Below are 51200 nucleotides of genomic sequence, written 5' to 3' on the forward strand. Positions count from 1 at the left end.
GACCGGCGACGAAGCTGCGGCTGCCAAGCAGGTGGACGAGGTCCTGGGCCTGCGCGCCGCGTAACGGCTTGTCTGAAACGAATTGAAAAAGGCGCCCCGTTGTGGGGCGCCTTTTTCTTTGTCCGTGCATGGCTAGCGGCCCTTCAGCCGTGCCGTCGTTATGCCACGTCCTTCTTCCCGCGTTCGTCCAGCGCGGTGAAGAGGGCGGTCTCCAGTTCCTTCTCCAGCTCCTTGGCGCGGGCGATATAGGGCTCGTTCTCGGAGGCCGGGACGGCGGGATTCCACAATTTCGCCAGTTCGCGGACCGTGTGGCGGTCGTGGTGGTAGAAGGTCTCCTCGGCGATGGCGGCCTCGTATTCGCTCATCCCAATGTTCTCCAGCACGTAGCGGCCAGCGCGCAGCGAGCTGTCGAACATCTCGCGCACGATGTCGTCGGCCCCGGCCTGGTAGAGGGCGTAGACGTGGTTGCGGTCGCGGGCGCGGGCAACGATGTGCAGGTCGGGCCGGATGCGCCGGGCATAGGCCACCAGCTTGGTCGTTGCCTTGTGGTCGTCCAGCGCCGCCACCAGAACCCGCGCCGATCCCAGCCCCGCCGCGTGCAGCAGTTCGGGCCGCGTGGGGTCGCCGAAGAAGCCCTTGAACCCGAAGCGGCGCATCAGCTGGATGGTCTGCATGTCGTGATCGAGCACCACTGTCCGGTAACCCGAGCTTTGGACCAGCCGGTTCACCACCTGCCCGAAGCGGCCGATGCCGGCGATGATGACCGGGCCTTCCTCGTCGATCTCGTCCGCCTCGGCTGTCTCGGCGTTCTCCTGGAATTTGCGTGCGAGGTGGTCGAAAAGCAGGAACAGGAGCGGCGTGATCATCATCGACAGGGCGACGACCAGAAGCAACCGGTCCGCCAGCGGCTCCGGGAAGACGTTGAGTTGCAGCGCGAAGGACACGAGGACAAAGCCGAATTCGCCCGCCTGCGCCAGCCCAAGCGTGAACAGCCAAAGCCCGCGGCGGCCCAGTCCGAAGGCGCGTCCGAGACCGTAGAGCACGGCGCCCTTGATGAAGATGACCGCCACGGCGAGGCCGACGACAAGGAACGGCTCTGCCGCAAGGCGCTCCACATCGATGCCCGCGCCGACGGTGATGAAGAACAGACCAAGCAACAGGCCCTTGAACGGCTCGATGCTCGATTCCAGTTCGTGCCGGAATTCGGAGTTCGCCAGCACCACGCCCGCAAGGAAGGTGCCAAGCGCGGGGGAGAGCCCGATAAGCGTCATCAGGAAGGCGATGCCGATCACGATCAGCAGGGCGACGGCAGTGTACATCTCCTGCAGGCGCGCGGAGTGGATGAACCGGAACAGCGGGCGGGCGCCGTAGATGCCCGCCAGGATGATGACCGCGATGATACCCAGCGTGACCAGCGCGGCCTGCCAACCTTCCAGGCCGTCGACCAGCGACATGGCCGCGCCGTGGCCGTCACCGGCGTGCTCGGTCGCGTGTTCCGCGTCGGTGGCTCGGCGGATGCTGCCATCGGGGTTGATCGCGACGGAGGGCATGACCGCCAGCAGGGGCAGGGCGATCAGCATCGGGATCACCGCGATGTCCTGCGTCAACAGCACCGAAAAGGCGGAGCGCCCGCCATTGGTCTGCATCAGGCCCTTTTCCGAAAGGGTCTGCAGCACGATGGCAGTCGAGGACAGCGCCAGCGTCATGCCGACGGCAAGCGACGTCTGCCATGCCAGATCCATCGCGATTGCGCCCAGCATGATGGCCGTGGTGGTCAGTACGATCTGCAGCCCGCCGAGGCCGATCAGCCGGTGCCGCATGTCCCAGAGCGCCCGGGGTTCCAGTTCCAGACCGATGAGGAACAGCATCAAGACGACGCCGAACTCCCCGAAATGACGGAGGTCGTCGGTATTCGCCACAAGGCCAAGGCCCGGCCCGATCACGATCCCGGCCAGCAGGTATCCAAGGACCGAGCCAAGGCCCAGTCGGGCGGCGATGGGCACCGCGATCACCGCGGCGGCGAGGAAGACTGAGGCCTGAAAAAGGAATTCGTACACTTGGGCTGGGGCTCCTTGCTGTCCGCATCATGATGCGTGGCCTTGGCGGTCAAACGCAACATGCGGATCGATGCAAAGTTACCTTCCGGGCAATTTGTTCAGCGGTAAAACGCCGTATCTTGAAATACGGGCGATGCGAAAGGTCATTCGGCGGGCAGGCCGACCGGCGCGCGCAGGGGCAGGCGCGGCAGGATGCGCGACCAGCGGGGCGTCCCAGCCTCCGGCAGGAGCGCGCGCAGGCGGCCAAGCGGCAGCGTGTTCGAGAGGAACGCGGTATAAAGCGGGAAGACCCCGGCGCGCAGGTAGGGCGACCAGTGACAGACCAGCCGCTGCGGTTCGGCGATTGGAAAGCCCGCGTCGCGCAGGGCCTCAAGGCTGGCGGCGTCGTCCAGTTGCAGCGTCACGAGGTTGGGCAGGGTGGGGTTGCCGTGGCCCAGCATCCTGTCGTTCGGCTTGTCCGATGCCACCAGCCGTTCCATCAGGAAATCGTACAGGTCGTTCTCGCGGCTGGTGACGTTCAGCACCTGCGTTGCCCGCCCCGACGCGCCGGTCAGGGCATCTTGGGCAACTCCGGCGTATTCCGCTGCGGCCAGAAGGACGGCCCGGGTGATCGCGCCGGGCCTGCCGGATGCGATGGCGGTCAGGGCAACCCGCGCGCCCAGCGAATGCGCCACAAGGTTCACGGGCTGCGCCGGTGCGTGCCGCCGTATCTCGGCCAGAAGGTGCGCCAGGGCTTCTCCAGCCACCGCGGCCTCTGCGTGGGCGTCCCAGATCGTGCCCCGTGCATTCCATCCGAAGGAGATGCCCAGACCCTCGCCCTGCTGCCCGCGCAAGCCCAGATGGCGCGGCCAGCCGATCACGCGGGGATCGGTGACCGAAGGGGCGCGGGCAAAGATCGTGTCGTGCGGGCAGTGTCGGGGGTGGCCGGGCAGGTACTTGTAGCCGTGTACCATGACGGTCACCGGGCCGGGGTCCTCTGCCAGCGCCCGGCGCAGGGTCGGGGACAGCGGCGCCGTGGCGCCATGCAGGCGCGCTTTGCCGTCCGTCACAGTGATGCGTAGCATTGGCATGGCAGCGTCCCACTACATCTTGTGGATGACCCGTACGCCCAGCCTGCGAAACATTGATGAAAGCGCGGTGACCGCTGTGTGACGCTCTTGAAATGTGTCCTTAAGGTCTCTATGCGTGCCCGCGTGGCGATTTGTTACCGGATTGCGGGCCACGGCGGGCATCACGTATGTCGGGCAGGAGTGTGAGGCGTTGCGTTTCGGCACTTCGGGCACGATAGACCAGACCCGTCAGAAGCCGCTAAAGAGGTCAGCCGAAAGCCCCCTTTCGCTTGGCCGAAACGGGGCTTTTTTGTTGGAAGGATCAACAACATGGAACGCAGCAAACGCACCCGGCTCGTGCATGGCGGCACGAAACGCAGCCAGTGGGGCGAAATGTCGGAAGCGGTCTTCCTGACGCAGGGATTCGTCTACGAGACGGCGGAGGCCGCCGAGGCCCGCTTCGTCAAGGCCGGCGACGACGAGTTCATCTATGCCCGCTACGGCAACCCGACCATGCGCATGTTCGAGGAGCGCCTGTCCGGCTACCTCGGGTTCGAGGACGGATTCGCCTGCGCGTCGGGCATGGCGGCGGTGAACGGGGCACTGATGGCGCTGACCAAATCCGGAGACCACGTTGTTGCCTCGCGCGCGCTGTTCGGGTCGTGCCTTTACGTGCTGGAGGACGTGCTGGCCCGCTTCGGCGTGGAGATCACCCTGATCGACGGCACGGACAACGCGGCCTGGGAAGCGGCGATTCGCGACGACACGCGGCTGGTCTTCCTCGAATCCATTTCCAACCCGACGCTGGAGGTGATCGACCTCGCGCATGTCTGCAAGGTCGCCCATGCGAAGGGTGCTCTGGTGCTTTGCGACGACGCCATGGCCACGCCGGTCTATTCGTATGCCCGGGCGTGCGGTGCCGACATCTCCATCGTGTCCACCACGAAGCACGTGGACGGGCAGGGGCGGATGCTGGGCGGCATGATCTGTGGCACGAAGGAGCTGATCCGGGGGCCGATCGAAGCCTATATGAAGCACACCGGCGGCGCGATGAACCCGTTCACCGCCTGGACGCACCTGAAGGCGCTGGAGACGCTGGAACTGCGGGTCCGTGCGCAGTCGCAAGGCGCGCTGGAACTGGTCGAGGCGCTGAACGGTCACGAAAAACTGAATTACGTGCGGTATCCGACGCATGCGGCGCATCCGCAGCACGCACTGGCACAGTCGCAGTCGGAAGCCGGCGGCACGGTCTTCTGCTTCGACATCAAGGGCGGCAAGGAGGCGTGCTTCCGCTTCCTCAACGCGCTCCAGACGGTTCTGATTTCCAACAATTTCGCGGACGCCAAGACCATCGCGACCCATCCCGCCACGACGACGCACCAGCGTCTGCCGCAGGAACAGAAGGACATTCTTGGCATCACGCCGGGTCTGGTGCGTCTGTCGGTGGGTCTGGAGGACACGCAGGACATTCTCGAAGACCTGCTTCAGGCGCTTGAGTCTGCATAAGGTCGCATTAAGAGTGAACCGGAGGGCGGAATGACACGTAGACTAGTCGATGTTGGATTTTCCGCCCCTCGGACTTAAGTTAGGCGGTGGAAGTAATGGGCGGGGGACAACCCTACATGAATGTACACACGCCGGAAATCGACCGGAAGCCGAGTCGCGAAGAGGCAGAGGCCGCACTTGCGGTCCTGCGTCAATGGACGGGCAAGGCTCATGACAGTGAGATCGACGCGCTCGATCCCGCTTTGAAAAGGCTTGCGCCGGATGCCGAGGTGGACGGTTATCCCGATCTGTCCCGCACCTTCCCGGAAGGCTTCGAGGTCGACGCGGACTACCGCGCTTCGCTGCCTGACCTGCAGAACGGCCCGTCTTCGCTGATCCGTGGAGCCAATCGTGTGATCCAGCACGTCGGCATCTCGAACTTCCGCCTGCCGATCCACTACCGCACACGCGACAACGGCGCGCTGATGCTGGAAACCTCGGTGACCGGGACCGTCAGCCTCGATGCCGACAAGAAGGGCATCAACATGAGCCGGATCATGCGCTCCTTCTATGCGCATGCGGAAAAGACCTTCAGCTTCGGCGTGATCGAGGCCGCTTTGGACGACTACAAGACCGACCTGGAAAGCTTCGACGCGCGCATCGACATGGCGTTCTCCTTCCCCGTGAAGGTGGAGAGCCTGCGGTCCGGTCTGTCGGGCTACCAGTATTACGACATCGCGCTGGAACTGGTCGAGACGGACGGCGTCCGCCGGAAAATCTTCCACCTGGACTATGTGTACTCGTCGACATGCCCCTGTTCGCTGGAACTGTCGGAGCACGCACGTCGGGAGCGCGGGCAACTGGCGACGCCGCATTCGCAACGGTCGGTGGCGCGTCTGTCGGTCGAGGTGAAGCCGGGCGACTGCCTGTGGTTCGAGGACCTGATCGACATGTGCCGACGCGCGGTGCCGACTGAGACGCAGGTCATGGTCAAGCGCGAGGACGAGCAGGCCTTTGCAGAGCTGAACGCCGCCAACCCGATCTTCGTCGAAGACGCGGCACGGCTGTTCGCCGAGCAGTTGCTGGCCGATTCCCGGGTCGGTGATTTCCGCGTCGTCGCCAGCCACCAGGAAAGCCTGCACAGCCACGACGCCGTGTCGGTCCTGACCGAAGGCGACCTCTTCAAGGCAGAAAGCCTCGACCCGCGGCTGTTCTCGACGCTGTTCCACGTCGGCTGATCCGGTCCGAGAAGAAGAACAACGCGCCCGCCCCTGTGGCGGGCGTTTTCTTGCGCACCGGGCCGCTTCACCTGCACGAATCCAAAACAGTTACCTTTCATGAAGGGGAACCGTGCTAGGTTGAGGGGCGTGGGAGGAAACCAGCAACCGCTAGGAAAAGGTTTCCTGAATGACTCGTGACAATGTGCAAGTCCGGATCGGACATGTTTCTCTTTACAGCAAGATCGACTGGTTCCTCGCCGAACGCGGGTTGGGCTTCAATCCCGGCACCCTCAGACGCGCCCGCCTGCGTGAGATCATCCAGCTGGAAACGCTCAGCGATTCCGACTTGGAGCGCATCGGCCTGACGCGCGACGACATCCTGCCGCACGTGTTCCGCGACCTGTTCCACGCTTGACCCCGGGGCGCTGGCCAAGCACCTTGGCCGGACGCTTCACGGGGGACGGAATGGACAGGGTAACGGGTCATTGCCTTTGCGGGGCATGTGTCTTCGAGCTGACCGGCCCGCACAATTGGGTTGGACACTGCCACTGTGAAAGCTGCCGCAGAGCGACGGCTTCTCCGGTCACGACATTCATCGGGCATCCGGACGGCGCCTGGAACTGGCGGAGTGGTGAGCCGACCCTCTTCAGCAGCAGCGAGGGCATAACGCGCGGATTCTGCGGCACCTGCGGCTCTCCCCTGTTCTTCGCGTCCGAAAGGATCCCGGGCGAGACGCATTTCTACGCGGCCCTTCTCGACAACCCCGAGACGGTCACACCGGACGAGGTCAGCTTTGCCGAAGAGGCGCTGACCTGGGCGCCGCCGTGGTCAGCGCGGCATGAGGGGTAGAGCGGTCTTGCGCAGCTTGACAGCATCGCCCGCGCGCCCCAAGGCTCCGGTCATGTTCGATATCCGCCCTGTCGCCTATGTCATCGGCCTGCTGGTCACCGCATTGGGTGCCTGCATGCTGCTGCCGATGCTTGTCGACCTCGCGGAAGGGCGGGGGGAATGGCATGTGTTCCTCGAAAGCGCGATCATCACGATGATCACCGGCGGGTTGATCGCGCTCGCCTGTGCAAACCGCGTGCAGGAGGGGCTGACGATCCAGCAGACTTTCCTGCTGACCACGGGCGTCTGGGCGGCGCTGCCGGTGTTCGGCGCCATGCCCTTCGTGCTGGGCGCGACGGAGGCCAGTTTCACCGACGCCTATTTCGAGGCGATGTCCGGCATGACCACCACCGGGTCCACCGTCTTCTCCGGGCTCGACGACCTGCCCAAGGGCCTGTTGCTGTGGCGGGGTCTGCTGCAATGGCTGGGCGGCGTCGGGATCATCGTCGTCGCCATGGTGTTCCTGCCGGAACTGCGCGTCGGCGGGATGCAGATCTTCCGCTCCGAGGCGTTCGAGACCATGGGCAAGATCCTTCCCCGCGCGACCCAGATTTCCTCGTCCATCTCGACGATCTACATCACGCTGACCCTGCTCTGCGCGATTGCCTACATCGTGACCGGCATGAACGCCTTCGACGCGACAGTGCACGCGATGACCACCGTCTCCACCGGGGGATTCGCCAATTACGACGCCTCCTTCGGCGTGTTCTCCGGGCCGGCGGAATACGTGGCCTCGGTCTTCATGATCCTCGCGGCCCTGCCGTTCGTCCGCTACGTCCAGATGATGAACGGCAACAACCGCGCGTTGTTTCGCGACAGCCAGGTGATCGCCTTTGTCGGTGTGATCGCGGTGCTGGCGGTCGTCACGTCGATCACGCTCCTGTCGATCTTTCCGCACCATCCGGAACAGGCGATCCGGGAGGCGCTGTTCAACATCACCTCCATCATCTCCGGCACGGGCTATTCCAGCGTCGACTACATGCAGTGGGGCGCCTTCCTGATCGCCATGTTCTTCTTCATCGGCCTGATCGGGGGATGCGCCGGGTCGACCGCCTGCTCGGTCAAGATCTTCCGGTACCAGCTCCTGTTTGCTTCCATCCGTGTGCAGCTGCGCCGCATCCGTGACCCGCATGGCGTCTTCATCCCGCGCTACGAAGGCCGCCCCATCGGTCCCGAGGTCATGAGTTCGGTGATGAGTTTCTTCGTGTTCTTCGTGGTGTCGCTGGGCATCCTTTCGGTGACGCTGAGCCTCCTTGGGCTCGACTTCATCACGGCGGTGTCGGCGGCGGCGACCGCGCTGGCCAACATCGGCCCGGGGTTGGGCGACCAAATCGGTCCGGCGGGCAACTTCTCGGGGTTGTCGGATCCCGCGAAATGGGTGCTCAGCTTTGCCATGCTCGCAGGCCGGCTGGAACTGCTGGTCGTGTTCACCCTGTTCACCATCAGATTCTGGAGAGGTTGATATGCGAACCCTTGGGGCAGAAATCAGCCATGCGCTGAAGGCGCGTGGCGTCGAGGTCGTCTTCGGCATCCCCGGGGTGCACAACGTGGAGCTTTACCGCGGGATCGAGGAGGCGGGCCTGCGTCACGTCCTCGCGCGCCACGAACAGGGGGCGGGGTTCATGGCGGACGGATACGCCCGGGCGTCCGGTCGGCCTGGTGTCTGCTACCTGATCACCGGGCCGGGATTCGTGAACGCGATGACGGCGCTGGGGCAGGCCTACAGCGACAGCGTGCCGGTTCTGGCCGTGGCCTCCTGCCTCGACGAGGTGGCGGCGCGGCGTGGCCAGTTGCACCAGATGCTGAACCAGACGGGGGCGGGGGCCTCGGTCTGCGACTGGTCGGAGGAGGCGCGTACTCCCGAAGCGGCCTATGCCCTGATCGACCGCGCGCTTGGCGAGTTCGCGGCTGCGCGTCCCCGGCCCAAGGCGCTGCATGTGCCGATCTCGCTTCTGGGACAGGCCGTGCGGCCGGCGCCCATGCCCGCGCAAGAAACGCAGCTTCCGCAGGTCTCGCACAACCGGATGACCGAGGTGGTCAACGCCGTCTTTGCCGCGGAAAGACCGCTCTTCGTGTTTGGCGGGGGAGCGCGTGGCGGTGCAGAGGTCGCAGCGGGTGTGCTGCGCATGACCGGCGCGGCCAGCTTCACCACCTACGCGGGGCGAGGCATCGTGCCGAAGGGGGCGCCTCTGCATTTCGGTTCCTTCCTTGCGCGTCCCTCCAGCGCAGAGGTCTTCGCCCAGGCCGATCTGGTCGTGGCGCTGGGGACGGAACTTTCGGAGGTCGACCTCTGGCGGGACGAACCGGGGCACAGCGGGCGGATGATCCGCGTGGACATTGATCCGGAGGTGCTGTCGGGGTTGAAAGCGAGCGACATGGCCGTGCAGGGCGACGCGGGCGCGTTGCTGCGCGCTATGGCCGTGGCGATTCCCGCGCGCACGGAAGACCGGCGCCCGCGCTGGGATATTGCAGCGGTGGCCCGGCAACGCGCCGCGTGGCGGGCGGAAGTTATGTCGGAGCGGCCCGGGATCGTCGAGGTGGCCGAGGCGCTTCAGGCCGCCATGCCCGACGACGCGATGATCTATTCGGACATGACGCAGTTCGCCTACGGCGCGAAGGAGGTCTGGGACATGCCGCGCGCCGGGCACTGGCATCACCCCTACGGCTTCGGGACACTGGGTTATGCCCTGCCGGCCGCCATCGGTGGCGCAGTGGCGCGGCCGGGGTTGCCCACCTGTGCGATCCTCGGCGACTACGGCCTGCAGTATACGCTGCCTGAGCTTGGCACTGCCGTTGAGCTGGGGCTGCCGCTGCCGATCCTCGTCTGGGACAACGCCGAACTGGGAGAGATCCGGGACGCCATGGTGCGCAGTCAGATCGCGCCGAATGCGGTGGTGGCGCGCAATCCGGACTGGCTGGCGCTGGCACGGGCCTACGGCGCGCAGGCGGTCCAGCCCGACAGCCTGACAGCGCTGCAGGAGGCCCTGACCGCCGCCTTCGCCGCCAATGGGCCGACCCTCATACGCATGACGCCGGCCATTGTCTGACCGGCGTCACTGCTGTTCATTCGGCTGAAAGGCTGCGGCCCCGCGAAGAGGCCGCCCTTCGGATCACCCCAGTTCGGAAAGGCGGGCCAGCGCGTCCTTGATCTTGGCCTCGTCCGCCTCGCGCGCGGCGAGGTTCTCGCGGGCCTCTTCCACCACTTCGTCCGGTGCGGACTCGATGAACTTCGGGTTGTTCAGGCGACCGCGCAGACCGCCCAGCTCCTTCGCCAGCTTGCCCAGCGTCTTTTCGAGCCGCGCCTTTTCCTCGGCGACGTCGATGATGTCGGCAAGCGGCAGGGCGAGAGTGGCGGCGCCCACGGGGATGGTGATGCATCCCTTCGGGAAGGCTTCGACCTCGTCCATGCTTTCGATCCGCGCAAGGCGCTTGATCAGCACCTCGTTGCGCTGCCACGCACCACGCTCGTCGTCGGACATGCCCTTGACCAGCGTCGGCACATACAGACCTGCCGGGACGTGCATCTGCGCGCGGGCAGAGCGGACGCCCTCGATCAGCGCGATCACCCAGGACATCTCTGCATCGGCCTTCTCGTCCACCGCGTCAGAGGCCGTGTAGGTCGGCCAGTCGGCGTGCACCAGCATCTTGGAGCGGGTGCCCAGCGTGCCCCAGAGTTCTTCGGTGATGAAGGGCATGATCGGGTGCAGCATGATCAGGCACTGGTCCAGTACCCATGCCATCGTGGCGCGTGTTTCCGTCACAACGGCGGGATTCTCTGCGTCGAACAGTGGCTTGGAGAACTCCACGTACCAGTCGCAGACCTTGCCCCAGACAAAGCCGTAGAGCGCAGATGCCGCGTCGTTGAAGCGGTATTCTTTCAGCGCCAGGTCGACGGTTTCGCGGACGCGTGCGGTTTCGCCGACGATCCACTTGTTCACCGTCTGCTGCGCGGGCACCACCCAGGCCGGGTCCGCGGCGCTTTCGTGCGCGTCGAAGACATGGTTCATCTCCGCAAAGCGGCAGGCGTTCCAGAGCTTCGTACCGAAGTTCCGGTAGCCCGCGATCCGGTCGACCGACAGCTTCAGCACACCGCCGATGGAGGCCATGGACGCATTGGTGAACCGCAGGGCGTCGGCGCCGTATTCGTCCACGATTTCCAGCGGGTCGATGACGTTGCCGGTCGTCTTGGACATCTTCTTGCCCTTCTCGTCCCGGACGAGCTGGTGCAGGTAGACGGTGTGGAACGGGATCTCGTCCACCACGGCAAGCTGCATCATGATCATCCGCGCCACCCAGAAGAACAGGATGTCGGAGCCGGTGATCAGCACGTCCGTCGGGAAGTAGCGCTTCATTTCCTCGGTCGGTTCAGGCCAGCCCAGCGTGCCGATGGGCCAGAGACCGGAGGAGAACCAGGTGTCCAGAACGTCCGGGTCGCGGAAGATCGGGAGCTGCATCGGCCCGTCGAAGGTGCGGATCGTGCCTTCGTCCGCCACGTCCATGGTCTCGCGCACCTGAACCAGCACCTCGGCGGCCTCGGCGGCGTCTGCGACCACGCGGAATTCGGTGCCTTCGGCGGACATGGCGACGGCCTTTTCCTGCGCTTCGGCTTCGGTCGCGGCGCAGATCGGGAACCAGTCCTCTTCGCCGGGGATGTACCAGACGGGGATCTGGTGGCCCCACCAGAGCTGACGCGAGATGCACCACGGCTCGATGTTCTCCAGCCAGTGGTAATAGGTCTTTTCGCCCGATTCCGGCATGATCCGGATTCGGCCCGAGCGGACGGCGTCCAGCGCGGGGCCCACGACCTTCTCGGCATCGACGAACCACTGGTCGGTCAGCATCGGCTCGATCACCACCTTCGAACGGTCGCCGAACGGCTGCATGATCGGCTTGGCCTCGACCAGCGGGACAAGTTCCTCCTCGCCGGTGCGGACCTCGCCACCTTCTTCGGGGGCGACCGGCGCCTTGACCGGCTTGCCAAGGCGCGGGTCGGTGGCCTCCGTCATGACAGCAAGGCCCTCGGCGGTGACCTCTGCCACGACCTTCTCGCGCGCTTCGAACCGGTCGAGACCGCGCAGGTGATCGGGCACGAGGTTGATGAGGTCGGCCTCTGCCTCGGTCAGGGTGCGGTCGCCCCTGGCCACTTCCATGGCGATCGCGGCGGCCTCTGCGTAGGGGGCGCCGTCGTCGCGCATGTAACCGGCGCGGTCCATCAGGCGGTACATCGGGATGTCGCCGCGCTTGGCCACCTGGTAGTCGTTGAAGTCATGCGCGCCGGTGATCTTCACCGCACCGGAGCCAAAGGTCGGGTCCGGGTATTCGTCCGTGATGATCGGGATCAGGCGGCGGTTCTCTTTCGGGCCGACCGGGATCTCGCAGAACTGGCCGACGATGGGCGCATAGCGTTCGTCGGATGGGTGCACGGCCACCGCGCCGTCGCCCAGCATGGTCTCGGGCCGGGTGGTGGCGATGGAGATGTAGTCGCGCTCTTCCTCGAAGACGACGTTCCCGTCCTCGTCCTTCTCGACGTAGGTGTAGGTCGCGCCGCCCGCGAGCGGATACTTGAAGTGCCACATGTGGCCCGCGACCTCGATGTTCTCCACTTCCAGGTCGGAAATGGCGGTCTCGAAATGCGGGTCCCAGTTGACCAGCCGCTTGCCGCGGTAGATCAGGCCCTTATCGTACATGTCCACGAAGACCTTGATGACGGCATCGTGGAAGTTGCCGCGGCTGTCGGCCTCCGGCGCACCGGGCGCCCCGGACATGGTGAAGGCGTTGCGGTCCCAGTCGCAGGAATCGCCGATGCGCTTCATCTGCTCGATGATCGTGCCGCCGTATTGCGTCTTCCAGTCCCAGACGTGGTTCAGGAAGTCGGCGCGCGTGAGGTCAGTGCGGCGGACGTTCTTTTCCGCCTTCAGCTTCTTCTCGACCTGAAGCTGGGTGGCGATGCCGGCGTGGTCCTGTCCGGGCTGCCAGAGCGTATCGAACCCGCGCATCCGGTGCCAGCGGACGAGGATGTCCATCAGCGTGTGGTTGAAGGCGTGGCCCACGTGCAGCGCGCCGGTCACGTTGGGTGGCGGCAGCATGATGCAGAACGTCTCGTCGCGCGACTTGTTGGCGCCGGCACGGAAGGCACCGCTCTCCAGCCACGTGGCCGAGAGACGCGGTTCGGCCTCTGCGGCGTTGAATGTCTTTTCCAAAGGCATGTTGGGACCTCGTGTTCTTTGGGGTCTGTTACCGAATGGCGGCGGGAAGGGGAAGGCTTTGGCGTCCCGGGGCCGGGCGGGACGGACCTGTTTCCTTCGGAAAGGCGGCCCGCCCACCCGCGCGAACCCTCTTCCCGGGGATACGCGGCCTCAAGGGACTAACAGCACGAAGCCGCGCCCGGATCCGGCAGACATGAAAAAAGCCCGCGGTGCAGTGCACCGCGGGCCGAGTATACGAGCGCCCCAGGGAGGAGGAGAGGGGCCTCGATCCGTATGTGAGTGCGGCGGTGCCAGGGAGGAGGAGAGGCACCGCCGCTTATGCTTGACCCCAGGGAGGAGGAGAGGGGCCCTGCATGTCTGGGCCTTGCGGCCCGTTGTTAGGTGCGACGGTGCCAGGGAGGAGGAGAGGCACCGTCGCTTATGCTCGAACCCCAGGGAGGAGGAGAGGGGTCAGGCATAGTCTGGCCCTAAGGCCTTTGTTCGTTGCGCGGCGGCGCCAGGGAGGAGGAGAGGCGCCGCCGCTGATGCTAAGATCCCAGGGAGGAGGAGAGGGACCTTGCATGTCTGGGTCTCGTTGACCCGTTGTTTCTACGGGCGGTGCATCCAGGGAGGAGGAGAGGATGCACCGCCTAAGACGGAAGGGGCGGGAGGAGGAGTGCCCCTAGCCGAATTCAGAGTTCGTATGCCGCCTGGTAGGCCACGCGACGGATTTCGCTGCGGCCCAGGCCGAGATCGGCCAGTTCGCGGTTGCTCAGCGACGACAGCTCACGGAAAGTCTGGTTGAAGACCTTGCGACGTGCGCGGCGTGCGCGGATGGTTTCGACGATCCCAGCGAAGCCGGTCAAAGCGCTTTGGGACTGCGACGTGTATTCGGTTGCGTGTGCCATGTTTAAATGCCTCTGTTGGCTTTGCTGCCTCGGTTGATCCAAAGATGGAGCAAATGCTGCGGGTGCACAACGCCCGCCTCGACAATGCTGCCATGCGGAATGTGCATACAACATGCGTGTATTGCTTAATATTTCGCAAGCTTGCTGTGCAGCATAGCGGTCTTAGGTTGAGAAGACCCAAGGTAAACGCCACTGAAAGCGGCAAAGGGAAGGGTATCGAGCGATGACTTTAGGTAAGGCGGACGTCGAATCAATTTTGGCGCGGGTAAAGATTCCTGGCGGTGAAACGCTGGGCTCGGCCGACATGGTCAGGGCGCTGGTGGTTGAGGGCGGCGCGGTGCGCTTCGTCATAGAAGCGCCCACGCCGGAACTTGCGAAACAGATGGAGCCGGTGCGGGCAGAGGCTGAGGCGGTAGTCCGGGCGATTCCCGGAGTGACCTCCGTTTCGGTGGCACTTACGGCGCATGGGCCGTCGAAGCCGGCCCCCTCGCTCAAGATGGGCGGTCACATGCAACCGCAGGCCGGGCCGATGAAACCGGAGGGGGTCAAGGCGATCATCGCAATCGGCTCGGGCAAGGGCGGCGTGGGCAAATCCACCGTCTCTTCAAATCTGGCCGTCGCCCTCGCGCGCGCGGGAAAGAAGGTGGGCCTGCTCGACGCGGACATCCACGGCCCGTCACAGCCGCGCATGTTCGGCATCACCAAGCGCCCGGCGAGCCCGGACGGCAAGACCATCGAGCCCCTGCACGCGCATGGCGTCACGCTGATGTCGGTCGGGGCGATGCTCCCGGAAGAGAAGGCGGTGATCTGGCGCGGTCCCATGCTGATGGGGGCCTTGCAGCAGATGTTGATGCAGGTCGCCTGGGGACCGCTGGATGTCCTGCTGATCGACCTGCCGCCGGGCACGGGGGATGTGCAGCTGACGTTGGGCCAGAAATCGCAGCTTTCGGGTGCGATCGTGGTCAGCACACCGCAGGACGTGGCGCTGCTGGATGCCAAGAAGGCCCTCGACGCCTTCAACACGCTGAAGGTCCCGATTCTGGGTCTTGTTGAGAACATGGCCGTCTTCACCTGCCCGCACTGCGGCAAGGACAGTCATATCTTCGGTCAGGGCGGTGTTGCGGCAGAGGCGGAGCGCCTTGGCCTTCCGCTGCTGGCGCAACTGCCCATCGACCTCGATACCCGGGTGTCGGGTGATGCGGGGACGCCGGTGGCCCTGGGCGATGGCCCGATGGCAGAGGCCTACGCGAAGCTCGCGGACCGGTTCATCAAGGGCGGGCTGATCTGAAGGGCGGATGGTCGAGCGGGCGTTGCGCAGGCATCGTCCGCTTCGGCAATGAAGGGTTCATGTCCTTCAAAGGAATCGCGTGTCAACTTTGGGTTGCACAAACCGGCCGACTGAAGGGGTCTAATCGGCCGGTTGTTAACCATAGTACGTAATGACACTTGTTCGGATCGCCCCGATTCCCCTGAGCAGCACCGATCATCCCCATTATGGCAAAGGTTAATAATTCGTTAACACCTTTTCTCACATGACGCTGCGTCAACGCTGCGGCGCGGCGCAAATGCCACGTTCAGACGGGCGTTTTTACGCTGCATGCTGCAGATGCAGAAACATATCCGTGATGAGCATGGCCGGATCGACGTTCACGGCACGGGCATGGCGCGCCCTGTCGCCGGCCTTCTGGATCGCCTCCGCCCAAGCGCGTCCGTGCGCCGCGTCGGGCGCGAGGCGAAGCAGGATTTCCGCTTCGCCCGGCACGATCTCGGGCGGCGGGTGGCCGGTTACACCTGTTCGCGCCAGGCGGGAGACGAGCCGGTCGGTCAGGGTGAGGGCCAGCGCCAGCCGGTCCTCGCGCCCCTTGCCGGCGCAGCTTTCGGCGAGCGTCAACATTCCGGGCCGGTCGAGCTGGGGCAGGCTGCCCAGAACCGAGAGGATCTGACGGTACAGACCCAGCCCGTCCTGATTGAACAGACGCACCGCCGTGCCGACCGATCCCTCGGACAGCATGGTCATGGCCGCGGTGTCGCCGTCGGGGATTTCCACCTGCGCCTGATCTAAGGCAGCCCGCATGTCGTCTTCGTCCAGTGGGCCGAGGCGCAGCGTGCGGCACCGCGACCGGATCGTCGGCAGCAGTCGGGCGGGTTGGTGGGAGATCAGCAGGAGGGTGGCGCGCGCCGGCGGTTCCTCCAGCATCTTGAGCAGTGCATTGGCCGCCTGCGTGTTCATCTCGTCCGCGCTATCGACGATAACGACACGCCGTCCGCCATCGGCAGAAGAGAGCGCGAAGAAGTTGAACAGCTTGCGCACCTCGTCGACGCGGATCAGGTCCGACAGCTTGTCGCCCTTGTCGTTCGCGCCCCGTCTGAGCAGGAACAGGCCCGGTTCTGACCGTGCAAGCACACGACGTGCGACAGGATGGTCTGGGGGAATGTCGAGCGAAGCGGGGGGCGTGGGTGCGCCAAAAAGGCCGTCATCCTCCTGCGGCGGCGTTGCCAGCAGGAACCGGGCGATGCGCCACGCGAGGGTCGCCTTGCCGACGCCCCTTGGTCCGCTGAGCAGCCAGGCATGATGCAGCCGTTGCGAATTGAAGGCGGTCAGGAAGTCCTGTTCCGCCTGCGCCTGACCGAAGAGGTTGACGGTGGCACGAGGGTGCGGCGCGCCCTCGACGGCATCCGGTTCCGGCAGATCTGCGGGATCAGCCATGGCGGGATCGCTCCACATGGCGTTCGGCGCGGCGCGTCACGATCTGTGGCTCACGCTTTGACACCCAGCGCCTCCGTCACCGTGGCGTAGATGTCGGAGGCGACGGTTTCCGGCGCCCTGTTGCCGTCGATCACGCGGATTCGTGCAGGAAACTCCTTCGACAGTGCAAGAAACCCCGCGCGCATCTGGCGCTGAAGCTCGATGCCGAAGTCCTCGAACCGCTCTTCGGCGGTGGCGCGGGCCTTCGCCCGGGACAGGCCAGCCTCCGGGTCCATGTCGAGGATGATGGTCAGGTCCGGCTCCATCCCGATCATCAGGTCGTGCAGCTTGTCGACCGTCCCGCGCAGGCCCTGCCGCCCCTGATACAGTCGGGTGGAGTCGGCGAAGCGGTCGCAGATCACGACTTCGCCGCGCGCAAGGGCGGGGCGGATCGTGCGTTCCATGTGGTCGCGGCGCGCGGCGGTGAACAGCAAAAGCTCTGTCTCGGGCGACCAGCGCTCCGGGTCCCCCTGCAGGACAAGCGCGCGGATTTCCTCCGCCCCCGGCGAGCCGCCGGGTTCACGGGTCAGGCGCGCCGTCAGACCGTCCGCGGTAAGGCGGTCGGCCAGCATGCGCGCCTGTGTCGATTTGCCGGAGCCGTCGATGCCTTCGAAGGACAGGAACAGCCCGCTTTCACCGGGGCCGTTCACGAGGCGCCTGCATCCCCGGTTGCCTCGGGCGTGTCCGAGAACCGCTTCATCAGGACCTGGCTGACCGTCAGCATCCGGTCCATGAACCCGCCCGCGGCAACGTTGCCTGCAGCCACCAGCGGAACGCGGGTTTCGGGCAGGCCGTCGGGCTGGATGATGAGTTCCGCCAGTTTCTGGCCCTTGCTGACCGGCGCCTGGATCGGGCCGGTGTAGACCACCTCGGCCTTGACGCCGCCGGCTGTCATGGTCGGCAGCAGCAGGGTGATGTCCTTCTCGGACACGAGGTCGACGTGATCCTGCGCGCCGAGCCAGAGTTCTGCCTGCGTGACCGGCTGGTCCTTCTTCACGATGGTCTGTTCCGCGAACTGGCGGAAGGCCCAGTTGACGATCGCCTCAGATTGTTCGGCACGTTCGCCGGTGGACCCAAGCCCCGTGATGGCGAAGATGATGCGGCGCTGGCCGTTCTTGGCCGACCCGACGAGTCCGTAGCCCGCTTCCTGCGTGTGCCCGGTCTTCAGCCCGTCGGCCCCGATGTTCAGCGACAGGAGCGGGTTTCGGTTGTTGACATTGGAGGGCGCGCGGCCGTCGAATTCAAAGGTCTTCTCGGCGAACATCGGATAGAAATCCGGGAAGTCCTGGATGATGTGCAGCGCCAGCAGGGTGAGGTCGCGCATCGACATCACGTGCCCGTCCGCAGGCCAGCCGGAGGCGTTCTTGAACGTCGAATTGGTCATGCCCAGTTGCTGGGCGCGCTGGGTCATGAGGCGCGCGAACCCGGCCTCTGTCCCGTCGGGGGACAGCGCCTCGGCCAGCACGGCGCAGGCGTCGTTGCCCGAGAGCACGATGATACCGCGCAGCAGGTCTTCCACCCGGACCCGGTCCTTGGTGTTCAGGAACATGGTGGAGCCGGTGTACGACATCGCGTGTTCGGAGACCGGCAGCCGTTCATCGAGCGAGAGGCGCCCGTCGCGGATCGCCTCGAAGGTGATGTACAGCGTCATCAGCTTCGACATGGACGCGGGCGGCACGGCCTCGTCGGCGTTCTTCGCCAGCAGAACGGTTCCGGTGGTCACGTCGATCACGTGCGCGGCGGTGGCCTTCGTATCGAAAGCCGCAGCCTGCGTGGCCAGAAGGATGGCCGTGCCGGCGGCGAGAAGGCGGCGTGTCGTTTGTCGCATGGGGGCCTCGGAGTAGATGCTCGATTCTGCTCTGGGATGTTTATCGCTCATGTGGCTGGCCGTGTCACCCGGCGGTGGCGGCGGATCGCCTGCGACGGACGTACGGTGAGGACACGTCTGCGCGACCGCGCTGGTGGGTGTCCGGTCACGCAGGCGGCTATTGCGATGAAACAAAAAGAAATAGGGCCGCAGATGCCTTGGCATCGCGGCCCCGTCGCACAGATGTTCGGAAGAGGCGGCCCGGACAGAGGCACCGGGCGCCCGCATTGTCAGTCGGACACCGCGTAGGCATCCTCGAACCCCGAGGACTTGATGGTCTTCAGGAGTTGCTCGCGCTCCGCCTCCGTCTGGGCGGGGCCGACCACAACGCGCCAGAAGGGTTTGCCCTTCATCGTGCCGGGCTTGACGGTGGGCAGCATGCCCGCTTGCCGCATGGCCGTCGCGGTGTTGTTGGCGTTCTCTTCGACCGAGAAGATGCCGATCTGCAGGTAAGGGCGGGCCAGTTTCGAGGCCGATGCCGAGGCAGGCTGCGGCGCGGCGGCCACGGCGGGCTGCGCAACAACGGTCGTCGCCGGTTCGAGCGCCGCGGTCTGGACCGGCATGATGCTGTCGTCGGAAGGCGCCGCCGGGTCGAGCGCGCGGGAGGCGCCGTCCAGCACCGGGTCCAGCGCACCTTCGGTCACGTCGGGGGCAGAGGGCAGGGCGCCGTCGGCGGCCATCGCGAGGGGGGAGCCAAGGGCTTCTTCCGGGGCCGCCATCTCCTCGCGGCGCAGCGCCACCACGTCGAGGTTGGCAGGCGCTCCGGCCAGCATGCCGATCGCCGCGGCGGCGTCCGAGGACACCTGGATGCGCGGTCCGGGCGAAGACCGTTCCTTGCGGAACAGCGCGCCGATGACGTACTTGCCGTTTGCGGTGTTGCGGATGATGGCGCGTTCCGGCTCTTCGACGTCGGGGTGCGCGACCCAGACACCGCCGAGCGACGGCCGTCCGTCCCAGAGACCCGCTTCCTTGGCCGAGAAGATTTCCGGCGCTTCGACGTCGCGCTCGGTGGCCAGTGCGCCACCGGCGGCGCGGGAGACCTGCTCGCCATCGCCCTTGGGCTTGAGGAAACCCGGCATCTGCCCTTCGGAACATCCGGTCAGGGCCAACAGGGCGCCCACCATCACGGATGCGCGCAGGGTTCTGCCTTTGGTAGAAAGACTGCTCATCTTGTGCCTCGTGCCTCTTGTGCCACGTGTTGCGCGGCGCCGCGCCGGTTTGCCGGCAACAGCTTTACATCTGCCTCTGGTCGGGCTCTGACGGCCCGTATCCTGCCGGAGAGTAACGTTTTGGGATCGGTCTGAAAAGCCTGCATCTTTCCGATGCGCGGATTTTCCGCTCTGCGTGCTTTCAGAATCGTTTTTCAGAAGCTATCGATGCCCGCCACGGAGGTTTGGCAGAGTGGTCGATTGCGGCGGTCTTGAAAACCGTTGGGCGTGAGAGCGTCCCCAGGGTTCGAATCCCTGAGCCTCCGCCACTTGCACATTGCAAACCCGAAAACAGGTCCCTCGCGGGGCCTTTTTCTTTATGTGTCAAAGGGGTTTGCAGGTGACCTGCCACGGGATTTTTCCTCCACCGTCGATTAGAGTCCGGCCCAACCTGAGGACGGACAATGAAGCGAACGAGATTCACGGACGAGCAGATCATCGGCATCCTGGCCGAGCATGAGGCCGGCGCGAAGTGCGCCGATCTATGCCGCAAGCACGGCATGTCGGAAGGCACCTTCTACAACTGGAAGGCCAAGTTCGGTGGCATGACGGTATCAGAGGCCAAGCGGCTGAAGGCGCTTGAGGATGAGAACGCCAAGTTGAAGAAGCTTCTGGCCGAACAGATGCTGGATCTGGCGGCGATGAAGGATCTGGTTTCAAAAAAGTGGTAGGGCCCGCGGTGAAGCGCGAAGTCGTCGCCTATCTTCAGGCTGAGCATGGCCTGTCGGAACGGCGGGCCTGCCACATCGTCGGCGCGGATCGCACGATGATCCGCTATCGATCTCAGCGCGCGCCGGACACGGTTCTGCGCGGCCGGTTGCGGGACCTGGCCAACGAGCGTCGGCGGTTCGGCTACCGGCGCCTGTTCGTGCTGCTGCGCCGCGAGGGCGAGCCCTCGGGGATCAATCGGATCTATCGGCTCTACCGCGAAGAAGGGCTGACGGTGCGCAAGCGGAAGGCGCGGCGCAAGGCGGTCGGAACGCGGGCACCGATCCTGGTCGAGGCGCGACCGAACGCCCGTTGGTCATTGGATTTCGTCCATGACCAGTTCGCCAACGGCCAGCGCTTCCGCGTGCTCAACGTGGTCGACGACGTCACCCGGGAATGCCTGGCGGCGATCCCGGACACCTCGATCTCAGGGCGCCGTGTCGCGCGTGAACTGACGGCCCTGATCGAGCGCCGCGGCAAGCCCGGCATGATTGTCAGCGATAATGGGACGGAGCTGACCAGTAACGCGATCCTGCGGTGGTGTTCCGAGCACCGGGTCGAATGGCACGACATCGCGCCGGGCAAGCCGATGCAGAACGGTTTCGTCGAAAGCTTCAACGGCCGGATGCGCGACGAGCTGCTCAACGAGACCATGTTCCGCAATCTGGCCCATGCGCGGATCGTGATCGCAGCCTGGGCTACGGACTACAACACCGAGCGCCCCCATTCGGCCTTGGATTACCAGACCCCGGCTGCCTACGCGCGGACCCTGACCACCGCAATCGCCCGCCCCGCTGCGCGAGATGAAAGCTCCGCGCGCCGGGCGATTGCTCAACCTGCGCCAACCGGCGTAAACACTAACCGGGCTCCGGTCGTGGCTGGATGAAAGTTCAGTGGCAGGTCATTTCATCTGCAGATGTGGATGGAGGTTATGGCTTGGGCCGGAGGGGCGGAATGGGTGCGTGGTGGCGAACTGCAGGCTATTCAGCACACGCAACTTCCCTGCGCAGGTCAGAACTAGTTGCCGCGCAGGGTTTTGCTGACGATGCCCGCGCCGGTTTCAGCGCCCAGCCTTGATCTCCTCCAAATCACGCAGCTCTTGCTGTTCGAACGCCAGCACATCTTCGACACGATAGATCACCCGCCCGCCTAGCTTCATGAAGCGCGGCCCATCGCCGATCCACCGCCACCGCTCAAGTGTCCTTGGGCTAATTCTCCATCGGGCAGCCAGCTCGATTTGGCTGAGGCACATTTCTCGCATTTCCGCTTCCTTTCGAACGACCACCATGGTCGCACGACAACGAATGCGTAGAAAGAAAACCTATTCAAGTCAGTGTGTTGGGGACGCTGCGCGTTGCCGGCGGCGCCCTTCGGACAGTGGGCGCAGCATCAAATTGCCCAGTGAACCGGCGTCGAATTGCGAAAAGTTCCCTAGAAGTCCGTAAGACTCGTAATCCTGCCGGAGCTTCCTCAAGGGTCACTGGAGACGGTCCAGTTGGAAGTGCACATCCTCCGCCACTATCATGATTGCGAACCCGTCCAGGCTGCTCATAGGGCGGAGAATTTCCCCTGTTTTCAAAGGGGTTTGCCGGGCGGGTGCGAACCGGAGAGACGCGGGCCGCAGCTATTTCCGTCTCTAATGGCCTTTGGTCTCTGGTCGGGCGAACCGTGCAGATTTCGGTTCTGTTGAAAATTTCCTCGCTTTTCCAATGGTGTGACTGGCAGCCCCGCCAAAACCGTGCGCCCTGTTTCCATCGCTAGCGAGTTAAGCAGAGACCGAACATGCAGGAGGCGTAGACGTTGACCCGCGTCGCCTTGGTGTTTGGCGCTTGCGCGATCTCATCTGGGTTGCGATCGGCGCCAACGATCCGGTCGCCGCGGTGGACGACGCCGTGAAGATGGATGAGTGCGGTCGACCGACCTGGCACCGCTGAAGTTCGGCAACGACACGACCTCTAACCGACCGACGTGCTCTCCGTCTCAGCGCTCGCCACCACCGGCACAGCGGGGACAGTCCCGCTGGTCGGCGCCGACACCGGTGACTTCGTCTGTCGAGGATGCAGGCCGGGACCGCCTTCAGGGGCGGCGCTGGAAGAGGATGACCACCAGAGCCAAAAGCGACGACCCCAGCATCAGCAGCAGGGAGACCGCGTTCAGGAGCGGGGTCGAGCCTTCCTTCAGGCGGTCGAACATGGCGATGGTTAGCGGTGCGTCGGAGCCCACCAGCATCAGCGTGGTGTTGAAGTTCTCGAAGCTCATCAGGAAGGCGACGACCACCGCGCCGATCATCGCGGGCGCGAGGAAGGGCAGCGTGATCGTGCGCACCGCCGTCAGCCGGTCGGCGCCGAGGTTCAAGGCGGCCTCTTCCAGCGTGCGGTCGAACTTCTGCAGGCGGGCGGAGATCACCAGCGTCGCGATTGTTGTGATGAAGCTGAACTGCCCGAGGATCACCAGCAGCAGCCCGGGCCGCAGCGCCTGGATGTCGATCTGCGCGAGGTCCCAGATGCCGTTCGCCAGAGTGGACGAGAACACCAGGATCGAGATGCCCAGCACGATGCCGGGGATCACCAGCGGCAGCAGCATCAGCACGTAGAGCAGCCCCTTGCCGCGGAAGGTGTAGCGGTTGAAGAGGAAGGCGTTCGTGGTGCCGACGCAGACCGACAGCACCGCCACACAGAGGGCGACGAAGGCCGAAGTGCCGACCGCGCGCAGGATGCCGCGTTCGTGGAAGACGCCGATCTGCGGGCGCTCGTCCCCGAAAAACCAGTTCCAGGTGAAGCCTTCCCACGGCAGGGAGGGGAATTGGCTGTCGTTGAAGGCGAAGACCGCGACCACCGTCAGCGGTAGCGCGAGGTAGACGAAGAATAGCGCCACGTAGCTGCCGTAGAGCACGCGGAAGGCGCGGGAAGAGGGAATGGTCGGGATCATCCCATCGTCTCCTTCAGCGTGCGGCCCGTCAGCCGCAGCATCCCCCAGACGATCACGGAGCTGAGCACCAGCAGCATGAAGCCGAAGGCGGCCCCAAGCTCCCAGTTCGAGCGGACGATGAACTGGTTGTAGATCATCTCGGTGAACCACAGGCTGTCCTTGCCGCCCAGCATCGTGGGCGTCAGGTAGTTGCCGAGCGAGAGCATGAAGACCACGATGCAGCCCGACACGATGCCGGGCATGGCGTGGGGGATGATGATCTCGCGCAGCACCGACAGGCCGCTGCCGCCAAGGTCGTAGCCCGCCTCAATCACGCTGTCGTCGAGGCTTTCCAGTGTCGTGACCAGCGGCACCACCATGAAGAGCATCGAGGTATAGACCAGCCCGACCATCATTGTGGCGTCCGTATACAGCAGCTCCACCGGCTGATCGGCGAGGCCGGTCCATTGCAGCAGGCTCGACACCAGACCGGTCTCGCGCAGCAGGATCATCCAGCCGAAGGTGCGCACCAGCTCCGAGACGTAGAACGGGATCAGGCAGAGCATGAACAGCACCTGCTGCAACCGCCCCTTGGCCATCTTTGCGATGTAGTAGGAGACCGGGAAGGCGATGACGAGCGTGATGGCCGTCGCCAGCACCGACATGACCGCGGTGCGCCAGAATGTGCGCAGGTACAGCGGTTCGGTCAGGGCCTTCTCGTACTGTGTGAGGCTGCGCTCGTAGACGCCGAAGCTGATGCGTTCCCTGAGCGAGATCAGCAGCATGTCGATGTGCGGAATTATGATCAGCAGCCCGAGCCACAGCACCAGCGGCGTGAGCAGCAGGATAAAGGTGATGCGGGACTGGTTGCGCATCAGCCGGCTCCGAAACAGATGGCCTGACCCGCGCCCCAGCCGATGTGCACGGTGTCGCCCCGTTTCAGGGCCGCGAACTCGCCGGACTGGGGCAGGGTGACCTCGAGCGTTTCGCCCGCGTCGTCCTCGACCAGCACGCGGCTGGCCGCGCCGTTGAACAGGATGCTGGTGACGGTGCCTTTGAGCCGGTTGTCGAAGCTGGACAGAGCTTCGGCGCTGCCGGCAAGGCGGATCGATTCCGGACGCACGAAAATCTCGGCCATAGCGCCCTCGGAGAGGGCCGCGCCGGTGGCCCGCATGGCGAGGCCGCTCTCGGTCCGCAACTGGATGGTGTCGCCCTCTGTCCGTTCGATGCGGCCCTTCCAGCGGTTCGACTCGCCGATGAACCCGGCGACGAAGGGCGTGCCGGGCCGGTAGTAGAGGTCCTGCCCGGTGCCCACCTGCTCGAACCGGCCGGCGTTCATCACGGCGATCTGGTCGGACATGACCAGTGCCTCGGACTGGTCGTGGGTGATGTAGACGAAGGTGGTGTCGAAGGCCGCCTGCAGCGCCTTCAGCTCGACCTTCATGTGTTCGCGCAGCTTCAGGTCCAGCGCCCCCAGCGGCTCGTCCAGCAGCAGCACGTCGGGCTCCAGCACCATGCAGCGGGCGATGGCCACGCGCTGCTTTTGCCCGCCGGACAGTTCATCGACCTTGCGCCCGCCGATCCCCGGCAGGCCGATGCGGTCCAGCGCCTCGTCCACCTTGCGGGCGATCTCTGCCTTGGCCATGCCCCGGCGGCGCAGCCCGTAGCCGATGTTCTCGGCAATCGTCATCATCGGGAACAGCGCCAGGTGCTGGAAGACCATGTTCACTGGGCGCTTGTTCGGCGGCGTGTCGAGGACCGAGCCGCCCTTGATTCGGATGTCCCCCGAGGTCGGGTCGAGGAAGCCCGCGATCATCCGCATGATCGTGGTCTTGCCGCAGCCCGACGGCCCGAGGATCGAAAAGAAACTGCCCGGCGGTACCGAGAAGGAGACGTTGTCGACAGCCGTGGTTTCGCCGAACCGCTTGACGAGGTCGACGCATTCCAGATCAGGGGTCATGAGAATTCCGCGCAGAAGGGGCGGCCCCCGCGAAGGGAGCCGCCCGAATTGTCAGTTGGCCGCCTGGACGCGGTCCAGCACTTCGCCTTCGATGGCTTCCAGCCCGGCGGGGACCGGCGGATACCACTTGATGTTGTCCACGGCCTCCGGCGGGAAGCTGGCCTGGTACTTGGCCTTCAGGCTTTCCTCGGCGTATTCGTCGGCGCCTGCGGAGGCGGTGAAGTTGCCCGCCGCTTCCGTGATCTTGGCCGCGATTTCCGGCTGCATCACGAAGTTGATCCACTCGTAGGCCACGTCATCGGCCTGACCCTTGGCGGGCAGCACGAAGGTGTCGATCCAGCCGAGCGCACCGGACGCGGGCGCGACGAAAGTGATGTCGGCGTTGTCCTCGTTCAGCTTCCAGCCGCCGGTGTCCCAGGCCATGGAGGCGGTGACTTCGCCCGACCGCACTAGGTTCATCAGTTCGTCGCCGCCGCCCCAGTAGGTCTTCACGTTGGCCTTGCACTCGGTCAGCTTGGCCTCGACCTTTTCCATGATCTCGCGGTACTTCGCCTCGTCGTCGTAGGCGGCGAACGGATCCTCGCCCATGGCGAAGGCAAAGCCGATCAGGGTGGGGCGCTTCAGGCGGTAGGACACCTTGCCTGCCACAGCCGGATCGCAGAGGTCGGTGTAATCCTTGACCACGTCACCTGCCTCGGCGGTGTTCAGCACGAGGCCGGATGTGCCCCAGACGTGCGGCACGCCGTAGACGTCGCCGTTCACGGTGGTGTTCTCCATCGTCGCCTTCAGCATCGACGGGATGAACAGGTCCTGGTTCAGCTTGGAGACGTCCATCGGCTTGTAGATGCCGAACTCCATCTGCGGGCCCATCACGCGGTCCTGGCTGGGTTGCGCGAGGTCGAAGCCGCCGCCGCCGGTGGCGCGCAGCTTGGCGATCATTTCCTCGTTGTTGGACTTGGTGACTTCGACGGTGTGGCCGGTCTGTTCCTCGAACATCGCCACCACGTCGTCGGGGGCGTAGCCGCCCCATGTCAGCAGGCGCAGCGTGTCGGCCTGCGCAACGGACGCGAGACCCGCCAGCACGGTCGTGGCCAGCATGAGTGTTCTGGTCATGGAATATCCTCTCTGTCGTGTTTTGTTATTCCGGTCAGAATGCGCGCGCCGGACCAAATGGTCAAATTTTAGTTCGACGCGAAACGCTTCATTGTCGTTCCGAAATGCGAAACTGCGGTGACAGCTTGTGGACGACCCGGGAGTGCAGCGCCGGTTCGCCTGCGAAACACGCATATTTCGGGGAAGACCCAAATTGAATGGACGGTTTCGGGGCGCGGCGGGCGAGTCCTCCGGGCTGGGGTGGAGCAAATTTACGGTCCCATGTTTGGACGGCGCACGGAGCGGGGAAGGGCCATGCATGTCCGGTTCCCCGGTCCACTGGTCGGCCCATCGCGAAACAGTCTGAGTAACGCGCGCGCATTAACCACGTATGCACATCTTAAGGTTGACGGGGCAAAGGCATTTGCCTCGCAAGACAGTGGTTTGACAGTTATCGTAAACCTTGAATCGATGCGCTTGTTCCAAGGGAGTGTTACTGTTGGTCGATCCCAGGCAAACGATCTCGCAAATCAGTCTGGCGCATGCGGTGTTTGGCTTTGTTGCCGTCACCTGCGTCATTCTCTCCGGCTTCATCTGGCTGCTGATATCGAGCCGGTCGGAGCAGTTGACGACCGCCGCGCTCGACAACGCGGTGCGCCTGCGGACCGAGTCGGCGGCCGAAAACCTCGCCCGCACTCTGCACTCCGACTGGCATGACCTGCAGCAGCTGGCGAGCATGATCGGAACCCATTCGGACAACGAGATCACCGCGCTCATGGCCGGACTTCAGGGCGACGGTTCGCGGATTTCTTGGGTGGGGCTGGCCGATACGGCGGGCAACGTGCGCTATGCCTCCGGAAACATGCTGGTGGGGCAGGATGTGTCGTCCCGCCCGTGGTTCCGCGGCGGACTGCGCGGCGGCTTTGCCGGGGATGTGCACGAGGCTGTCCTGCTTGCGTCCCTATTGCCCGAGACGGCGGAGGGCGACGTGCCGCGGTTCATCGACCTTGCGCTTCCGGTCCGTGACGAGGCGGGCGAGGTGACGGGTGTCCTGGGCATGCACATCGACGCCGCTTGGCTGAAACGCCAGTTGTCGGAAACCGCCGAGACGCTGAACATCGACCTGTTCCTTGTGGCGGCGGACGGCAGCGTGTCGCTTTGGACGACGGAGGCCGACCCCGGAAGTTCCGGGCTGGCGATCATGCGGGCGGCACAGGCGGGGGTCGCGGCCTCCGACAGGGAAACATGGCCGGACGGGAAGGACTACTTCTCCATCCTCGTGCCCAGCGTCACGTACGACGATCTGCCGAACTTCGGCTGGCGCGTTGTCGGGCGGCTGGAGGCGGCCTCCTTCGCGCCTGCCATGCAAGACGCCCTCGGGACGATTGGCGCGGTCGTACTGTCGGCCATCTCGCTGCTGGCGGGGCTGACGGCCATATTCGTGTACCTGTTCGTCCGGCCGATCGAGGCGCTGGCCCAGACGGCGACACGGATTGCCAATGGCGACGAGGAGTTCCCGCCCGAACGCGGCAACACCCGCGAGATCGCCCAGTTGTCCGCAGCGGTGGCCCGGATTCAGGAGCAGAGGGATTACCGTCCTAGCGCGGCGGACGTGAGTTGAACGAGAACCGCCGCCCGAGGTCCTCGAGCAGAGCGGCGGTGCGCACGCCCCCCACGCCGGGGGCGGCCCCTTCGGCGTAGAAGCGCAGGATCAATGCCTCGCGCTGTTCGTCGGATGGCCGAAGCAGGAGCCGGGCGCCATCAACGGTGCTCGCGATGACCTGTGCCGGTACGTGGCCCACGTCCTTGATGTCGATCCAGCCCGAGGTGCCCTGCGGGTAGACCCGCCCGCGGATGCGCACCGTGTCGGCGGTCAGCGACACGAGCCAGACCTTGCGGCTGACTCCATCCGTCTCGAACGCGGCCCGTTCCGGCGAGTCGGTGACATGGCGTTCGCGGCGGGGCAGTTCGATGCAGGCGACAACCGCGACCGACAGGACCAGCAGGTTGTAGAGCGTCCAGAACAGGATGACCCACTTGCCGTCGCCCGCTTCGTCGAAGGCGAAGCTGTCCCAGATCATGCCCAGCGACAGGCCGATCACCGTGAGCACCAGCATGATCGCAAAGGGCGCCATCAGCCGCCACTGCACCACGATGCGGGACCGGTCCCCGCCCTTGGCGGTCACGGAAAACGGGTGGCCCTTGGGCTTGATCAAGCCGACGATGGCCGCGCGGCTGATCGGAATGGCGCCGATCAACTGGCTGACATCGTTGAGGATCGGCACCACCATGCCACGGCTCAGGGTGTTCAGGACCGTGAGAATCCAAAGGTAGTAGCAACCGAAATAGGTCACGACGTCCGGCAGGCTCGCGTCCACGACGGTGATGTTGAAGAACCAGTAGAGCAGGGGGTAGACGATGGCCGCCAGCCGGAACAGGAAGGTCGTGAACCAGTAGAATACCGAGTCCGCGACGCTCCAGCGGTCGCGCAGGCGCAGGTTGTTGCGGGCGAGGGGGCCGAGGCGCGAGCGGGCGATCTGCATCAGGCCAAGGCACCAGCGTGCCCTCTGGGTGACGTATTCCTTCAGGCCCTCGGGGGCGAGCCCCTCGGTCAGCGCCTCGTCGAGGTAGACGGTGTTCCAGCCCGCGTCCTGCAGGGCCAGCGTCAGCATGAAGTCCTCGGTGATGCTGTCGGTGGGAAAGCCGCCGATGTACTGGACCGCGTCCCAGCGGGCGACAGAGGAGGTGCCGCAGCAGAAGGCGATGCCCCAGCCGTCCCGTGCGGGCTGCATGTGGTCGAAGAAGAAGCGCTGTTCGTCGGGGTATGACCGGCTGACGCCCAGATTGTGCTGGATCGGGTCGGCGTTGAAGAAGTGCTGCGGCGTCTGCACAAGTCCGACCTTCGGATCGTGGAACAGCGCGAGGCAGCGGGACAGGAACCCCCGGTGCGGCACGAAATCCGCGTCGAGCACGGCCACGAAATCCGGCGTCTCGGCGTCCTGTGCCAAGACCGCCAGCGCGTGGTTGATGTTGCCTGCCTTCGACCCCTTGTTGTCGTGGCGCCGGATGTAGCGCACGCCTTGCCGGCGGCAGAAATCCTGCAGCCAGTCGCGCCGCCCGTCATCGAGGACCAGCACCTGCTTGTCGGTGTGGCGCAATGATTTCGCGCCGACGATGGTGCGCTCCAGCACCTCCAGATCCTCGTTGTAGGTGGCGATGAGGATGGCGACCCGCGGCGGGGTGTCTCCCCACCAGCCTTCGTACTTGTCCGCCTCGGCGCCGCGCAGGCGCAGGCGCGACATGATGACGAAGGCGCTGAGGCTGCCTAACAGGGCGGCCATTTCGATCGCGTAAAGCGACCAGCTTGCCACCATGTCGAAGGTCCAGCCCGCCGGGGCCAGTGTCTCTGTTGTGCGCCACCACGCGTAACGGAAGGCCAGCAGGAAGGCCACGAAGAACAGCAAAGCGCGGTGGAGCGTTTTGGTCCGGTCGACGACGAAGGGCAGGAGAAGCCCGATGCCCGCAACCAGCGACACGTCGATCAGGCTGGCCGAGAACTCTCCGAGATACGGGAAGCCGGTCATTCCCCTCATCAGAAACCGCGCAGCCAGTCGAACGGGCGATCGTCAAAGAAGGCCCGCCCGGTCCGGCCGATCATGCAGCCCTCGTTCCCGGCATCGCGTAGCGCCGGAACGGTCAGCGCCACATCGTAACGCTCGAGGTGCTGCTGGCTGGGGGCGACGGCGAGGTGTTCGTAGACCGTTGCGGCCCCGCTGCCCGCAAGGCGGGAGATGGTCGCGTCTAGCACCTCGCTCGACCCGTTCAGGCGGACCCGGGCTTCCTGCCCGATTTCGAGGCGATTGTAGACGTTTTCGCTGACCGGCACGGTGACCATGACCGACGCACAGTCGACCAGCGTCATGACCGGATCGCCGCGCTGCACGGTGACACCGTCCGACTGGAGCACCGTCCAGAGCAGTCCGCGCACGGGCGACTCGATCTGGCCGCCGCGCAGGGTGTTGACGCGGACCTCCTCGCGTTCGATGCGGGCGTCGACCGCCTCTGCCCGCTGGCGTGTCTCCGTGAGGCTGGCCTCCAGCCCGGCGATCTCGCCTTCGAGCACGACGGCATATTGTTCGGAGTTGGGCGCGTCGTTGTAGCCGTCACCAAGGAAGACGCCGGCTTCGGCCGCGGCGAGGGCGATTTCCAGCACCTCGACCCGTTCGCGGGCATGATCCAGAGCCAGTTCAAAGAGCACGGGTTCCGCGGGCAGGCGGTCCTGGTCCGGGTCGACGGCGTCGACTACGCGCTGTTCCCCGGCATCGACGGCGCCGCGCTCTTCCAGAAGGGCCAGGCGCGCACGGGCATGCGACAACCGCGTGCGTACCTCCTCCAGCCGGCGCGCGTGGAAGGTTTCGCCGCGTGTCTTCAGGCCTTCCAGAATGGCGCCGGACGCCGCCAGATCCGCCTCGATCCGGCCCGCCTCTGCGTCGAGGAAGGCGCGCTCCATGCGCAGATCATTCAGGCGGATGACATCGACGAGGGCGTCGTCGACGCTGGCAATACCTTCGCCGATCTCGACGTGCGAACCGAGCAGCCGGTTCGGCATTGCAATGCGTCCGGCTGTGTCCGCACGCAGGGTGACGACCCGTGCGTTCACCACCGCGTCACCGCTGGCACCGGCCATCTGTTCTCCGACGATGATCCAGAGAGCCGCGAGGACGACGAGGATGCCTAAGATCAGTCGGGTGAAACGCATGGAGATGGTGTCCCTCGGTTTGGTGCCGGCAGACTCCGAAGTTCGCAACCTTAGAGTTTTTCAGCAAGAATCATTTTCACGTTCAGCGAGAAGTGAAAAAAGGTGAAGCGTTGCCGGATAATATGGTTGTGAATTGATCGACTGCGGCGTGACGACCACAGCTTCGCAGCGTGTCAGAGACAGGATCGACCGATAGCCGGGCAGGTCACTGCGGTCGACAGGCGCGCCTTGGGCATCGCGCCTGACGGCTACGCCGGAGGGATCGTCGGGAAGGGAGAGCGCCTCGGCCCCGCGTGTCACCGCTGGATGATCGCGACGCCCCGACCAGACGAGGTACAGCGGCACGCGAAGCGCGTCGTACCCGGCACGCAGGTCGTGGTCGGCGGGCGGCGCGAAGCCGTCCGGGGTCACGTCGATCCAGTCCGGCACGAACCCGGCGGCGGCGAGTTCGCGCAGAACGGTTTCGCCATGGTCGGCGGCGCGCAGGAGGTCGGTCTGCCCGGTCGCCTCGCCCAGTTCCCTCAGGGCGCGGCTCATGATGTAGGACGGGTTGAACGGCACGCGGTCGGGCGCCCTCCGCGTTTCGGCTCCGGGCAGCAGCAGCAGCTCGCCTGGCGCACGCGGATCGGGTGCAAGGCACAGCGACGCGATGTCGGCGGCGATGCGGTCGGGCGTGTCGACCGGCCAGCCGGAATCGCGCGCGGCGCGCAACAATGCCCAGGCCCGGAAGAGGTCGCCGTCCGTCGCGGTGTGCCAGTCGGTGACGGCGGCGCCGGGCTCCCAGCGCCATGCCATCAAGGCCTCGTCACGGACCAGCAGGTTGTCCTTCGTCCATGCCTCGATCTTTTCGAAGGCGGCGCGGTCACCGAATGCCTGCGCCAGCAGAAGCCCGTATCCCTGTCCCTCCGAATGACTGATGCCGCCGCCGGTGTCGTCTGTGACACGACCGTCTGCGCCAAGGAAACGGGATTTCCAGGCGAGCCAAGCGTCTGACGGGGCGGCGCTGGCACTGGACGACAGGCCAATCAACGGAAAGGCCATGCAACTGCCGATAGCCTGTCTTCGGGTGATGCGCTTTGCCTGCACAGTGTTCGCGTCCTTCCGGAAACGCTGTTGGTCATGATCTGCTCCGCGAACCATGTGTGCCGAACTCCGGCGCAGGAACAAGGTGCCAGACCCTTTTGTGACCGGGCGGCGCTGGCAACAATTCGTAAGGCGGGGGGGCTGTCATCTGCCTCGGATCGGGCAAGCGGTCTGTCTGCCACGACGAAGGCCATGCAAACCCCCGGCATATTGCTATGTGCCTGGCAACGCCGCATGGTCCCGGGGATGCAAGTGACGACCTGGCGAGTACGATGAAAGACGACAATACCACGCCGCCCGATATCAGCAGCAAGCTGTTGCAGTTCCTCGATGCCGCCTACGAAGCGCCCTTCGATCCCGGCAACTTCGACGAGGTGATCGACAGCGCGGCGGCCTACCTCTTTGCTTCCGCCTCCGATCCGGCGCCTGCCCGTCACGTCCGGCAGGGCCTGCACGATCCGCTCATCGAATCGCATTCGGATCGGTTGCAGAAGATGCTTGAGGCGCAGGAAGCCGAAGCCCGCACCCGTCCCGCGGCGCTGGTGAAGGAGCGGCTGGCGGCGCTGGTCATCGACCATAAAGGCACCTGTATCGGCAATTCCAACGCGGCTTCGCTGTTCGGCCTGACGTTCCCCTGTGCACTGGACGACCTGCGCCTTGCCGGCGAGACGGCGGCCTATCTGCGCCGCGTGCTGGCCGACGCCCGACGCAACCTGCCGATGGAGACCGATGCCGCCGTGCTCGAGATGCAGGACGGCGAGCGGGTCGTCGCGCGTATCACCCAACACCAGCACGTGGACCCCGACAGCGGTGAAACCTCCAGCGGGCTGGCGGTGACCATTGCGCGTGTGGCGTGGGACGAGGACAGCCTGCCGCTGATCCAGGGGGCCTTCGGCCTTTCGGTGTCGGAATCCGAGGTCATGCTGGAAATCCTGCGCGGCCGCAGCCACGCGGAAATCGCCGAGCTGCGCGACCGGAGCGTGGAGACCATACGAAGCCAGGCGAAGGCGATCCTGGGCAAGACCGGTTTTGCCCGGATGCCGCAGCTGATCGCGATCCTGAACCAGATGGCGCTGTTTTCCGAACCCGGCATCTTGCCGGAGGCGGCCCCACATGTCCCTGCCATGCCCGATGCCCTGCGGCTGGACGTGGGGGAGGGGCGTCGCCTGGCCTATCGACAGTTCGGCCGTGCCGGCGGTCTGCCCGTGCTCTTCGTGCATGGTTATATCACCGGGCCTTATTTCAACGCGCCGCTGATCGAGGGGTTCACGTCCATGGGGCTGGAGGTGCTGGCGCCGTCGCGGCCCGGGTTCGGGCAGTCCTCGGTCCCGCGCGACTGGGGCGCCTATGACGACGTGGTCGTGTCCGACGCGCTGGCGTTGGTCGAGGCGCGCTGTGGCGCGCCAGTGCTGATCGTTGCGCACCAGGGCGGCGTCAGCCACGCCTGCCGCATCGCCCGAGCGCTGGGGCCGCGCTGCCGCGGGATGCTGATGGTGAGCGCCGGTATTCCCATCGACGACGCCCGGCACGTCCGGCACATGAACCTGCAGACGCGGGTGGCGGCCATCGCGGCGCGCTACACCCCGTCGATGTTCGCGATGCTGCTGCGCATCGGCATCGCGCAGTTCAACCGGATCGGGCACGTCGCCTATCTGAACAAGTTTTTCCACGGCTCGGACGCGGACATCGAGGCGCTGAAGCGGCCGGAGATCCTCGACCTCTACCGCCGGAGCGTCCATCACATGATCACTCAGGGCACGCGCCACATGGTGACGGACGGGCGCGCCGCGATGGCGGACTGGGGCGGCGACTACGAGGCGCTCAAGGTGCCGATCCGCTGGCTGCACGGCAGCGCCGATCCGGTGATGGGCGTGGGCTTTGTCCAGGAGTGGGCAGAGGCCCATGGCCACGGGCCTGTCGATGTCGTCGAGGGGGGCGCCAGCAGCATGTTGTGGGTGAACGCGGACCGTGTCCTGCAGGCCCTGGCGCGGCTGATCGAAGCTACGGAAAAAGATGGATAAAGGCGGCTCTTCACCCTTGAGGGTGATGCGCGCCCGGCCTGAAATGGTTAACCGTCCGGCCACGGCAGGATCGAGCAGTCCTTCCCCCTGATCTTGCAGGCTGCGCCGCTGAGGAAGCAGGCCTGTTCGTCGTCGCCGCGTAGTTGTTTGTCAGACGGATTTACAATGCCCACAGTGCAGGACACGACCTCCTCCGGCGATACGCAGGGGCTTCACAACGTCACCGGATCACCGCGTCCGGGAGATACCCGCGTGTTCGACCTCGGCGAAGGTCGGGTCCTGAGGATCTGGTGCCGCCGGCCCCGATCGACCCGTTCTGCACGACGCCACCTGGCCCCGACGGGAAGCTGCAGAAGGTCTTTACCTCGACGCCGCTGGCGGGCGGCGAGATCGTGCTACGACAACGCGTTCGGAGCCTACGTGCGCCGGCCCGGCGGCAGCATTGCGGACGTCGGGGCAAGCGTGATGCCGACCGGCATCGTGGATGACGGCATGCTGGAGGTCTTCTTTGTCCAAGACGAGGCTTCGGCGGCGGCAGCCTGCGCGTCGGGAGCGAGGACATGGTCTTTACCGTCGCGTGGACTGACGACTGGATATGATATTTGCGCGCGCCGCAAAGGGGCTTTGTCCCGAGGTGCGGGTGGCTGTGGTTTGCCAGTGCGTACCGGTTCTTGTTGAACGGTATTGAGTTGCTTCGGCGTGGCACGTCTTTTGAAGCCCGGATTAAGCGGTTTCATCGGTGCCGTGTACGCGTTCGCGGGACCAGTTTTCCGAATTTTGCGGATTGCTGGTCTGGCTGCCGGGTTGTGAGTGCCCGCGCAGTCCGTCAAATCGCCGAAGAGGGCGGCGGGGGGCCTTGCCCCGCCGCCCAAATTTCCGCCATGCGTGCTGGCTGATAGTCCTTGGTATCAGCGCACGGCATCCGTCAGTTGGAAGGTCGTCATGTGCGGTCAGGCGGGTGCCACCGAGCGGATGCCTCGCGCCCTGAGAGATATTCCAGACGGCATCCACACGACCGATCCGATGGCCGGTTGAAACGAGGGCCCGAAATACCCCGACTTGCTCACTCCGTCTCGCGATGGCCGATGCGCACGTCGTTGCGGTGGGCCGAGGTGTCGAGCCGACGGGAGGCGCGGGTGCCGGGCACGTACATCTCCGCCATCCGGAAGTAGGCGCGCAGTTCGTCCTTCACGATGCCGAGCGCCTTGCGGGCCTCGCGCACCGTCATCGACTGCCACGGTTCCTGCTCGAAGGGGATCAGGTGCAGGTTGCGGCCCGGCAGGTTGTCGATGGAGAAACCGACACCCAGCCGGAAGGAGGCGATATGCGCCTCCTCGAACCGCCAGTGTTTCGGGTACTCCGTCGTCGACACGCGGATGAAGGTGTCGATGGCCGCGTCGGTGATGTCCGACGCGGCGCCCATCGTGGCGCCGATGATAAATGCCTCGTCCTGCACGTGCAGCCCACGTCCCAGCAGGACATGGATGCAGTCGTGGCGCGGCAGGGAGATGGCGCCGGGCAGGGCCTCCGGGCTTTCCGGGTTCTCGTACCGGCGGATGATTTCCGGCACGTCCGTGGGTTCGGCCGCGGGCAGGGTGGCGAGCACCCCTGCGATGGTCATCTCATCCGTGTCGAGGCCGGGGTTCCATTCGTCCCAGTTCAGGTCGATGCGGCGGCCCATGGGTCAGCCCTCCCCGTCCGTGAACTCGGTGATGGCGGCGAAGTTGTCGTTCTCGGCCACTGCCGCCTGAAGCGCCCCTTCCAGCGCGGCCACGTTGGCGACATCGACGAAGCTGCCAAGGTCCGCGCGCCGCAGGACGTGGTTGCCGCGAATGCCGATGCCGATGGTCGTCAGCTGGATGGGGGTCCGGGCGGCAAGATCCTCGATGGCCCTTTGCAGCGCCTCGCCATCGTCGGCGGCGCCGTCGGTGGTCACGATCATGCGGAAGGTGCCGAAACCCCGGACCGTGCTGGCTTCGGCCTCCAGCAAAGCCTGGGTGTCGAGGATCGCGCGTGTCAGCGGGGTGGAGCCGGAGTCGCGGATCGGGGCGAGGGCGGCGGGAAGGGTCCGTCGCGCGTCGCCGACGAAGGTGAACGGCAGCACGACACCGGCATTCAGTGCCACGACCGCAACCCGGTCGGTGTCCTGCATGGCCTTCAGCGCGTCGATCACCGCCTGCTTCGCGGCGTCCATGTCCGCTTCCATGGAGCCGCTGTCATCCAGAACGATGGCGGTGATCCGGCGGTTGGGGTCCGGGAGGGCGTCGACCAGCTCTGCCTCCTGCGACGGCCAGGCGGCGATGGCCGTCCAGTCGGGCGGCACGGGATCATAGGTGATGGAGGCCCAGTCGAACCCCGGTTGGCTGCGAAAGATCACGACCGCCGCAATGGCGACGATGGCGACCGGAACGGCGATCTTGGCGATTTTCATGTCGTCTCTCCCTCATTGCAGCGGTGAAAAGGTGGTGGCTTCGGCCTGCACGGTCAGCACGCGGAACACGACGCGCATGTTTTCGCGCCATTCGGCCTCGGTCTTCGGCGGGTTGTGGCGGGGGCTGGCGATGCCGACTCCGTCCACGGTGAACTGGTCGCGGTTCATCTTCACCCCGAGGTCAGCGGCGTATTCGGTCAGCGCATCCACCACCGCAATCGCCCGGTCGAGCGAGAGGTTCTGGGTGGAGGTGCGGATCGCGCGCAGCTCGGCGTTGTCAGCGCCGTCCTGTTCTCGCCGCAAAAAGTGCAGCGGGTCGGAGTGCCCCTCGACCGTGATGATCGCGCCGGAGTAGGTGGAGGCGAGGCGCAGGATTTCCTCGAAGTCGGAGGCGTAAAGCTCGATCGGGAAGGTCGTGCTGTCGGGTTCGAAGAAGACCTCGAAGTCGATCTTCGTATTGGCGTCGAGCTGCCCGGTGCGGCGCAGCTTCTGCACAGCCGCGGCGGCCGCCTCGGGGTTGAAGGCGGCCACCTGCCGTTCGTCGAGGTTCGTCAGCCCTTCGGTCAGGGCGGCGAAGTCCCATTCGGCGGTGGCGAGGTTGGCGGGCGCATCCAGCCTGTCGGCGCCGCGCAGGGCGACGTTGACCTCGCCCAGAAGGACCTCGAAGCGGCGCGCCTCGTTGGGATCGCCGAAGTGCTTGGCGTTGCCGGCCCAGCCGTCGGTGATCGCGTCCTGCCAGAGGAAGACGCCTTCCTCGCGCGGCAAGCCACCCAGGAATTCACTGGCCATGAGGTCGGCCATCTCCGCCTGCTGCGGGTTGCCGTCCTGCGCCATGAAGGCGCGCATCTCTTCCTCGGCGCGGAAGAAGATGTTGACCATGCGGGCGATGTCGTCGCGATGGGCGTCGAAGTAGTCGGCGCGCACGGCGATGTAGTCCCCGATGACCGAAGCCGCCTCTTGCGTCGAGATCAGGATCGTCGCGCCCTTGACGGAGCCTTCGGCGCCGGTGCCGACAGTGCCGCCGGACGTCAGGAAGCGCGCATCGGGCAGGATCACGGCGGCGGCATCGGCGCGTCCGTCGGCCATGGCTGCGGCGGGCGTGTCGCCGTCGCCGGTCAGGTCGGCGACCCAGACGATCTCCACGTCCTCGAAGGACAGCCCGCCGTCCGCGAGGATGCGCCCAACGAAATCGACATGCGGCCCGTTGGCTTGGATGGCGATGCGCTTGCCCTTGAGGTCGGGGATGCGCGCGATGCCCTCACCGGCCACGATGCCGTCCCCGGCCGAGAAGGAGTGCTTGAAAAAGACGATCTGCTCGGTTCGGGCGTCGAACTCCGTCACGGGGGTGGCAGAGGCCAGCATCCCCAGCGTGCCGCGGAGGTAGGGCGTCTCGCAGGCGAGGTAGGCCTTGAGCTGCGCCTCGAAGCTGTCCTCGACGGTCAGCGACAGCGGCAGGCCCGCGTCGCCCAGCATCCCGCCGTCGTTTTCAAGCGATGCGCCGTTGGCATAGGCGACCACGCCATCGGCACCCCAGGCGATCAGCGGCATCTCCTCGATCCACCCCGAGGGGCAGTCGCGGACGCCATCGGTGACCGTTTCGGCCAGCCGGTCCCCGGGGGCGGCAAGCGCGGCCTGCCCGCAGAGGAGGAGGACGGTCAGGAAGGCAGAGGGAAATGTGTTCATGAAAGAAAACCTCCGGTTCAATGGGGTGTGGGGGCCTTGTCCGCGGGCATCATGTGGCGCGCCGGGGTCAGCAGGCGCTCGGCCACATCCGACGCGACCTCGACGTTTTCGAGAAGGCCGCGGGCGGCAAGAAGGTCGGTCTGGTCGAAGGCGGCGTTCATCGCGGCAACGGCGGCACGCAGCTTCTCGCGCGACAGATCTTCGGTCGAGGTGTGCTTGCGGCGGCGCAGCGCGGCGTGGGCGGCGGCGGCTTCCTCGATCAGTTCAGAACGCAGGAGCACCGCAGAGAGGTTGCGCTGGCGGTCCGGGCTGTAGAAGATCTCGCGTGCGGCGGCGTCGAGCCGGTCGGCCAGCCGGTCGACCTCAGCGGCGATGTCCTCGCGCATGACGGCGGCAGAGGCGCGCATGTTGGCGGCCCGCTGGTGGGCCTTCGTGATCATGTCGAGGGCGCGCTCTGCGGCCATGTCGGACAGGCCGTGTCGTGCCCGGAAGGCCATGCGCAGGCGGTCGGCCTCGGACCACAGCCAGCTGGCGGGCATCCACGCCACGATGGCAAGCGTCGCAAGCGCGGCAAGGGCTGCGGCAGCGACGGCGGAGAAGCCGGGAAAGGGCAGGGGCATCCTGACGAACCACGCGAACCCCGCTGCCAGCACCGCGGCGAGGATGGCCGCAAGGCCCAGGGAGCGCCCCGGTGTCATCTGCGCACCTGCACGCTCACGTCGACCCGCGCCATGCGCGACTGGTGCGCCCGGTCGCTTTCGCTGTCCTCCTGCGACAGGGGGGCGGACCCGCCGATCCCGGTCACCGTCAGCCGGTCGTCCGGCAGACCCATTGCCCGCGCCATCTGCGCGGCCACCTCTGCGCGCTTCACGCTCAGGTCGAGGTTGGCATCGGCGTCGCCCGACGTGCCAGTGTGGCCGACGATGACGACATGCATACGCTCGTCGGGCAGGGCAGAGGCCAGGACGCCGCGCAGCCGCTCTTCTTCCCCGTCAGCCAATGACGTGCCGCGTGAGAAGCGGAAGCTCTCGGTCTTCGCGATGGTGGTCTGCCCGATGATGCCGAGCGCGATGGCCCCTCCGGCGACCACTGCGGACAAGGCCGCGGCGACGAATGCGCGTCGCGGCAGGGCTGGGCCTGCCTCAACAGCTTTGCTGGTCATGTCGGGTCACCGCCCAAATGCGTAAAAGTAATTCTTTTCAGTCTGGCACATGTCCGGACCCAACGGAACCGGCGAAGGGGGCGGTGGGCATGCAAAGTCTTGAATACCTGACGGGGTCCGGTCGCCGACACGTCCGCATAAGCGCGGCTGTGCCCACGTAATGTGCAGTGGGGCGGGACAGGAGGCCCGAGTCGGCGCGGGGCAGAGCGCGTGCCAGATGGTAACTGCCCGGTGTTTGGGCAAATGGCCGCGTTGCTCGCCATATTATTGGGCGAATGGCGCGAACGTCTCCGCCGCGATGAGGGAGCAGTTGCGGCAGCACGAAACTGCACCGCTTGATGAAGGGGCAGGGCGTTTAGGGTTCCACCGCGACAAGCGGGTTCGGTCCGAGAAATGCCACCCGGCGGGCAAACTCCCGCAGGGCACACGGCGGGCCAAAATCCCGGGAGACTTCACTGCGTCGGTTTCGTCCGCGCCTGATCTCTTTGTTCCGCCAGCGGGGTGAAACGCACGTTGAAAACGGCGGGACGCACAACGGGGAAGACTTATGACCAAAGCCATTCTGACCGCTGCCGCGCTCTCTGCCGCCTTGCTGTCGAGCACGGCCATGCCACTGGCGGCCGAGGAGAAGACGGAGTTCAAGCTCGCCTGGTCGATCTACGTCGGTTGGATGCCGTGGGGGTATCTGGAGACCTCCGGCATCATGGACAAGTGGGCCGAGAAGTATGGGATCGACGTCGAGATCGTGCAGATCAACGACTACGTCGAGTCGATCAATCAGTACACCGCAGGCCAGTTCGACGGGGTGTCCGCGACCAACATGGACACGCTGTCCATTCCGGCGGGCGGCGGTGTGGACACCACGGCGCTGATCGTGGGCGACTATTCCAACGGAAACGACGCAGTGATCCTGAAGGGGGAGGGCACGCTTGCCGATCTGAAGGGCAAGCCGGTGAACCTCGTCGAGCTGTCGGTGTCTCACTACCTGCTGGCGCGCGGGCTCGACACCGTCGGGCTGTCGGAACGGGACCTCGACGGGGTCATCAACACATCCGACGCGGACATGATCGCGGCCTATTCGACCTCGGACGTTGAAGCGGTGGTGACCTGGAACCCGCTGGTCTCCGAGATCCTCGCCACGGGCGACAAGGCGAATTCGGTCTTCGACAGCTCCATGATTCCGGGCGAGATCCTCGACCTCATGGTGGTCAACACCGAGACGCTGGCCGACAACCCGGCCTTCGGCAAGGCGGTCGCGGGCGCGTGGTACGAGCTTATGGGCCTGATGGCCGCGGGCGACGAAGAGGTGCTGACGGCGCTTGCAGAGGCGTCGGGCACCGATCTCGAAGGCTACAAGGCGCAGCTTGCCGCGACGGAGATGTTCTATGATCCGGCCGAGGCCGTGGCGCAGGCCTCGTCCCCTGAACTGCCCGGCACGATGACCGCCGTGGCTGAATTCCTGTTCGACAAGGGCATCCTGGGCGAGGGCGCGCCATCGGCCGATTTCGTCGGCGTGGCCTATCCCGACGGTTCGGTGACCGGGGACGAGAACAACGTGAAGTTCCGTTTCGACACGACCTACATGCAGATGGCCGCGGACGGCGAACTGTAAGGACATGGGCCCCGGACCCTGCGCCGGGGCCTGACCGCCATGAGGCTCATCAACCGCATCCCCTCCCGCCCGACGGCCTTTGCGCTCGGCGCGCTGCCGTTCGTGCTGGTCATCATCGCCTATGCCGTCGCATCGGATATCCGCCTGACGGCCAACCCGGCGGACAAGCTTTTGCCCGCGCCCTCGACCATCGGGGACACGGCGGTGCGGCTGTTCACCGAAGGGGACCGGCGGACCGGAGAGATCCTGTTGTGGAAGGACACCTGGGCGTCGCTGATCCGATTACTGGGCGGTGTGGCCATCGCCGCGACCCTGTCGCTGGTGATCGGAATGGGGATCGGCCTCTTGCCCTACGTGCGGCGGACGTTCTCCGGCTTTGTTGCCGTGATCTCCATGGTGCCGCCGCTGGCGCTTCTGCCGATCCTGTTCATCGTCTTCGGACTGGGGGAGACCTCGAAGGTGGTGCTGATCGTCATCGGCATTACGCCCTTCATGACACGGGACCTGTCGCAGAGGGTGCTGGACATCCCGCACGAACAGATTGTGAAGGCGCAGACGCTGGGGGCATCGACCTTCGTGATCGCCATGCGCGTGGCCCTGCCGCAGGTGCTCCCAAGGCTCATCGCCAACGTGCGGCTTTCGCTGGGCTCTGCCTGGCTGTTCCTGATCGCGGCAGAGGCTGTGGCCTCCGACGTGGGGCTGGGCTACCGGATCTTCCTCGTGCGGCGCTACCTCGCCATGGACGTGATCCTGACCTACGTCGCGTGGATCACGCTGCTGGCCTTCCTGATCGACTGGGGATTGCGGACGCTTTCGCGCAAGGCCTTCCCGTGGCTGGAGGCAGGTCTGTGAGTTTCGTCGTCGCAAGGAACGTCTGGAAGCAATACGGCGACCGTCCGATCCTCGAACGGGTCAACGTGGAGGTCGAGAAGGGCGCCTTCATCTCGATCATCGGGGCGTCGGGCTGCGGAAAGTCCACCTTCCTCCGGATGCTGCTGGCGGACGAGCAACCCACGAAGGGCGAGATCAGCATCGAGGGCGGCGCGCCCGCTCAGGAACCCCGGCGCGAACGGGGCGTGGTCTTCCAGCGCTATTCGGTCTTCCCCCACCTGACCGTGCGCGACAACGTGGTCGCCGCCGAAAGCTTCGGCACCCCGTTCGGGCGGTTCTTCGGCAAGCGGCTGAAGGAGGCGCGGGCAAGGGCGCAGGTCACGCTCGACCGGATCGGGCTGGGACACGTGGCGCTCCATTATCCCGCGACGCTGTCGGGGGGCATGCAGCAGCGCCTGGCCATCGGACAGGCGCTGGTCGCCGAGCCGCGCATCCTTTTGCTGGACGAACCCTTCGGCGCGCTAGACCCGGGCACGCGGCTGTCGATGCACGACTTCCTGACGGAACTGCGCGAGCGGACGAACATGACCGTCTTCATGGTCACGCACGACATCGAAGAAGCGTTCAAACTGGGCGACCGCGTGCTGATCTTCGACAAGGTCCGCCGCGATCCCGAACGGCCGCAGCGCTTCGGCGCCACTATCACCCATGACCTCGATTCCTCGAACGGGCACGAGCCGCATCAGGAACTGCTCGACAGCATTCCGTGGCTCTCCGGGCTGACGCAGCTTTCCGACGAGGACGACGGATCCACCGTGCAAGCCGCCGGGCCCCTTGCACGGGACGACGCCAAGGCCCGGAACGAGCCCCCCCTTTGACAGGGGTAAGAGACGGAGACAGAGATGTTTTCTGAGCTTCACCACGCCGAGGCCCGCGCCCGCGATCCCCGTGCAATGTCCAGACGTCTTGCCGGACGCGAGAAAAGGCACCACCACCCGGACCTGACCAAGCTGGCCGGATGGAAGGCCATGCAGAAAGAGGGCGAGCTGCCCGAGGGCCGCTGGGACGAGGAACGCCGCTGGGCCTTGCGCATGGGTCTGACCGGCGCCGATTCCATCGACGACAAGTCGATCCCCACCTTCGCGCGGGGAGAGTTGCCGCATTACGCGGGCATCAACACCTTCCTTAAGGCGCCCTATGCCGAGGACGTGCTGGAGGTCGCGCATTACGATGCGACCGTGCTGGGCATCCCCTTCGACGGCGGCACCACCTACCGGCCCGGCACCCGCTTCGGCCCGCAGGGGGTGCGCAAGATCTCTGCCCTCTATACGCCCTACAACTACGAGATCGGCGTCGACCTGCGCGAGCAGATGACGCTCTGCGACGCGGGCGACGTGTTCACCATCCCGGCGAACATCGAGAAGTCCTTCGACCAGATCAGCCGCGCGGTGAGCCACGTGTTCTCGTCCGGCTCCCTGCCGATCATGATCGGCGGCGACCATTCCATCGGCTTTCCCTGCGTGCGGGGCATCGCAGAATGCACATCGAAGAAGATCGGGATCGTGCACTTCGACCGCCACGCCGACATCCAGGAGAAGGACCTCGACGAGCGGATGCACACGACGCCGTGGTTCCATTCAACCAACCTGCCGAACGTGCCGGCGAAGAACCTCGTGCAGATCGGCATCGGCGGGTGGCAGGTTCCGCGCGAGGCGGTGAAGGTCGCCCGCGAGCGGCAGACCAACATCATCACCATGGGCGACATGGAGAAGATGGGCGTCGACAAGACCATCGAGATGGCGCTGGAGATGGCCTGGGACGGGGTCGACATGGTCTACATGTCCTTCGACATCGACAGTATCGACTGCGGCTTCGTGCCGGGCACCGGCTGGCCGGAGCCGGGCGGCTTCCTCCCGCGTGAGGCGCTGGCGCTGGCGTCAGGGATTGCCGCGGAAGGCATCTGCGCGATGGAGCTGGTTGAGGTCTCGCCGCCCTACGACACATCCGACATCACCGCTCTGATGGGAACGCGGGTGATCGTGGATGTGCTGGGCGGGCTGGTCGCCAACGGCAAGCTCGGCGCGCACAAGCAGCATATCGACAAGCCGGTCGCGATCCCGCACGGCGAGTTCGAGGGCAAGCGCTGGTCCAACCGCAATCCGCATTTCTGAGGCCCGCCATGCCACACGATCACGGCCCGCATGGGCATCATCACCATCATCATCACGACCACGGCCACACCCACGGGCCGGGTCACAACCATCCGCACACCGACCACCTGCACTCCCACATGCACGACCACGACGAGGCCGCAGACCTTCAGGTGCTCGCCGTGCAGTTCATCGAGGGCTTCCTGCAGGCCAAGGACAAGACCAGTTACCTCAAGCTGGCGGGTGTGCCGTTCGAACGCCCCGGCGCGGGCGGCGCCAAGGCGCTGAAGTTGGTGGACGTGGAACTGAAGACCGACTGGCAGGTGGGCACGGCCTCGCCGTCCTTCGGGTCTCGTGAACTCAGCTACTTGCCGTTTCCGGGCCAGATGGTCCGGGAGCGCACCAACATGTCCCTGGTCTACGTGTCGATGGACGAGAAATCGGTCACCGACATCAGGGACTTCCTTTTGCAACGGAAACGGGAGATCGACACATGAAACACCTTTGGCTCGGGCTGCTGGCCCTCTCCGCCTCGCCTGCGCTGGCGCATGAAGGCGTGCACATGCACCCGCACGACGCCTCCCTGACGCCTGTCCTGATGGCCGCCGGGGCGCTTGCCATCGTGGCAGGGCTTCTGGTGGCGCGCCGCCTGTCCTGAGGCAAACCGCATTCATACCAGCGGCCGGTGCAGCCAGCGCCGGCCGCTTTTCCTTTGCCGAACGGAAATTGAAAGCGAAGGGAAACGCAGCTTGTGTGTTGTCGGGGAACATGCAGGCCCCGTCATGAGCGAATGTGCGGCATCGGGCGGGGCACAAAGGCGCTCCGGAAAGAGGCTAAAACCGGCGGCGCGCATCGGTGCCGGGATCCGAGGGGAAGCCTTCGGCTGCGTCTTTCAAACAAAAGGCCCGGATCCGGCACGACCGCCGGATCCGGGCCTTTATCGATGTCGCGACGTTGCGCGGGTGGTCAGGACGACACGAGAACGTTGCGGAAGGCCCAGGGGTGGTCCGGGTCGCTGTCCTCCGGGAAGGCGCCCGGCACGGTGTCGAGCGGGGTCCAGTCGGTATAGTGCGCCTCGACAGGGCCGAGGTACGGCCGCTGGATTTCGAGGCAGCGCGCGTGGTCCATCTCTTCGGCTTCGACGATCCCGGCCTGCGGGTTCTCCAGCGCCCAGACCATTCCGGCCAGCACCGCGCTCGACACCTGCATGCCGGTTGCATTCTGGTAGGGGGCCAGCGTCTTCGTCTCTTCGTTCGAAAGGCGCGAGCCGTACCAGAGCGCATTCTTCTCATGGCCGTAGAGCAGCACGCCCAACTCGTCGATGCCGTCCACTATGTCGTCGACCTGCAGGATGCGCTTCTCCGTCTGGATCTCGCCCGAGCCGAAGGTCTCATGCAGGGACAGAACGGCATCGTCGCAGGGGTGGTAGGCGTAGTGGCACGTCGGGCGGTACTCCGGCGCATCCGGTGCACCGACCGTGAAGTAGTCGGAGATCGAGATCGCCTCGTTGTGCGTCACGAGGAAGCCGAACTGCGCGCCGAGGGTCGGGCACCAGGTACGAACGCGGGTGGTCGCGCCGGGCCGGTTCAGCCAGATCGCGGACTGGCAGCCGGACAGGTGGGTGTGGCCGTCCTCCGGCATCCACTCCTCGTGCGTGCCCCAGCCCAGTTCGGCGGGTTGGAACCCTTCGGAGATGAAGCCGTCCACCGACCAGGTGTTGACGAAGACGCCCTTCGGGCGCGGTTCCGTGCAGACCTGCGTGTCGCGTTCGGCGATATGGACGCCCTTGACGCCAAGGTCGCGCATCAGCCTGGCCCAACCTTCGCGCCCGTCGGGTGCGGTGGCGTCGCGCCCGAGGTCGGAGGCGAGTTGCAGCAGCGCCTCCTTCACGAACCAGCTCACCATGCCGGGGTTGGCACCGCAGCAGCTGACCGCCGTGGTGCCGCCGGGATCGGAGGCCTTCATGTCGCGCACCGCCTGCCGCAGCCGGTAGTTGGTGCGCTTCTCGTTGGAGATGTCGCCGAAGTAGAGCCCGGGCCAGGGTTCCACCACCGTGTCTATATAGAGAGTGCCCAGACGGCGGCAGGTCCGCATCAGGTCCAGCGAAGACGTGTCGACAGAGAGGTTCACGCAGAAGCCGCCCGGCTCGGTGAAGAGGCCGGACAGGATCTCGTCGTAGTTCTCGGGCGTCAGCGCCTCTTGGACGTGCGCGTAGTCGCGGTCTTCGAGGTAGGTCGCCACTTCGGGATCGGGATCGATGATGGTCAGCCGCGCCGGGTCGAATTCGAAGTGCCGTTCGATCAGAGGCAGGACGCCCTTGCCGATAGACCCGAGGCCGATAAGCACGAGCGGTCCCTCGATGGTCGCGTGTACGGGGTAGGGTTGGCCGGTGGCTGCGTTCATCCGCGGGTCTCCTTTGTCTCTGCACCTTTCATATGGTGCGAACGCCTCGTGGGGCCACCGGAAGCCCGAATGGTCCCGGTCGGCGCATGGCGTGTCTTCCCGGGTATCGGTGGGCTGAGGCGCGGTGGCAACCATTTCCTTGTCCCCGTGCGGACGGGAGGGCGCCGGTGCCCCCGGAACGGGCGGGGGCGCGTGTGCACAATCGGAATTATCATACAGGACATTGCAATCCCCGGATGCAGGGCTAGGCTCCGGTCATGTCCCGTGGATCGGGGTGCCGGGGCTTTCGGGTTCCGGTCGGGAATGAAGGGAAACGATGCACGTGCGCAGTCTTGCCAGGAGCATTCCGGTCATCGCCCTGCTTTGCGCGGTGACGCCTCTGACAGCCACGCGCGCCCTTGCACAGGATGATACCCGGACGCTGCCCGCGGTCACGGTGGCCGAGGTGACGACCGCCGCCTTCGTGCAGCGTGTGCCTGTTTCGGGGAACGTGGTCGCCCGGAACGAGGTCCTGGTCGATCCCGAGGTGTCCGGGCACCGGATCGCGGAGTTCGAGGTGGACATCGGCGATGCGGTCGAAACCGGCGACGTGCTTGCCCGGCTCGACGAGCGGATCCTGCGCCGCCAGTTGCAATTGCGCGAGCTTGCGCTGTCGCAGGCAGAGGCCAGCTTCGAACAGGCCCGCAGTCAGGTGGCCGCCGATCAGGCGCAGCTCGATCAGGCGAATGCCGTGTTGGACCGTGCGCAAAGGCTGCGTGACAGCGGCACCGGAACGCAGGCCTCTCTCGACGATGCCATAGCCGCTCAGGCGGCGGCGCAGTCGGCCCTGACGGCATCCTCTGACGGGATCACCGTCGCGCAGTCGCAGATCGAGGAGGCGAAGATCAATCGCGACCTCGCCTCCGAGGATCTTGAGAATGCCACGATCACGGCCCCCGTCGACGGCATTGTCACGGCACGCGATGCGCAGATCGGATCGACCGTCTCCACCGGGCAGACGATTTTCCGCATCCTGCGCGACGGCGCGGTCGACGTGGAAGCCGAAGTGGTGGAGACCGAACTCGGCCAGATCGAACCGGGCGACCGTGCGGAACTCCAGATCGCCGGGATCGGCGCGATCCAGGGCACTGTGCAGAACATAGATCCGACCGTGGATCCCGTGACCCGCCTGGGCGTGGTCGAGATCGAGCCGGAATCGAAGGATGGGCTGCGTCCCGGTCTTTTCGTCGGCGGATGGATCATCACCGCCGAGCGGACATCGCTGGCCGTCCCAGCCTCTGCCGTCATCAACGACGGCGCAACCGCGTCGGTCCTAGTGGAGAAGGACGGCACGCTCGAACGGCGCGAGATCGTTGCCGGGCTGATCTGGGGCAACCTTCGCGAGGTGCTGGGCGGCCTCGAAGAAGGGGAGCATGTGCTGGCACGCGCCGCCGGCTTCTTCTCGGACGGGGACCGGGTGCGGCCGGTGACAGGGCAGGGCGACTGATCTCATGAACATGTCGTCCTGGGCCATACGCAATCCCGTGCCGCCCGTGGCGCTTTTCCTCGTTCTGATCGTGCTGGGCATCGTGTCCTTCATGCGGCTGCCGATCACCCGCATGCCGAACGTCGATCTTCCGGTCGTCACCGTCACCTCCGGTCTGCCGGGCAATGGCCCGTCCGAGATCGTGACGCAGATCATCACGCCGCTGGAAGACGAACTGGTGGACGTGCAGGGTGTGCGGCACATCACCTCCGTCGCGGGCGACGGCACTGCCTCCGTCACCATCGAGTTCGAAATCAACGTCGAGACGGACCGGGCGGTGAACGACGTGCGCGATGCGGTCGCCGCGGCGCGGGGCGACATGCCCGATGCGGCGAGCGAGCCCATCGTCCAGCGTCTGGATGTCATCGGGGGGGCGATCCTGACCTATGCCGCCTCCGGGTCGGACCGCAGCATAGAGGGGCTGTCCACCTTCGTGGACGATGTCGTGGCGCCGACGATCCAGGGTGCGGCGGGCGTGGCCTCCGTCGACCGGATCGGCGGCGCAGAGCGCGAGATCAACGTGGAGCTGTCGCCGGACAGGCTGCTGGCTCACGGTCTGACCGTTGGCGACGTGAACGGCCAGTTGCGCCAGCAGAACGTGGACGCGGGCGGCGGGGAAGGGCGCCTGGCCGGACAACAGGTCGCCATCCGTTCGCTGGGTGCCGCGAAGACGCTGGAGGAACTTGGGGCGACGCGCATTTCCCTGCCGAGCGGCGGCACCATCCGGCTGGACCAGATCGGCACGATTGCTGATGGCGCCTCCGACCGGGAGAACTTTGCCCTGCTGGACGGCCGTCCGGTCGTGGCCTTCGGCATCTTCCGGTCCAGCGGTGCGAGCGATCTTCTTGCCGCCGAGGCCGCGCGCGAGAAACTGGCCGAACTGTCGCGCGAGTACCCCGACATCGCCTTTACCGAGATCGACGACGCCACCACCTACACCGAAAGCAACTACGAGACCGCGCTGAACACCCTTCTGGAAGGGGCCGCGCTGACGATCCTTGTGGTGATGATCTTTCTGCGGGACTGGCGGGCGACGGTCGTGACGCTGGTGGCGCTGCCGCTGTCGATCATCCCGACCTTCTTCGTGATGGACCTGCTCGGTTTCTCGCTGAACACCATTTCCCTTCTGGCGATCACTCTGGTGGTCGGCATCCTCGTCGACGACGCCATCGTGGAGATCGAGAACATCGTGCGGCACATCCAGATGGGCCGGAACGCCTACGATGCCGCGAACGAGGCGGCGCAGGAAATCGGCATGACGGTCATCGCGATCAGCCTGACCATCGTCGCGGTCTTTGCGCCGGTGGGCGTGATGCCGGGCATTGCGGGCAAGTTCTTCCGCGAGTTCGGGCTGACGGTGGCGGTGGCCGTGCTCTTCTCCCTTCTGGTGGCGCGTCTCATCACCCCGCTGTTCGCCGCCTACTTCATGCGGAGCGACAAGGGCCATGCGGAGCCGGAGGACGGCTTCCTCATGCGCCGGTATCTGAACGTGCTGCGCTGGACGCTTCACAATCGTGCCGTGACCCTCTTTCTCGGGCTGGCCATATTCGCCGGGTCGATCTTCTCTGCCACGCTCCTGCCGACAGAGTTTGTCCCGGCCGCGGACGGCGGTCGCGCGACGGTCACAGTCGAACTCCCGCCCGGCGCGAACATCGACGAGGTGGAGGAGATTTCCCGCCGGATCACGTCGCTGATCCTCGAGATCCCGGAGATGGAGAGCGTCTTCGTCGAGGGGACCTCGGACACCGAGGCGACGGTGCGCGTGAACTTCGGCCCCCGCGACGAGCGGGAGCGCGGCGCGCCCGAGATCATGCAGGACATCCGGGACCGGCTCGCCGATCTCCCCGACGTGCGCATCTACGTCCTGGGCGAGGAAGGGGTCCGCGATGTGTCGATCAACATTCTCGCCGACGACCGCGAAACCGCGCAGGCCGCGTCGCGCGATCTGGCCAGCGGAATGTCCGGCCTGCCGCAACTGACCGGCGTGGCCGTCGAAAGTGCGCTTGCCCGGCCCGAGGTGCAGATCATCCCGCGCCCGCAACTGGCAACGCAGATGGGTGTGGACGCCACCACCCTCGCCACGACCGCGCGCATTGCCACGGTGGGCGATGCCGACGCCAACCTGGCGCGCTTCGACGATGGCGACGACCGTGTGCCGGTTCGTGTTCGCCTGGAAGAGGCCGCGCGTCAGGACCTAGACAGGTTGGCGGGCCTACGGTTGCGGACAAGCGACGGACAGATGGTGCCGCTGGGCGCGGTCGCCAGCGCGCGTCTGGCCAACGGACCCGCCACAATCGAACGCTATGGCCGTCAATACCGTGTGGCCATCGGCGCGACTCTGGCAGACGGGGCCTTCCTCGGCGATGCGACGGCGGCCATCGATTCCCTGCCGCAGGCGCAGGATATGCCGGAAGGTGCGCGCATCCAGGCCGCCGGGGATGTCGAAACGATGGGAGAGATCTTCTCCGGCTTCGCCATGGCCATGGGGGCGGGCATCCTGTTGGTCTATGTCGTCCTCGTCCTGCTGTTCCGCAGTTTCGTGACACCGGTAACGATCCTGCTGTCGCTTCCGCTTGCTGTCGGGGGCGCGATCTTTGCCCTTTACATATACGGGGCGGGGATCGGGCTTTCGGTGGTGATCGGTTTCCTGATGCTGATGGGGATCGTGACGAAGAACGCCATCATGCTGGTCGAATTTGCGCAGGAAGCGGTGCACGGCGGCATGTCCCGGGCAGAGGCCATGGTCGACGCCGCACACAAGCGCGCGCGTCCGATCATCATGACCACCATCGCGATGACTGCCGGCATGGTGCCTTCGGCCCTGGCCCACGGGGAGGGTGGCGAGATCCGCGCACCCATGGCCATCGCGGTGATCGGGGGGCTTCTTCTGTCCACGGTGCTGTCACTTCTGTTCGTTCCGTCGCTCTACACGGTGATGGAAGGGCTGAAGGACAGGCTGCTTCGCCTGCTGAAGACGATTCTGGGCGGCGAAGCCCCCGGGTCGGACGCTCCCCGGGCTGAAGAAGCCAGCTGATCCGCCGAAATCCCCCGATCCGACCGCCGCTGAGGGGTGATTTGCCCACGGATTCCCGCCTCGAGTCGTCTTCCGGGGGGCTGATTCACACCTGCGGGGAGGGCCGGAACGGCAGGGAAGGGCCCCCCGGCAAGAAATTCGCTGAAAAAATCGCATAGAAAACAAGCTGTTGGAAGAAAAGTTCCCCCTCTCTGCAAAAATCCTGAAAAAACTGCTTGCGGGTTTG

The 51200-nt window shown here is 65.6% G+C and carries 41 protein-coding genes, 1 tRNA gene and 1 riboswitch (1 of these 43 running past the window's edge); of the genes, 20 read left to right on the top strand and 22 right to left on the bottom strand.

The annotated features are described in order from the left end of the window. Positions 1–64, top strand: the 3' end of a protein-coding gene (locus tag CDO87_RS17305; protein ID WP_100929937.1) for a CarD family transcriptional regulator. 443 nt of this gene lie to the left of the window's left edge; 64 of the gene's 507 nt are visible here — the last part of the coding sequence; its start codon lies off the left edge, out of view; it ends in the stop codon at positions 62–64. Positions 65–158: 94 nt separating this feature from the next. On the opposite strand, the gene CDO87_RS17310 is transcribed toward CDO87_RS17305, so the two are convergent. Together CDO87_RS17310 and CDO87_RS17315 are read right to left on the bottom strand one after the other, a co-directional pair. Continuing rightward, positions 159–2057, bottom strand: a complete 1899-nt coding sequence (locus tag CDO87_RS17310) for a cation:proton antiporter (RefSeq protein ID WP_100929938.1) — start codon at positions 2055–2057, stop codon at positions 159–161. Between the two features lie 143 nt (positions 2058–2200). Continuing rightward, positions 2201–3121: an alpha/beta hydrolase gene (locus tag CDO87_RS17315; RefSeq protein ID WP_100929939.1), complete on the bottom strand. Its 921-nt coding sequence runs from the start codon at positions 3119–3121 to the stop codon at positions 2201–2203. A gap of 315 nt (positions 3122–3436) precedes the next feature. Here CDO87_RS17315 and CDO87_RS17320 point away from each other — a divergent pair, with 315 nt between their 5' ends. The 6 genes from CDO87_RS17320 to CDO87_RS17345 all read left to right on the top strand — a co-directional run bounded on the left by CDO87_RS17320 (position 3437) and on the right by CDO87_RS17345 (position 9746). After that, on the top strand, positions 3437–4612 hold the full coding sequence (locus tag CDO87_RS17320) for an aminotransferase class I/II-fold pyridoxal phosphate-dependent enzyme (protein WP_100929940.1): 1176 nt from the start codon (positions 3437–3439) through the stop codon (positions 4610–4612). 116 nt (positions 4613–4728) lie between these two features. Continuing rightward, the gene (gene folE2, locus CDO87_RS17325) at positions 4729–5829 is read left to right on the top strand and encodes a GTP cyclohydrolase FolE2 (protein WP_100929941.1); all 1101 of its coding nucleotides are present in this window, start codon (positions 4729–4731) and stop codon (positions 5827–5829) included. Between the two features lie 169 nt (positions 5830–5998). Beyond that, on the top strand, positions 5999–6226 hold the full coding sequence (locus CDO87_RS17330; RefSeq protein WP_100929942.1) for a hypothetical protein: 228 nt from the start codon (positions 5999–6001) through the stop codon (positions 6224–6226). A 50-nt stretch (positions 6227–6276) separates the two neighbouring features. Then, the gene (locus CDO87_RS17335) at positions 6277–6660 is read left to right on the top strand and encodes a GFA family protein (RefSeq protein ID WP_100929943.1); all 384 of its coding nucleotides are present in this window, start codon (positions 6277–6279) and stop codon (positions 6658–6660) included. Between the two features lie 52 nt (positions 6661–6712). Then, positions 6713–8161: a TrkH family potassium uptake protein gene (locus CDO87_RS17340; protein ID WP_100929944.1), complete on the top strand. Its 1449-nt coding sequence runs from the start codon at positions 6713–6715 to the stop codon at positions 8159–8161. A 1-nt stretch (position 8162) separates the two neighbouring features. Further along, the gene (locus tag CDO87_RS17345) at positions 8163–9746 is read left to right on the top strand and encodes a thiamine pyrophosphate-binding protein (protein WP_100929945.1); all 1584 of its coding nucleotides are present in this window, start codon (positions 8163–8165) and stop codon (positions 9744–9746) included. Positions 9747–9809: 63 nt separating this feature from the next. Here CDO87_RS17345 and CDO87_RS17350 read toward each other — a convergent pair whose 3' ends face one another. Both CDO87_RS17350 and CDO87_RS17355 read right to left on the bottom strand, forming a co-directional pair. Further along, positions 9810–12905 (bottom strand): valine--tRNA ligase, encoded by a 3096-nt coding sequence (locus CDO87_RS17350; protein WP_100929946.1) that lies wholly within the window; start codon positions 12903–12905, stop codon positions 9810–9812. 671 nt (positions 12906–13576) lie between these two features. Further along, positions 13577–13792 carry a DUF1127 domain-containing protein gene (locus CDO87_RS17355; protein WP_100929947.1) on the bottom strand — a complete coding sequence of 72 codons (216 nt, stop codon included), beginning with the start codon at positions 13790–13792 and terminating at the stop codon, positions 13577–13579. Between the two features lie 223 nt (positions 13793–14015). Here CDO87_RS17355 and CDO87_RS17360 point away from each other — a divergent pair, with 223 nt between their 5' ends. Then, complete coding sequence (locus tag CDO87_RS17360) at positions 14016–15080, top strand: Mrp/NBP35 family ATP-binding protein (RefSeq protein WP_100929948.1); 1065 nt, start codon at positions 14016–14018, stop codon at positions 15078–15080. A gap of 300 nt (positions 15081–15380) precedes the next feature. On the opposite strand, the gene CDO87_RS17365 is transcribed toward CDO87_RS17360, so the two are convergent. The 4 genes from CDO87_RS17365 to CDO87_RS17380 all read right to left on the bottom strand — a co-directional run bounded on the left by CDO87_RS17365 (position 15381) and on the right by CDO87_RS17380 (position 19574). Beyond that, positions 15381–16499 carry a DNA polymerase III subunit delta' gene (locus CDO87_RS17365; protein ID WP_100931016.1) on the bottom strand — a complete coding sequence of 373 codons (1119 nt, stop codon included), beginning with the start codon at positions 16497–16499 and terminating at the stop codon, positions 15381–15383. Positions 16500–16549: 50 nt separating this feature from the next. Beyond that, the gene (gene tmk / locus CDO87_RS17370) at positions 16550–17188 is read right to left on the bottom strand and encodes a dTMP kinase (RefSeq protein ID WP_100929949.1); all 639 of its coding nucleotides are present in this window, start codon (positions 17186–17188) and stop codon (positions 16550–16552) included. Further along, positions 17185–18366, bottom strand: coding sequence for a D-alanyl-D-alanine carboxypeptidase family protein (locus CDO87_RS17375; protein WP_100929950.1), 1182 nt, complete (start codon positions 18364–18366; stop codon positions 17185–17187). Before CDO87_RS17375 ends, tmk begins: the two co-directional genes overlap by 4 nt. Before the next feature lie 269 nt (positions 18367–18635). Next, the gene (locus CDO87_RS17380) at positions 18636–19574 is read right to left on the bottom strand and encodes an SPOR domain-containing protein (protein WP_254698187.1); all 939 of its coding nucleotides are present in this window, start codon (positions 19572–19574) and stop codon (positions 18636–18638) included. A 218-nt stretch (positions 19575–19792) separates the two neighbouring features. Here CDO87_RS17380 and CDO87_RS17385 point away from each other — a divergent pair. Both CDO87_RS17385 and CDO87_RS17390 read left to right on the top strand, forming a co-directional pair. Continuing rightward, positions 19793–19882, top strand: a tRNA-Ser gene (locus CDO87_RS17385). 135 nt (positions 19883–20017) lie between these two features. After that, positions 20018–21207 (top strand): IS3 family transposase gene (locus CDO87_RS17390; protein WP_100928245.1). Its coding sequence is split into 2 segments (ribosomal slippage): positions 20018–20270 and positions 20270–21207, totalling 1191 coding nucleotides; the frame shifts between segments, so codons are not numbered across the junction. Between the two features lie 174 nt (positions 21208–21381). Here CDO87_RS17390 and CDO87_RS27595 read toward each other — a convergent pair. From CDO87_RS27595 to CDO87_RS17415, 5 genes are all read right to left on the bottom strand, one after another. Then, the gene (locus CDO87_RS27595) at positions 21382–21609 is read right to left on the bottom strand and encodes a helix-turn-helix domain-containing protein (protein WP_336385786.1); all 228 of its coding nucleotides are present in this window, start codon (positions 21607–21609) and stop codon (positions 21382–21384) included. A gap of 788 nt (positions 21610–22397) precedes the next feature. After that, a complete protein-coding gene (locus CDO87_RS17400) occupies positions 22398–23249 on the bottom strand; it encodes an ABC transporter permease (protein WP_100929952.1) in 852 nt (283 codons plus the stop codon). After that, entirely contained in the window at positions 23246–24103 is an 858-nt protein-coding gene (locus CDO87_RS17405) for an ABC transporter permease (protein ID WP_100929953.1), read from the bottom strand. Before CDO87_RS17405 ends, CDO87_RS17400 begins: the two co-directional genes overlap by 4 nt. Beyond that, positions 24103–25188: an ABC transporter ATP-binding protein gene (locus CDO87_RS17410; RefSeq protein ID WP_100929954.1), complete on the bottom strand. Its 1086-nt coding sequence runs from the start codon at positions 25186–25188 to the stop codon at positions 24103–24105. The genes CDO87_RS17405 and CDO87_RS17410 overlap by 1 nt, the downstream gene beginning before the upstream one ends. A gap of 51 nt (positions 25189–25239) precedes the next feature. Then, on the bottom strand, positions 25240–26301 hold the full coding sequence (locus CDO87_RS17415) for an extracellular solute-binding protein (RefSeq protein WP_100929955.1): 1062 nt from the start codon (positions 26299–26301) through the stop codon (positions 25240–25242). A 478-nt stretch (positions 26302–26779) separates the two neighbouring features. Here CDO87_RS17415 and CDO87_RS17420 point away from each other — a divergent pair, with 478 nt between their 5' ends. Continuing rightward, complete coding sequence (locus CDO87_RS17420) at positions 26780–27901, top strand: cache and HAMP domain-containing protein (protein WP_198521741.1); 1122 nt, start codon at positions 26780–26782, stop codon at positions 27899–27901. Here the strand turns inward: CDO87_RS17420 and CDO87_RS17425 are convergent. The 3 genes from CDO87_RS17425 to CDO87_RS17435 are packed head-to-tail and all read right to left on the bottom strand — an operon-like array spanning position 27879 to position 32080. Continuing rightward, positions 27879–29864: a glycosyltransferase gene (locus CDO87_RS17425; protein WP_100929957.1), complete on the bottom strand. Its 1986-nt coding sequence runs from the start codon at positions 29862–29864 to the stop codon at positions 27879–27881. The genes CDO87_RS17420 and CDO87_RS17425 overlap by 23 nt on opposite strands. Positions 29865–29872: 8 nt before the next feature. Then, on the bottom strand, positions 29873–31039 hold the full coding sequence (locus CDO87_RS17430; RefSeq protein ID WP_100929958.1) for an HlyD family efflux transporter periplasmic adaptor subunit: 1167 nt from the start codon (positions 31037–31039) through the stop codon (positions 29873–29875). 60 nt (positions 31040–31099) lie between these two features. Continuing rightward, entirely contained in the window at positions 31100–32080 is a 981-nt protein-coding gene (locus CDO87_RS17435) for a glycosyl hydrolase family 8 (protein WP_100929959.1), read from the bottom strand. 314 nt (positions 32081–32394) lie between these two features. Between CDO87_RS17435 and CDO87_RS17440 the strand changes: the two genes are divergently transcribed. After that, entirely contained in the window at positions 32395–34143 is a 1749-nt protein-coding gene (locus CDO87_RS17440; protein WP_157815026.1) for an alpha/beta hydrolase, read from the top strand. Between the two features lie 1063 nt (positions 34144–35206). Here CDO87_RS17440 and CDO87_RS17445 read toward each other — a convergent pair. From CDO87_RS17445 to CDO87_RS17465, 5 genes are read right to left on the bottom strand one after another with little or no spacing between them, the layout of a single operon-like run. Then, positions 35207–35824: a hypothetical protein gene (locus CDO87_RS17445; RefSeq protein ID WP_100929961.1), complete on the bottom strand. Its 618-nt coding sequence runs from the start codon at positions 35822–35824 to the stop codon at positions 35207–35209. 3 nt (positions 35825–35827) lie between these two features. Next, positions 35828–36574 (bottom strand): vWA domain-containing protein, encoded by a 747-nt coding sequence (locus CDO87_RS17450; RefSeq protein ID WP_100929962.1) that lies wholly within the window; start codon positions 36572–36574, stop codon positions 35828–35830. Between the two features lie 12 nt (positions 36575–36586). Continuing rightward, complete coding sequence (locus tag CDO87_RS17455; protein ID WP_100929963.1) at positions 36587–38257, bottom strand: ABC transporter substrate-binding protein; 1671 nt, start codon at positions 38255–38257, stop codon at positions 36587–36589. 17 nt (positions 38258–38274) lie between these two features. Beyond that, complete coding sequence (locus tag CDO87_RS17460) at positions 38275–38955, bottom strand: hypothetical protein (protein ID WP_100929964.1); 681 nt, start codon at positions 38953–38955, stop codon at positions 38275–38277. Then, positions 38952–39419: an OmpA family protein gene (locus CDO87_RS17465; protein WP_100929965.1), complete on the bottom strand. Its 468-nt coding sequence runs from the start codon at positions 39417–39419 to the stop codon at positions 38952–38954. Before CDO87_RS17465 ends, CDO87_RS17460 begins: the two co-directional genes overlap by 4 nt. Positions 39420–39763: 344 nt before the next feature. Further along, positions 39764–39870, top strand: a riboswitch (guanidine-I (ykkC/yxkD leader). A 96-nt stretch (positions 39871–39966) separates the two neighbouring features. Between CDO87_RS17465 and CDO87_RS17470 the strand changes: the two genes are divergently transcribed. From CDO87_RS17470 to CDO87_RS17495, 6 genes are read left to right on the top strand one after another with little or no spacing between them, the layout of a single operon-like run. After that, the gene (locus CDO87_RS17470; protein WP_100929966.1) at positions 39967–41031 is read left to right on the top strand and encodes a putative urea ABC transporter substrate-binding protein; all 1065 of its coding nucleotides are present in this window, start codon (positions 39967–39969) and stop codon (positions 41029–41031) included. Positions 41032–41070: 39 nt separating this feature from the next. Beyond that, complete coding sequence (locus tag CDO87_RS17475; protein WP_100929967.1) at positions 41071–41883, top strand: ABC transporter permease; 813 nt, start codon at positions 41071–41073, stop codon at positions 41881–41883. Next, entirely contained in the window at positions 41880–42740 is an 861-nt protein-coding gene (locus tag CDO87_RS17480; RefSeq protein ID WP_100929968.1) for an ATP-binding cassette domain-containing protein, read from the top strand. Before CDO87_RS17475 ends, CDO87_RS17480 begins: the two co-directional genes overlap by 4 nt. Before the next feature lie 24 nt (positions 42741–42764). Then, positions 42765–44033, top strand: a complete 1269-nt coding sequence (locus CDO87_RS17485; RefSeq protein ID WP_254698189.1) for an agmatinase family protein — start codon at positions 42765–42767, stop codon at positions 44031–44033. Between the two features lie 8 nt (positions 44034–44041). Further along, positions 44042–44509 carry a hypothetical protein gene (locus CDO87_RS17490; protein ID WP_100929969.1) on the top strand — a complete coding sequence of 156 codons (468 nt, stop codon included), beginning with the start codon at positions 44042–44044 and terminating at the stop codon, positions 44507–44509. After that, complete coding sequence (locus CDO87_RS17495) at positions 44506–44670, top strand: peptidase M23 (RefSeq protein ID WP_100929970.1); 165 nt, start codon at positions 44506–44508, stop codon at positions 44668–44670. Before CDO87_RS17490 ends, CDO87_RS17495 begins: the two co-directional genes overlap by 4 nt. A gap of 308 nt (positions 44671–44978) precedes the next feature. Here the strand turns inward: CDO87_RS17495 and CDO87_RS17500 are convergent, their stop codons facing one another. Continuing rightward, entirely contained in the window at positions 44979–46415 is a 1437-nt protein-coding gene (locus CDO87_RS17500) for a homospermidine synthase (protein WP_100929971.1), read from the bottom strand. Positions 46416–46737: 322 nt separating this feature from the next. On the opposite strand from CDO87_RS17500, the gene CDO87_RS17505 reads away from it, so the two are divergent. After that, entirely contained in the window at positions 46738–47901 is a 1164-nt protein-coding gene (locus tag CDO87_RS17505; RefSeq protein WP_157815027.1) for an efflux RND transporter periplasmic adaptor subunit, read from the top strand. Between the two features lie 4 nt (positions 47902–47905). Further along, a complete protein-coding gene (locus CDO87_RS17510; RefSeq protein WP_100929973.1) occupies positions 47906–50974 on the top strand; it encodes an efflux RND transporter permease subunit in 3069 nt (1022 codons plus the stop codon). The last annotated feature ends 226 nt before the right edge of the window (positions 50975–51200 follow it).

The sequence above is a fragment of the Sagittula sp. P11 genome, assembly GCF_002814095.1.
Classification (GTDB): Bacteria; Pseudomonadota; Alphaproteobacteria; order Rhodobacterales; family Rhodobacteraceae; genus Sagittula.

Excerpts from the sequence above, each read along its gene's own strand:
- CDO87_RS17475 (WP_100929967.1), top strand. The coding sequence starts at position 41,071 with ATGAGGCTCATCAACCGCATCCCCTCCCGCCCGACGGCCTTTGCGCTC.
- CDO87_RS17490 (WP_100929969.1), top strand. The coding sequence starts at position 44,042 with ATGCCACACGATCACGGCCCGCATGGGCATCATCACCATCATCATCAC.
- CDO87_RS17360 (WP_100929948.1), top strand. The coding sequence starts at position 14,016 with ATGACTTTAGGTAAGGCGGACGTCGAATCAATTTTGGCGCGGGTAAAG.
- CDO87_RS17450 (WP_100929962.1), bottom strand. The coding sequence starts at position 36,574 with ATGAAAATCGCCAAGATCGCCGTTCCGGTCGCCATCGTCGCCATTGCG.
- CDO87_RS17510 (WP_100929973.1), top strand. The coding sequence starts at position 47,906 with ATGAACATGTCGTCCTGGGCCATACGCAATCCCGTGCCGCCCGTGGCG.
- CDO87_RS17440 (WP_157815026.1), top strand. The coding sequence starts at position 32,395 with ATGAAAGACGACAATACCACGCCGCCCGATATCAGCAGCAAGCTGTTG.
- CDO87_RS17465 (WP_100929965.1), bottom strand. The coding sequence starts at position 39,419 with ATGACCAGCAAAGCTGTTGAGGCAGGCCCAGCCCTGCCGCGACGCGCA.
- CDO87_RS17500 (WP_100929971.1), bottom strand. The coding sequence starts at position 46,415 with ATGAACGCAGCCACCGGCCAACCCTACCCCGTACACGCGACCATCGAG.
- CDO87_RS17405 (WP_100929953.1), bottom strand. The coding sequence starts at position 24,103 with ATGCGCAACCAGTCCCGCATCACCTTTATCCTGCTGCTCACGCCGCTG.
- CDO87_RS17350 (WP_100929946.1), bottom strand. The coding sequence starts at position 12,905 with ATGCCTTTGGAAAAGACATTCAACGCCGCAGAGGCCGAACCGCGTCTC.
- CDO87_RS17380 (WP_254698187.1), bottom strand. The coding sequence starts at position 19,574 with ATGAGCAGTCTTTCTACCAAAGGCAGAACCCTGCGCGCATCCGTGATG.
- CDO87_RS17340 (WP_100929944.1), top strand. The coding sequence starts at position 6,713 with ATGTTCGATATCCGCCCTGTCGCCTATGTCATCGGCCTGCTGGTCACC.
- CDO87_RS17330 (WP_100929942.1), top strand. The coding sequence starts at position 5,999 with ATGACTCGTGACAATGTGCAAGTCCGGATCGGACATGTTTCTCTTTAC.
- CDO87_RS17355 (WP_100929947.1), bottom strand. The coding sequence starts at position 13,792 with ATGGCACACGCAACCGAATACACGTCGCAGTCCCAAAGCGCTTTGACC.
- CDO87_RS17470 (WP_100929966.1), top strand. The coding sequence starts at position 39,967 with ATGACCAAAGCCATTCTGACCGCTGCCGCGCTCTCTGCCGCCTTGCTG.
- CDO87_RS17460 (WP_100929964.1), bottom strand. The coding sequence starts at position 38,955 with ATGACACCGGGGCGCTCCCTGGGCCTTGCGGCCATCCTCGCCGCGGTG.
- CDO87_RS17430 (WP_100929958.1), bottom strand. The coding sequence starts at position 31,039 with ATGCGTTTCACCCGACTGATCTTAGGCATCCTCGTCGTCCTCGCGGCT.
- CDO87_RS17320 (WP_100929940.1), top strand. The coding sequence starts at position 3,437 with ATGGAACGCAGCAAACGCACCCGGCTCGTGCATGGCGGCACGAAACGC.
- CDO87_RS17485 (WP_254698189.1), top strand. The coding sequence starts at position 42,765 with ATGTTTTCTGAGCTTCACCACGCCGAGGCCCGCGCCCGCGATCCCCGT.
- CDO87_RS17495 (WP_100929970.1), top strand. The coding sequence starts at position 44,506 with ATGAAACACCTTTGGCTCGGGCTGCTGGCCCTCTCCGCCTCGCCTGCG.
- CDO87_RS17445 (WP_100929961.1), bottom strand. The coding sequence starts at position 35,824 with ATGGGCCGCCGCATCGACCTGAACTGGGACGAATGGAACCCCGGCCTC.
- CDO87_RS17335 (WP_100929943.1), top strand. The coding sequence starts at position 6,277 with ATGGACAGGGTAACGGGTCATTGCCTTTGCGGGGCATGTGTCTTCGAG.
- CDO87_RS17400 (WP_100929952.1), bottom strand. The coding sequence starts at position 23,249 with ATGATCCCGACCATTCCCTCTTCCCGCGCCTTCCGCGTGCTCTACGGC.
- CDO87_RS17315 (WP_100929939.1), bottom strand. The coding sequence starts at position 3,121 with ATGCTACGCATCACTGTGACGGACGGCAAAGCGCGCCTGCATGGCGCC.
- CDO87_RS17415 (WP_100929955.1), bottom strand. The coding sequence starts at position 26,301 with ATGACCAGAACACTCATGCTGGCCACGACCGTGCTGGCGGGTCTCGCG.
- folE2 (WP_100929941.1), top strand. The coding sequence starts at position 4,729 with ATGAATGTACACACGCCGGAAATCGACCGGAAGCCGAGTCGCGAAGAG.
- CDO87_RS27595 (WP_336385786.1), bottom strand. The coding sequence starts at position 21,609 with ATGGTGGTCGTTCGAAAGGAAGCGGAAATGCGAGAAATGTGCCTCAGC.
- CDO87_RS17410 (WP_100929954.1), bottom strand. The coding sequence starts at position 25,188 with ATGACCCCTGATCTGGAATGCGTCGACCTCGTCAAGCGGTTCGGCGAA.
- CDO87_RS17425 (WP_100929957.1), bottom strand. The coding sequence starts at position 29,864 with ATGACCGGCTTCCCGTATCTCGGAGAGTTCTCGGCCAGCCTGATCGAC.
- CDO87_RS17375 (WP_100929950.1), bottom strand. The coding sequence starts at position 18,366 with ATGCGACAAACGACACGCCGCCTTCTCGCCGCCGGCACGGCCATCCTT.
- CDO87_RS17345 (WP_100929945.1), top strand. The coding sequence starts at position 8,163 with ATGCGAACCCTTGGGGCAGAAATCAGCCATGCGCTGAAGGCGCGTGGC.
- CDO87_RS17455 (WP_100929963.1), bottom strand. The coding sequence starts at position 38,257 with ATGAACACATTTCCCTCTGCCTTCCTGACCGTCCTCCTCCTCTGCGGG.
- CDO87_RS17365 (WP_100931016.1), bottom strand. The coding sequence starts at position 16,499 with ATGGCTGATCCCGCAGATCTGCCGGAACCGGATGCCGTCGAGGGCGCG.
- CDO87_RS17435 (WP_100929959.1), bottom strand. The coding sequence starts at position 32,080 with ATGGCCTTTCCGTTGATTGGCCTGTCGTCCAGTGCCAGCGCCGCCCCG.